Genomic DNA, 57,671 nt, shown 5'->3' on the forward strand with positions numbered 1-57,671 from the left:
TAATACTTTTCCTGTATTTATCGCATTGCGTAGGGAGACATTTACACCGCTTCCGCCAAGATCCCTAATTGTGGTAAACCCAGCATTTAAGGTGCGTAATGCAAGCTCTTGTGCTTTGTAAGCGATGTCTGCTTCATTAAGTGTAAACCCTTCTAGATAACGCGTAGGGCTAGTTTCGGTTTCAATATGTACGTGCAAATCAGCAAAACCAGGAAGTACAACTTTGTCTTTTAAATCTATGACCTTTCCGGCACCAGATTCATAACCATTAATTACATCTTCAATTTCATCTCCCGAAACGATAATCGTTTGTTCATTTAAGACTTTTCCGTTTTTGGTGTCAACGAGTTTACCAACGTGTAAATACGTTTTTTGAGCAAAAGCAATATTACTTAAAAGAGCTAATGCCAGCGAGAGAAGTGTGATGCGCATGTGGATAGTTGTTTAATCGATAAATTCTAAGATTTTAGTTACAATATACTCAATTTGCTCATTATCTAGCTCAGAATGCATTGGTAATGAGATCACTTCTTTCACTAATTGATTGGTGATGGTAAAGTCATCTTCATTATAACGAGCATCAGCATAAGCTTTCTGTTTATGCAGCGGAATAGGGTAATACACTCCGCAAGGAATATCATTAGCATTTAAGTGCTTTACAAGAGCGTCACGATCTACGCCTTGCAAACGCAAAGTGTATTGGTGAAAAACGTGCGCGTTAGGATCACCGCTTACGATGTTTGGTGTAATTACTTTAGGATGGTCTTCTAGATGCTCAGTATATTTAAGTGCAGCAGCTCTTCTTCGGGCATTGTAGTTATCAAGGTGCGGAAGCTTAGCGCGCAATACTGCCGCCTGAATAGAATCTAATCTTGAGTTCACACCTACGACATCGTGATGATAGCGCTCATACATCCCGTGATTCACAATGCCTCTAATGGTATGTGCTAAAGCATCGTCATTTGTGAAAATTGCACCGCCATCTCCGTAGCAACCTAGATTTTTGGAAGGAAAAAATGAAGTGCTTCCCACGTGACCAATGGTTCCGGTTTTAGAAGTGGAGCCGTCTTTATGCTTGTAATCAGCGCCAATGGCTTGTGCATTATCTTCAATTACAAATAGATTATGCTCCTCAGCAAGTTCAAGTAACGCATCCATATTTGCAACCTGACCAAAAAGATGCACAGGAACAATCGCCTTTGTTTTTGGAGTAATGGCTTTTTTTACCGCTTCAATATCAATATTAAAATCAACAGGATCCACATCAACTAAGACCGGTGTTAACTGAAGCAGCGCAATTACTTCAACGGTAGCTGCAAATGTAAAATCAGCTGTGATCACTTCGTCTCCCGGTTTTAGACCAAGTCCCATCATAGCGATTTGCAAAGCGTCAGTTCCGTTAGCACAAGGAATCACATGCTTTACATTCAGGTAGTCTTCTAAATCTTTCTGAAAACCGTGAACTTCAGGTCCGTTGATAAACGCGGTAGTGTCTATTACTTCTTGAATGGTTCTGTTTACTTGTTCTTTTATAGGTTCGTATTGACCTTTAAGGTCAACCATTTGTATTTTTCTCATAGCTGAATCTTACGCCGAATACCTTTTTCAAAACCCTTTGAAGTTGTGGGAGTTTGTGTAAATCGACTTTTATTTTAGTGTTACAAAATTACGAAATCTAGCCGCTTTAGCCAATGTATTTTTTAGGTAGAAAAGGCTACTTTTGTGTCCTTATGCGCCACTTGTATTCCCTTTTGATCAGCTTGTTTCACGTGATGCTTCCGGTGTTGGGAGTGTTTGTAAAATCCTTGAAAGAATTCGATCAAGTACGTCGTGGCATATTTTTAGTTTTAGAGGAAAAACTATCAACTCAAGATCAAACGATCTGGGTGCACGCCGCTTCTCTGGGAGAGTATGAGCAAGCCGTTCCTGTTCTAGAAGAGCTTCGGGCGAAGTATGTGGAGTATAAAATTGTACTTACTTTTTTTTCGCCTTCAGGCTATACCGTAAAAAAAGAAACACCGCTGGCTGATGTGGTGACTTATTTGCCTTTAGACACCAAAAGAAATGCTCAGCGTTTTGTAAAACTGGTAAAACCAGAACTGGCAATTTTTGTAAAGTATGAGTTTTGGCCTAATTACCTCAATACCCTTCAAAAACTAAAAGTGCCTACGCTTTTAGTTTCCGGAGTGTTTAGAGCTGATCAGCCGTTTTTTAAGTTTTATGGTAGGTGGATGACAGGGTCGCTACGGGCTTTCGACTATTTTTTTCTTCAAAACACGTCTTCTTTAAATCAATTGCAGCAATTGGGTTTTAAGAATGCTGAAGTGAGTGGCGATACCCGTTTTGACCGGGTGCATCGTCAATTGAGTTATGATAACTTTTTACCGGAAATCGAGCGTTTTAAAGGAACTGACCTTTTATTAGTGTGTGGGAGCACCTGGCCTGAAGACATTACTTTACTGTCGGATTTTATAAATACCGCAAGCGGAATCAAAATTTTGATCGCTCCGCATAAAGTGGATGAAGACCGTATACAGGAATTAGAGCAAGTTTTAAAAAGGCCTTCTAAGCGCTTTTCAAACCTTCAATCTGATAAATACTTTGATGCAGATGTTTTAATTGTTGATGCCATAGGCTTTTTATCTAAGATCTATGCTTATGCTGATCTTGCCTATGTAGGCGGCGCAGCCGGAACCACCGGTTTGCATAATATATTAGAGCCTGCAACCTTTGGAGTGCCCATCATCACTGGGACTCACATCGAAAAATTTCCGGAAGCTCAAGATCTGAGAACCTTAGCCGGACTATTTACTGTTGCGAATGCTGAAGAAACTACTGCGCTGCTTCAGAAATTGACGACAGATGCCAATTTCAGACTAAAAACAGGAATCATCTCTGGTAATTTTATCTCAAACAATACAGGCGCAACGCCTAAGATTATGGCTTATATAGATCAGACGCTAACGGCTTGATTTAAATAAGTTCTAAACGGAAGCATTTCTTTGTAGATCTTTATGACCTGATTATCAAAGTCAGCACTCATTACTGCTTTTTGAGTTAGATTATGTTGAACAGCAAAAGTCTTGCGGCGCAGCAAATCTATATGTTCGTGATCTTGCGAGAAACCTTTAGGTGCAGTTTGGAGACTGTCACCGTCATCTACCAGGTTTCCAAAGAATTCTTTAAAGCTAGGTTTGTTGAGAATAGCTTTTAATTCTTCACCATTGTAGTCAATTGCTTGTCTAATACTTTTAAGTAAAGAAGATTTGGGTTTGTAAAAGCCACCGGCAATAAAACTCTCTGAAGTGCCTAGGTGGATATAAAAATCTCCCTGTTTGGTTTCCTGATCTAAACCTGCACCAAAATGATCTTTATAAATGGGTTTGTTAGGGTGGTAAAGCAAATTATTATTTATTCTGTTGATCGCTTTTTTGCCTGGAGTGTGCGTGTAATTAGGATCGATCTCACTCAATTTTAAATCCATTTGCGTGAGCCATTCAATATAAGAATCTCTGATCTCGTGATACCATTTTCGGTTATCATCCATCCATTCTTTTGCATTGTTTTTTTGCAAAGCTCTTAAAAACGCATATAAATTCTGAAAGTTCATCTTTTTCGGTTAAAGGTACTGTTCTCAAGAGGTACGCGCTGCTAAACTATTCTGCTTTAACGCATTATTTAGAATTTTTAGCAATCATTTATCAATTCTTTTAAAATACCAAAGGCATTTCTATCTAGATTTGCTCTTCAACCAAATCATGAAATTATGAAAAAAGTAATTGGAATTTTTGTTTTAGGTCTTTTAGCATTTAACACCTACTCGTGTAGAGAACAGGAAGAAAAAGAAACTGTAGTCGTTAAAGAAGTAGAAGTTGAGAAAGACGATGAAGGAATTCTAGAACGTACAGCAAAAAAAGTAGATGCTGAAGTCAATAAGGAGATTGACGAAGAAATTGAAAATATTGGTGATGATAACAAATAATATAAAGATGAAAAAGATAAGTTTTTTAGCAAGTCTTCTTTTAGTGGTTTCTATTTCATTCACGGCGTGTCGTGAGCAAAGTGAAAAGGAAAAACTTGTAGAAGAAATGAAAGAAGAAGGAGCTGAGATCGATACCAAAACAGACGATGATGGTAATTATAAAATCAAAATGGAGTCTGAAGAAAAAGAGGTAAAGATTAAAGAAGATGCAGACGGAGATACTAAAATAAAAGTAGACCACTAATCAGCATCTGACAACAAACAACAACCTAAAATCCACCGTGTGTACGGTGGATTTTTTTGTTTTAAAGTATAATTCTCTAGGAAATTATTTAAGGTTGCGCATTTGACTTTTAAGTTCTTCCATGCCTTGCTGTAATTCTTTGAGTAAACTACTCTCAGAAGGAGAGTCTAAGTGAAAGGTAAGTTTACTGTTTACCTGCCATAACTCTTGAATATCGCTCACTTGAACTTCAAATGGCAAATATTCTTGATTGAGTGAAATGAGCAACACCTTTGAAGGGTCTGGCAATTTCTGAAGCTTTTTTACGACCACCGCATCCGGTAAAACCACCACATATACCCTATTTGTAGAAGCTTCGTCCATACTGGCGATAGCTTTCCCCAAAACCCAGTCATCGGGCATAAAATTAGGAAGCATACTATCTCCTTCAATTTGAAAACCACGATAAGTGGCATTGCGATATTGTGGTAAAGGAAGATCAAAAGCAGGAAGCTGTTGATACCAGTCTACATCCTGAACATTATGTGGGTATCCGGCTGCAGCTTTCTGATTCACCATAACAAGATTTTCGTTATCGGCAAGATCAACCGTCACCACCTTAGGGCTCACATCACCCTTACCAGCGTGCAACAATTTTTGATTGCTGTACCCAAATAACCATAAGGGATTAATATTGTAAAGCCGTAATAATTCGGTGACTACTTGACCAGAAAGTTTAGTTCTACCGCGCTCGATGTCTGCAGTTGAATTCTTGATGCCTAAAGCTTCGGCAAATTCTGATTGCGTAAGGTTTTGCTCTTCGCGCACTTGCTTAAAACGACGAATGTCGCCAGATACTTCATTGATTCCCATAGCGTAAAAATAAAATAATTCGGAATAAATCCGATTTAAAGATAGGAAAAAATCCATCAATAGGAAAAATTCTTTATTTTTGTAAAAATTCCTACCATGAATTTTGAACGAATAAAAGAAAAACTAAATATTCTAGCCGATGCGGCAAAATATGATGTCTCGTGTTCCTCTAGTGGAAGCAAGCGTCAGAATACTTCTAAAGGTTTAGGGGATAGTTCCGGAATGGGAATCTGCCACAGTTATACTGAAGATGGCCGATGTATTTCCCTCCTTAAAATTTTACTTACCAATCACTGCATTTTTGATTGCGCTTATTGCGTAAGCCGAAAAAGCAATGATATAAAACGCGCTGCTTTTAAGATTCAAGAAGTGGTAGACCTCACGATCAATTTTTACCGCCGTAACTATATTGAAGGTTTATTTCTAAGCAGTGGTATTTTCTCAAGTCCAGATCATACGATGGAGCGGCTGATCGCGGTGGCCAAAAAGTTGCGTTTAGAAGAAAATTTTAACGGCTACATTCATTTAAAATCTATTCCCGGGTGCAGTGACGAACTTATGCGTGAAGCTGGTTTGTATGCCGATAGACTTTCGATCAATATTGAAATTCCCACAGTTTCCGGACTCAAATTATTGGCTCCGGAAAAGGATCATAAGGATTTCATCAAACCTATGGAAAAGGTCAAAAATGAAATTTTACAGTATCAGGAAGATAAAAAACTCTCCCGAAAAACGCCTATTTATGCACCTGCCGGGCAAAGCACCCAAATGATTGTTGGCGCAACGGGGGAGAGTGATAAGGATATTATGTATTCTGCTGTGCATTATTATAGCACCTATAAAATGAAGCGTGTGTATTACTCAGGATATGTGCCGGTCTTAAAAGATGAGCGCCTGCCGGCATTAGGAACTGAGGTACCTATGCTGAGAGAAAATAGATTATATCAAACAGATTGGTTACTCCGGTTTTATGGTTTTGATGTACGCGAATTATTAAATAAAGAGTATCCCAATTTAGATGTGGATATCGATCCTAAATTGAGCTGGGCTTTGCGCAATATGCATCTGTTTCCGGTTGATGTCAATACTGCCGAAAAACGAATGCTTGCCCGGATACCGGGATTGGGGATGAAATCTGTGTACAAGATCTTAAACGCCAGAAAATACCGAAGATTGAATTGGGAGAATTTAAAAGCCATCGGCATCGCATTTAACCGAGCTAAATATTTTATGATCTGTGATTCCCGCGACTGGGAACGACGGGATCTAGAGCCGGCACGTATTAAAAGTATGATTCTTCAAAGTTCTCAAAGTAAGTATCAGAAAATGTATAATAATCAGCTAACCTTGTTTTAATGCAAGCTCAAAAACTTATTTATGATGGAAGTTTTGAAGGATTGCTGACTACTATTTTTGTGGTTTATGAGGAGAGAATTCCTAATGCTGAAATAGTAGAAGAACGTTTTTACGAACCTGATTTTTTCGCCGAAACAAATCACATATATACCGATGAGACCAAAGCAGCGCGCGTTTGGGATAAACTGAAACAATTTCCACAATTTAGCGCAACGGTGTATCGCTCTTTCTTGACAGAATTGCGAGAAAAGGAATGGTACATTCTAAAGGCGATTCAGTATGTGTTGAAAACTAAAAATGACAAAGATTATGGGCACCCAGCGGTACTCAAGTTGGCTCAATGGACTAAACAAATAGGACGGGAAAAACACAGGATGGAAGCTTTTGTGAGATTTAAACGGACTAAAGATGACCTGTATATCGCACTGGTCGCACCTGATTTTAATGTGCTTCCACTCATTGCGAAGCATTTCAAGAATCGTTATGCAGATCAGCAATTTGTTATAGTTGATCATAAGCGCAACTATGGCATTTATTATGACCTTAAGAGCATATCATTCGTTACGCTAGATTTTGACGCCAATAATTTAAAAGAGGGTCTTCACGCAGAAGAGCAGTATTATGACGAGATGTGGCAAGATTATTTTATAAGTACAGGTATTAAAAGCCGAATCAATAAAAAGCTTCATCAGCAACACGTACCTAAGCGTTATTGGAAATACTTAAACGAAAAAAATCCGCTTTAGCGATAAATGATTATTTTTAATTAAGTAACACAAAATTCAAATTATGAAGCGATTATATTACAGCTTGATGGCACTCGCCATTTTAGGAGCAGTGTCTTCGTGTAGAGAAACTACTCAAGAAAAAACAGAGGAAGCAGTTGAAGCTATTGGTGAAGATGTAGAGCAAGCTGCTGAAGAAGCCGGGGATGCTATTCAAGAAGGAGCAGATGAACTTAATGATGAGATACAAGGTAACGACGATCATTAGTAAGCTTTAATGATTCAAAAAAAGGGTATTTTAAAAGCGATTTTAAAATGCCCTTTTTGCTTTTTAGCGTTAACCCGGTTTATTGAAAAATTCAAAATTGTCAGAGATTCTGATAATCAATTCATTGTAATGCTTGCGGTTTTTTTAGCAAAAACATAAATCGATAAAAAATTTAATAAAATTTAAGAATAAGCGCTGTTAATTTATATACATTTGACAGCAATTAACGCTAATTAAAATTACATCAATTATGAAAAAATTTATGTTCAGTGCATTCGCACTTTTATTAATGGTTTCTGTTTCTGCTTGTCGCGAAACTACTGAAGAAAAAACTGAAGACGCAATGGAAAGCGCCGCTGACGATATGGGAGATGCAATGGAAGATGCTGGTGATGCAGTAGAAGAGGCTGCTGAAGATACCGGTGACGCTATCGAAGAAGGTGCTCAAGAAGTTGAGGACGAAGTTGAAGGAAACGACGATATGTAATCTCTAAGAGATTAAAAAAGAAAGCCCCGAACGTAAGTTCGGGGCTTTTTTATGTTAACAAATAGAATACTACTCCTTAGATCGTAGCGCTACTGGTAGTAGCCTGACGGTCTACTTTTTTGACTAGACCTTGTAATACCTTACCTGGGCCAACTTCAATAAATTCTGTGGCACCGTCTTTAAGCATATTTTCAACACTTTGCGTCCATTTTACAGGAGCCGTTAGTTGAAAAAGTAAGTTCTTTTTAATTTCTGCAGGATCGGTTACTGCTGTAGTACTTACGTTTTGATAAATAGGGCACGTAGGTGTACTAAAGGTTGTTTTCTCAATGGCAGCTGCAAGTTCTTCGCGGGCAGGCTCCATTAAAGGAGAATGAAAAGCACCACCCACCGGAAGCACTAAGGCACGTTTTGCACCACGCTCCTTTAAACGTTCACAAGCTTCGTTTACCGCTTCGATTTCCCCGGAAATAATCAATTGTCCCGGGCAATTGTAATTTGCAGCTACTACCACGCCATCAACATCAGCGCAAACCGCTTCAACTAGTTCGTCTTCTAAGCCTAAAATTGCAGCCATTGTAGAAGGTACACTATCACAAGCCTTTTGCATAGCCTGGGCACGCTGCGAAACCAATCTTAGTCCGTCATCAAAGCTTAATACTCCATTAGCAACAAGTGCAGAAATTTCACCTAGAGAATGTCCCGCTACCATTTGCGGTACAGCGCTATCGCCTAAAGCCTTAAACAACGCAACCGAATGTAAAAAGATCGCAGGTTGGGTTACTTTAGTTTCTTTAAGTTCATCAGCAGAGCCTTCAAACATAATCTTGGTAATATCAAACCCTAGTATTTCGTTGGCGCGCTCAAACAATTCACGAGCCACATCAGAAGTTTCATAAACGTCCTTACCCATACCGGTAAACTGCGCTCCCTGTCCGGGAAAAATATATGCTTTCATATTTTGGTTTTTCTAAATAGTGCTGCAAAAATACACATACACGTATGGATTTAGAAATTATAAATACAAAGTGCGGTATTTATTCTCATAAAGTTCCTTACTTTGAATGATATACGAAACGATCTTCATGATGAAACACAATCGATATTTCAAAATAGTTGCTTTTTTATTCTGCGTCTTTTCAACGTATGCGGTGTCAGCACAATTTGATGCGATCAGTAATCTACCGCTCCAGAAAAATCCTAAATATCAATGGGCTAATGAAAGCAAAAAGGCATCTATTAAGGAATCTAAAATGCAGGTTGATTTTTATTTAAATCAGAAAGATGCTGAAAATTACATCTATATTGTAGATGGTCAGGTTTTACCTGTAAATGATTTTAAGGAATATAAAGAGAGCATATTGAAGCAAGCTCGTGCCATCAATTTTGTAAAAAGAATAGATAGCGTTATGGGATATCCTTCTCATCGCAATCGAATGCTTATTTTAATTACCACACAAACCGTTGAAGATTAAATATAGGTTTTAAGAATCGAGTTTGCTGTATTGTAGTAATGCCCCCCAAAAAGATTTACGTGAACTAGAATGTAATAAAGTTGCCAGAGTTTAATACGCGCTTTCCAGCCTTCACAAAGTGGAAAAACTTCGTGATACTTATCAAATATATTTTCATTAAAACCGCCAAAAAGGCGCATCATTGCTAAATCCATTTCACGGGGTGCATAACAAGTAGCAGGATCTATTAGTACAGAATTTCCATCAGAATTGACCATAAAATTACCGCCCCATAAATCACCGTGAATAAGCGCTGCCGGTTCCTCAGGAATTAGATCAGGAATGGATTTATACAATAAATCTACATCTCCAAAAGCAAAACCACGCTCTGCCGCCATTTTAAATTGTGGCATTAAACGCTGCTTGATATAAAAATCTGCTGCTGAAGCTTCTTCGGTATTGTATTGCGGTAAACTACCTATGTAATTATCCTTTTGAAAACCAAAAGCCGACGTAGTCTGATGCATTTTAGCCAGATTTTGTGCAAAAATTTCGTCGAAGTCAACGCTAGGTTTTCCGCTTTCTATGTGTTCAAGAAGTAGATAGCTCTTTGTCTTAAACGTACCAACGCCAAGAACCTTTGGTGTGATAAAGCTTTTAGATTGCGCCAGGCTTTCTAAACCTAGTTTTTCTAAAGAAAACATTTCCGGGAAACGCTGTGCATCATTGATCTTGATCACAAAATTGCCTTGATCAGTAGTCAATAGCAAAACAGCATTGATATCACCACCACTCAAAGGTGTGGCTTGTTTAATTGAAAATGAAAAGCTTTGGTTTAAATGGACTGTAAAATCAGCGTCGAGCATAAGTTAAATACGTGAATGCATAATCGTGGCGTTCATCTTTGGGATGAAATGTTTCAGCAACAAGCTCCCAATCGTTCTCATTAATTTCAGGGAAAAAGGCATCAGCCTCAAAACTGCTATGCACGCGGGTAAGTTCTATATGCGTAGCCTGATCTAATGCGAGTTTATAAATTTCACCGCCACCTATCACATATGGGTTGTCATCATTCATAACAGCATCAAGAGCAGCGTCTATACTATCAACCACAATTATACCTTCACCGGCGTCATACTCTGAATTTCGGGTAATAACAATGTGAGTTCTGTTAGGCAATGGTTTTGGGAAAGACTCAAAAGTCTTTCTTCCCATAATGATATGATGATGCGAAGTAAGCTTCTTAAAACGTTTAAAATCATCAGGTAAATGCCACACAAGGTCATTGTCTTTACCTAACGCATTATTTTCTGCAGCAGCGGCAATGAGCGTAATTTTCATCAATTAGGGATTTAAAGGAGGATTGGGATTTATTGCTTTAGGCTCAGATGAATTGGGCAATGGGTGTTCTTGATCAACTTTGTTCTGAAGTTTGGCAATCTTCTCTTTCTGTTTAGCCACCAGTTTATCTAATTGCTCATGTTCCCATTTTTTATTCATAAAACCGCTGAAGAGAAAAACATTCAGAAAATGAATTAGAAATAAGAAAAACCAAAGCAATACTGCCCAGACAAACCAATCGACCTGACCGGGTCTGAAGTTGGTACCAAAATCTAAAAACTTATTCAGAATAATAAGAAGAACCGCGCCTGCCAGAAAAACGATAAAATGTCTAAACAGATTTTTTTTCTGCTTGATTCTAAATTGTGCGTGCTCTATAAGTTCTCGCTGTTCGCGGTCTATTTTTGTGGATTCCTGCTTTTTTGAGAACATAAGAAAAAGTAAATTGTGTGAAAATCAAATTTACAAGATTTAATCGCTATTCAACCTTATGAAAAACTTAAAAAAGGAGTTCCCGGTCACTGCAAATTATACGCATCTCAACACGGCAGGTTCGGGTTTACTTTCTGAAACCTTGCTTGATTTTAGGCAAAATCACGACTTAGATTATCTGGTTTATGGTAGTGTGATAAAAGATAAACAGGATAAATTTATAAGCGGGGTACGTAAAGACGTTGGGTCTTTTTTTAAGTGTCATCCCAGCCGTGTAGCTTTAGTCCCTAGTTTTTCTATTGGCTTTAATTTTTTGTTAGATGCTTTACCTTCAAAAACTAAAGTTTTACTGCTGCAAGAAGACTATCCTTCAATAAACTGGCCTGTTGAAGCTCGGGATTTTGAAATCTGTTATGCAGCGATTGATGAGCATCTTGAGGACAATATCCTGCAAGCTGTAGAAAAAGAAAAGCCTCAAATACTTTGTTTGAGTTTAGTGCAGTATGTAAGTGGAGTTCAAATTGACTTTGAGTTTTTAAAGAAGCTTAAAGAAAAATTTCCTGATCTTATAATTTGTGGAGATGGCACGCAGTATTGTGGTGTTGAAGAATTTGATTTTGAGCAAAGCGGACTGGATATTCTTGGTGCCAGTACGTATAAATGGATGAATGCCGGATACGGAAATGGGTTCTTTCTCTTTAAAGAAGCGATGCAAGAAATATTGAGACCAAAAGCAGTAGGATTTGCTTCCATTCGCGGATTGTACAAAGAAGAAAATGAGCACGCACTCATAGGTAAGTTTGAACCGGGGCATATAGATACACTCAATATGGGGAGTTTGCAAGCCGCTATTCAGTTGGTGAAAAAAGTAGGTTATTCAAACATTACAGAGCAGATAAATACACTTAAGAAACAGGCCTTAGAAGCATTTGCTTCCCGAGGGCTACTGGATGATTTTGTAACGCAGCGCAAGGTGCACTCTTCGATATTTAATATTAAAGGCGATCAGAAATTATTTGAAAAGCTCAAGGCAAAAGACATCGTCTGTTCTCAGCGAGGTAATGGAATTCGGATAAGTTTCCATTATTTTAATACCGAAAGTGATTTAGAGCAGCTTTTAAAGTTAATTTAGCATTATTTTCAGCTTAGCTACTGTTAATTAAGTGCATATTCCTTTAGAGAAATCGTTTTCGCTTTTTTATATTGATTTTCAATAGGTTAATTCACTGCGTTTTCTGAAAAAATACGCATAAATATCTGATTTGTTGTGTTTTATATTTCTTCAATTATATATTTGTTAGGAATCAAAAAAGAATCTGTTATGCCAATTACAAAACAATTTTTAAAGTCAAAGCCAGAGTGTAAGGTAACCTTCACAGTTTTAGATACTGACGCCAGCAGTGTTGCCGTTGCAGGCGATTTTAATGAATGGGAAAAAGTAGAGCTTAAAAAGCTAAAAAATGGCTCTTTTAAAGGAGCATTAAACATTCCCGTAGATGCATCTTATGAATTTAAATATGCTGTTGACGGGCAATGGATGAACGATCCTGAGGCAGATAGTTATCAATGGAATGATTTTGCCGGAGCAGATAATAGCGTGCTTTCGGTTTAAACGCTTTTCTTTCTTCTAGGAATCTGTTTTAAAAATATAGTCTGTAAACTGGCTTTCCGCATCAGTAAACTGGGTGACTACTTTTAGCCCGGCCTCTTGCGCGAGCCAGTTTACAACATCGTCATCGTATTTCTGGGAAATTTCCGTATGAATACTTTCCCAAGGCTCAAAATTGATCTGAAGATTCAAATTTTTGAGCGTCACTTGCTGACTTTTTGTACTCACTAAAAAGCTTTTGGTAGTACCGGTTTCAGGATCATAAGTAGGCCAGTGTTTGAAACTTTCGGGATTAAAATCTCCCGCAAGTTCTTTATTTATTCGATGCAAGATGTTTTTATTAAAGGCTTCCGTAACTCCCTGAGAATCATTGTAGGCTTTTAAGATTTTTTCTGGGTCTTTTTTCTGATCAAGTCCCATAAACAACAAATCTTGTTCAGCCATTGAATTTCTAATATTCTTTAAAAAATCAATCGCTTGTGGGTGGGTAAGGTTCCCAATATTAGACCCAAGTACCAGAATGACCTTTTTGCGGTCAGAAGGCTGATTATTTAGTTTTTCTAAAATTTCAAAATACGTGCCCTGCTTCACTTTAATGTTGATCTGTGGCCATTTTTTAAGAATTGCCCCCTCGAGTTCCTCCAGCATATTCTGGCTGATATCAATGGGTTTATAGGTAAAATCCAACTGCTGTTTTAGAAATTCTTCTAAAAGGATTTTGGTTTTTTTTCCGTCACCGGCACCTAGTTCAATTAAATCAAAACCCTTAGATTCTTGAAATAAGGTTGCGATCTCATTTTTATATTGGTCAATGATCTGAAATTCACATTCCGTCAAATAATATTCGGGCAGATCCATTATCTGCTGAAATAATTTATCTCCTTTTTTGTCGTAAAACCATTTTGAAGACAGACGTTTAGGAAATGCTGTAAGCCCTTCATAGACCTCTTTTTCAAAGGTATTTTTGAATTGTAGTGCAGTTGTAGTTTTCATAAGATGCGGTTATTGTCCTAAGCGAATTCCTGTGAATTGCCAGCGCAATTGAGGGTGAAAGAAATTGCGATAGGTCGGGCGCGTATGTTTATTTGAAGTTGCGATAGAGCCTCCGCGTAAAACTTTCTGGCTTACCATAAACTTACCGTTATACTCTCCAAGTGCTCCGGGTGCTTTTTGATAATTAGGATAAGGTAAGTATGCGCTTTCGGTCCATTCCCAACGCGCTCCCCAGTTAAGCGCTTGATGAGCGACTTCCCATTCAAATTCTGTAGGTAAACGGCAAGCCTTCCATTGAGCAAAAGCAAAAGCTTCATAATATGAAATATGGGTTACTGGTGCCTCAAGGTTTAACGGTTGCACACCATCAAGACCGTAATAAAACCACGAATTTTCTTGTTTTTGCCAATATTGTGGAGCCTTTGTACGCAAAGTTTTTACCCAGTCCCAGCCTTCGCTATGCCAGAGCAATACTTGCTCATAACCACCATCTTCTATAAATTCTAGATAGTCCTTATTTGAAACGAGTTGGTTTGAAATTTTAAAATCATTCAGAAATACCTTGTGTTTTCCTAGCTCATTGTCGTAGCAAAAGCCCTCACCATTATGGCCTATCTCGTAGATTCCTTCAGGAATTTCTATCCAGGTAGTTGATTGGTTAGAAGCTGGGTTTTCTGAAAATGACTCAGAATAAACCGGCTGTAACGGATTGTTTCCGAGAATATATTTTATGTCAGTGAGCAGCAGTTCTTGGTGCTGTTTTTCGTGATGAATCCCAATTTCTACAAGGGATTGGAGCTCATCTGAAGGTGTATTCTGTTCAAGTAATTCTTGCAGCTGATTCGTTACATACGCACGATAGTCAAAGACTTCACGCACGGTAGGGCGCGAAAGATTGCCGCGATCTGTACGAACCACCCGAGCACCCATGCTTTCGTAATAACTATTGAAAACAAAAGAGAAATTAGGGTCAAACTCCTTGTAGTCGGGTTTAAACTGCTTTAAAATAAAATCCTCAAAAAACCAAGTGGTGTGGCCTAAGTGCCATTTAGGTGGAGAAACATCTACAATGGGTTGCACTACATAATCCTCAATTTCTAGAGGTTTACATAGCGTTTCGGTATGTGTGCGAGTTTCGAGTAAAAAGTCAAGAAGCGTAGTGGTAGTAGTAAGCATAGCAATAATTTACATACTTCAAAAAGAAGCTTTTTAAATGTACGGGAATTATTGCTATGCCCTAGCTTAGACTGTGTTAAGCCCTAGTTAAAAGGTGAATGGCATAGAATATTTAATGGCTCTGGGTTTACCTCCTGCCTGACCCGGAGTCATCTGAGGTATTGCCATAATATTGCGTTTGGCTTCTTCCTGAAGCACTTTTGTGCCGCCTTTTACACCAAGAATTTGCGGTTTGCCTTCTTCGTTGATCACAAAGTCTACAACCACTTTTTCTTTAACGCTTCCTTTTTTGTAGCCTTTAGGAAATTGAAAATTTGAAACTACATGTTGAACCAATTGTTTTTTAAAACAAGCCTTTTTTTCAGCTACCGAACCGGTACATCCCGGCCAAACAGGAGGGATTTCATTAATGGTGATTCCGTTTCCGGAAACAAGTACGCCTTCTTGAGCAAAGCTGAACGCGGAAACTAAAAAACAAGTAATAAGTAATAAAGATCTCATAGGTATTGAAGATTTGGGGTTACAATTTATATGGCTACTTTACCTTTTATGTGAGGGTGTGGATCGTAATTCTCCAGTTGAAAATCTTCAAATTTAAAACTGAAGATATCCTTGACCTCGGGGTTTAGTTTGATCGTAGGTAAGTTGCGGAATTCACGAGTCAATTGCAAATTAAGTTGCTCTATATGATTGTTGTAAATATGAGCATCTCCAAAGGTGTGAATAAAATCACCTGGTGCATAATCGCATACTTGAGCCATCATCATCGTGAAGAGTGCATAAGAAGCAATATTAAACGGAACTCCTAAAAATACATCGGCACTCCGTTGATAGAGTTGGCACGAAAGTTTTGGTCGTTTATCTTCTGCTTCGGGATCACCGGGAGCAACATAAAACTGAAAAAATGCGTGACATGGTGGTAGTGCGGCCTTACCATTTGCTACATTTTCTGAAAATGATTTTGATGTGTCTGGCATCACGCTGGGATTCCAGGCGCTTACCAGCATACGTCTACTGTTAGGATTGTTTTTTAAGGTGTCTATCACCTCTTTGATCTGGTCTATTTCTTCACTATTCCAGTTGCGCCATTGATGGCCATAAACCGGTCCTAGATTACCTTCTTCATCAGCCCATTCATTCCAGATACGCACGCCATTTTCTTTAAGATATTCAATGTTAGTATCCCCTTTTAGAAACCAAAGTAGTTCGTAGATAATGGATTTTAAATGAAGCTTTTTAGTTGTGACCATCGGAAAGCCTTCGCTCAGATCAAATCGCATTTGATATCCAAAAACACTTAAAGTTCCGGTACCGGTGCGATCCCCTTTTTGAGTGCCGTGGTCTAATATATGTTTTACAAGATCGTGGTATTGTTTCATAGCAGGAGTAACATTTATGGTAAAAATACAGCTTTGAAAAACACTGTATTTTTTAAGATATTATTTTTTTTAATAATTTATTAACTAAATATGACTACTTTCGCCTCATAAAAATTGCACAGTCCATTACATGGTTTTAAAATCTAATTCTTATTCATTTGGTGAGGCCAAATATTTTGAAAGCTTTGTTCATATCAAATTTAATGAAGATTTAGATGAGGTCAAGCTTGAATACTCTAAGCAAATTTTTAAAGATATCGAGGCATTTTATGATGGAGCAAGATATGCTTTGATTTCTGAGCGTGGTCTTGCTACAGCTTTTAATCCCATTAATATGAAGTCGCTAAATCTTTCTAAGATGTATGCGTTAGCGGTGGTTTCTCCAGAAGGATCACAACGTCGCGAAGAGCTTGTTGTTGAACAAGGGTACTACAAAGGTTCTTTTGCTTTTTTTACTACGTATAAAGCAGCAGAAGAGTGGGTGCTTACCTTTTAATAGGTTTACCCAATGATCATTCCGGCTATAGTTGCAGAAAGTAGTGAGGCTAAAGTTCCTCCTAATACTGCTTTCAACCCAAATTCAGAGAGTGTTTTACGTTGACCAGGCGCAAGTGATCCTATTCCGCCAATCTGAATTCCTATCGAAGCAAAATTGGCAAAACCACACAAAAGATAGGTTGCCATGATGACTGATTTCTGATAGGTGAAACTTAACCCATTTACCGGATTTTTGAGTTCGGCTAATTGAATGTAGCCTACAAATTCGCTTGCAGCCAATTTAATCCCTAACAATTGTCCCATAAGCATAATGTCTTCTGAAGCGACACCGATGAGCCACATCAAAGGAGCAAAAATGGTTCCTAAAACAGACTCAAGAGAAAAAGAGGTGTATGGAGTATTAGCGGCTAGAAAGTCGTTTAACGAGGTTACTTCACCGATCTTTCCGAAGCCCCAATTGATCATAGCTATAAAGGCAACAAAAACTAAAAGCATTGCACCTACGTTGGCAGCCAGCTTTAAACCTTCGGTCGTTCCGGTTGCGATGGCGTCAAGAATATTAGAGCCAATTTTATCTGAAGATACTTCTACATTAGGATCTACAGGCATCTGCTGCGGATACAAAAGTTTTGAGATCACAATAGCGCCGGGCGCTGCCATAACTGATGCGGCTAATAAATGTCGTGCAAACTCTAACCGTAAGGCCGGGTCATCACCACCCAAAAATCCTATGTAAGCTGCCAGTACTCCACCGGCAACAGTGGCCATACCGCCCACCATAACCAAAAGAATCTCAGAACGGGTCATACGTTCAAGATACGCTTTGATCATTAGTGGTGCTTCGGTTTGCCCGAGGAAAATATTACCGGCGACCGATAAACTTTCGGCTCCTGAAATGCCTAATAATTTTGTAAGAACCCACGCCATTCCTTTAACTACAACTTGTACGATTCCTAAGTAATACAAAACTGAAGTCAACGCCGAAAAGAAGATGATGGTGGGTAACACTTGAAAGATAAAGATGAATCCATAACTTTCGGTATCCATCATTCCGCCTAAAAGAAATTCGCTTCCGGCAGCAGTAAAATCAAGGATCTTTACAAAAATCTTTCCCACAAATTCAAAAGATTTTTGCACAAAGGGAACTTTTAATACGCCTATAGCTAATAAGAGTTGCGCTCCTAAACCAATCCCGATAGTTTTCCAATTGATTGCTTTACGGTTTGTGCTAAACAAATAAGCGATGACCAGCAGGCAGATCATTCCTAAAACTCCGCGCCATAGACTATCAAAAGAAAATCCGGCGTTGGGTATAATTACTTTGCTCTCAGCTACCGGAAGAATTTCTTGGGCACTTTGCGCTACAGATGATAGAGTAGAAATGACACTAACGAGTAGGAGTAGAAGTAGTTTTCGCATCTATAAATTAATTGCGTTTAGATATTTCGTCTCTGATTTTTGCAGCAGCCTCATAGTCTTCTGCGGCAACAGCTTGTTCTAAAAGGGAATTCAATTCACTCAGAGATAATTTTTTATAATCGTTAGAAGCAGCGGAAGGTTTTTCTTCCTCCTCTTCAACAACCAGCTGGTCTACAAGAACATCATCTTCTGCTTCTTTAGAAACATCGTGATCAGTACCTTTTAAATAAATGCCGGCTTTATCAAGAATATTTTTATAGGTAAAAATAGGAGCGTTAAACCGAAGCGCTAACGAAATGGCGTCACTGGTACGCGCATCAATGATCTCTTCAATACTGTCACGCTCGCAAATGATACTGCTGTAAAAAACACCATCAACCAGTTTATGAATGATCACCTGTTTAACCTGAATATCAAAACGGTCTGCAAAATTTTTAAAAAGGTCGTGGGTAAGTGGCCGCGGAGGCTTGATCTCTTTTTCAAGAGCAATAGCAATAGATTGTGCTTCAAAAGCGCCTATAACAATAGGTAGCTTGCGGTCACCATCAACTTCACTAAGTATTAAAGCGTATGCGCCATTTTGTGTCTGGCTATACGATATTCCCTTAATATTCAAACGCACTAAACTCATAAGCTGTAAAAATATAAAAAGGCTGTTTAAATGAGGACAGATATCCAAATTTAAACAGCCCTTTGAGCGCTCGAAAATACTAAATTTAAGAGTTATTCGCCTTAAACTCTTTTAATTTTTCGTTTAGCTTAGGAACAACCTCAAAAGCGTCCCCTACAATACCGTAATCTGCGGCTTTAAAAAAGGGCGCTTCCGGGTCTGTGTTGATGACTACTTTAGTCTTAGAAGCATTGATCCCTGCAAGATGCTGAATCGCTCCTGAAATTCCCACAGCGATATATAAATTAGAAGCAACCGGCTTACCGGTTTGACCTACGTGTTCGCTATGCGGTCTCCAGCCCATATCAGAAACCGGTTTAGAGCACGCGGTTGCTGCGCCTAGAATATCTGCCATTTCTTCGATCATTCCCCAGTTTTCAGGTCCTTTGAGTCCGCGGCCTCCACTTACTACAATTTCAGCATCGGCGATGGTAACTTTGTCTTTTACCTTATCAACCGACTGTACTTCAACTTTAAACTGCGAATCATCAAGGCTAGGGTCAAAAGACCCTTCCGTAGCATCTTTTTGCGCTTCTTTAAGACCAAAACTATTTTTAGATAAGCCTATGATTTTTACATCTGTGGTGATTTCGGTGTGATTGAAGGCTTTGTTTGTAAAAGCGGTACGTTTTACTTTAAAAGGGGAAGCACTTTCTGGTAAGGCCACAACATTTGAGGCATAACCTGCTTCAAGGTCTACAGCGAGTAGTGGAGCTAAATATTTAGCATTTGCACTACTGCTTAAAACCACCACTTTTGAACCTTCGTTTTTAGCGATTTCGGTAACTGCGGCAGCATACGCATTAGCTGTAAACTTAGTTAGTTTATCACTTTTTATGTGAACTACCTTATCTGCACCATAAGTGCCTAAAGATGCTGTTTCTTCAGCATTAACGGCAACAGCGGTTACCGTGGTGCTCATCATATCTGCGATGCTGCGGGCGTAACTAACAACCTCGTATGCTGTCTTTTTAAATTTTCCTTCTTCTGATTCTGTATATACTAAAACTGACATATTTTTTGCTTTTGATTTTTTCGCGAAAGCGAAAGAATTAAACGTGACTTAAAAGAACTTTTAGATAGCTTTTGCTTCGTTGTGCAAAAGATCTATGAGTTCGTCTAAGTTATCTGGTGAGATAAGTTTTACATCTCCTTTAGGAGCCGGTTTTTCAAAAGAAACAGCTGAGGTCTCGGTTGAAGCACCTTGTGGTTCTTTAACCTCAAGAGGTTTTTTTCGCGCCATCATAATACCACGCATATTTGGGATGCGTAAATCACTTTCTTCAACAATTCCTTTTTGCCCACCTACAACTAGAGGCAATTTAGCAGTTACGGTTTCTTTACCACCGTCAATCTCACGAACAGCAGTTGCGGTATCACCGTCAACTTCGAGACCAATACAGGTATTTACAAAACTTGCACCGAGTAAACTCGCTAACATTCCGGGAACCATACCGCCGTTATAGTCAATAGACTCGCGACCGGCAATAATTAAGTCGTAATTACCTTCTTTAGCAACAGTACTTAATTCTTTAGCCACCTGAAATCCGTCAAGTGCTTCGGTATTGATTCTAATCGCGGTGTCTGCTCCTATGGCAAGCGCTTTTCTTAAGGTAGGTTCAGTTTCCGGGCCACCTACATTAATAATATCTACAGTAGCGCCTTGTTTTTCTTTAAACCACATGGCGCGGGTAAGACCAAATTCATCATTTGGGTTAATCACAAATTGAACACCGTTTGTATCAAATTTGGTGTCATTTTCGGTAAAATTAATCTTAGAAGTCGTATCAGGTACGTGACTGATGCACACTAATATTTTCATATATCAAACTTTTATCTTGTGAACTATTTCGTTTTCGTTACGAAAATAAGCATTAAAATCGGAAATTTGCTATGCGTGCATAACAAAATTTAGTTAAATCCGATTTCTTAGGGAAGATTTAATTCCTATTTTTGCTGTCCCCACAAAATTGGGGTTTTTACTTGATTTAACAGTACACGTACATCCACTTTTATTTATGAAAACAATACAATTTAGGGAAGCGGTTTGTGAAGCCATGAGTGAAGAAATGCGCCGTGATGAGGCCATTTATCTTATGGGGGAAGAGGTTGCAGAATATAATGGAGCTTACAAAGCATCTAAAGGAATGCTTGATGAGTTTGGTCCAGATCGTGTAATCGATACTCCAATTTCAGAATTAGGCTTCGCCGGGATCGCCATTGGTAGTGCAATGAACGGTAACCGTCCTATTGTAGAATATATGACCTTTAACTTCTCGTTAGTAGGTATAGATCAGATTATAAATAACGCGGCAAAGATCCGTCAGATGTCTGGTGGTCAATTTAATTGTCCTATTGTATTTAGAGGGCCTACTGCTTCTGCAGGACAGCTAGGTGCAACGCACTCTCAGGCTTTTGAGAGCTGGTTTGCAAATACTCCCGGGCTTAAGGTAATTGTACCTTCTAACCCAGCTGATGCAAAAGGCTTATTAAAGTCGGCTATTCGCGATGACGATCCGGTTATTTTTATGGAAAGTGAGCAAATGTATGGTGATAAAGGTGAAGTGCCAGAAGGAGAATATTTAATTCCAATTGGTGTTGCTGATGTGAAGCGCGAAGGAAGCGATGTAACTATCGTTTCTTTTGGTAAGATCATTAAAGAAGCTTACGCTGCCGCTGAAGAATTAGAAAAAGACGGTATTTCTTGCGAGATCATTGACTTGCGTACCGTAAGACCTTTAGATATTAATACGGTTATCGAGTCTGTAAAGAAAACAAACAGATTGGTGATTCTTGAAGAAGCTTGGCCTTTTGGAAATGTATCTACTGAGATTACCTTCCAAGTTCAGGAAAAAGCTTTTGATTATCTAGATGCACCTATTGTAAAAATAAACACTGCAGATACACCTGCACCGTATTCACCTGTTCTTTTAAAAGAGTGGATACCTAACAGCAATGATGTTGTTAAAGCTGTTAAAAAAGTACTATACAGATAACTAGATACTACTATCTTTGAAGCTTCATTGGTCAATATGTATTGGCTAATGAAGCTTTTTTTGTTAGTAGTCATTTTATTTGCGACGAATACGGTGTTCATTCGTCTTAAAATATACTAATTCAATAGTTTTTGAGTTAGAGAAACTCCCCTAGACCGTTACCTATTATATGAGGCAATCCTTAAACCTACTTCTCTTTTTATTTATACCTGTTTTACTTCTGGGCCAAACCAAGGCCGGAGGATTGGTTTTTGACAGTGCCGGTAATCCTGTGCCGTTTGCCAACGTGGTGTTTGCGGGTTCTTCTGAAGGTACAATCACCAATGAGGACGGAAGGTTCTATTTACAGTCAGACAATACTTATGATGCTTTAAAGGTAACTTTTATAGGTTTTCAGGCTAAAGAGGTGTCGCTTCCGCAGCGCGTAAACTATAATCTGGAGATCACTTTAGAAGAAGAAACCGAAAGTCTCAGCGAAGTCGTGGTGTATAGCGGAAAGCAGCCTAAGAAGAATAATCCCGCCATAGATATTCTGCGGAAGATTTGGGCCAACAAACGTTCTAATGGGTTGAATCAATTTGATCAATATGCGTATGACAAATATGAGAAGGTTGAGTTTGATCTAAATACAATCGATAGTTCGCTGATCAATAGCAAGATCTTTAATAAAATGGAATTCATCTTTGACCAGATGGATACTTCCCGAATCACCGGAAAAACCTACTTGCCCATTTTTATCAATGAACGAAGCAGTGAAGTTTTTGGAGATAATATTTTAGATAAAGAAAAAGAAGAATTAAAAGGAAACCGCAACAGTGGTTTCAGCACCAATCAAACCTTAATTGCATTTATTCAGGAGTTGTATAACGAGTTTAATATATATGACAACTACCTGAAGTTTTTTGATAAAAGCTTTGTGAGTCCGTTGTCTACCACGGGAATCGACACCTATAATTATGTGCTTGCTGACAGTTCATACATAAAAGATAAATGGTGCTACAACATTATTTATTATCCCAGACGTTCTAACGAACTCACTTTTAAAGGTGATTTTTGGGTGAATGATACCACTTGGGCGATCAAGGAAATTAACCTGCAGGTCAACAAAAGCGCAAATATCAACTGGGTCAAGGAGATCTATATCGAGCAGGAATATGATGTGCTTAATGATTCTGTTTTCTTAATTACCAGAGATTACTTTTTATCAGATTTCGCTTTGCGGAAAAAGGAAGGAAGCCGCGGAGTTTATGGAAAGCGAACCACGCTTTACGACAACTACGTTTTTGATAAGCCCAAAGAAGAAGACTTTTACGACGAGCGCGTTACGCGTTACGATGAATCTGTGTACACGCAACCCGATACCTTCTGGGACGAAAACCGTATGGAGCCTTTAAGCAAAGATGAGAAAGGCGTCTATGTAATGCTTGATTCGCTCCAAAAAGTGCCCAAATTCCAAGCTTTTTATAGTGTAAGTTCGGCAATGGTGAGCGGGTATTATGAGTGGGATAAAGCCAATCTTGATATTGGCCCGTTGTTTTCTGCATTTGGTTTTAATGATGTTGAAGGGTTGCGTTTACGAGGCGGTGCACGTACCTATTTTGATCAAAATGATCCCTGGCGATTAGAAGGTTTTGGAGCCTATGGGTTTAGAGATAAGAAATTCAAATTTGGCCTTTCGGGTAAAGTGCTTTTAAATCACAAAGCGCGTTTAATTGTCTCGGGAGGCTACCGTCAAGACGTTGAGCAAATCGCAGCGAGTTTAACCACTTCAACGGATGTTCTGGGGCGAAACCTTGCTTCATCTTCCTTAGTCACTGTGGGGAATAATGACCAACTCACGAGCATCAAGCTGGCTAATTTCGCCATTGAAGCCGAATTTTTAAAGAACTTAAAGATCAGAGGTGATCTTTCATACCGCACCTTAGAGTCGGCATCACCTACGTTCAACTTAGATTATTATACTGATTTTACGCAAACCGAAGTAAGATCAGACGTTAAACAAGCAGAGATTGTACTTAGTGGTATTTTTGAGCCGGGCAAGCACACTTCAGGATATGGAGTAGAACGTACGGTTACAAATGAATGGTTTCCTACCATTTATTTTGGGTACACCAAAGGAGTTAAGGGCCTAGTAAATAGTGATTTTGATTACGAAAAACTTCAGGTGTCGTATCGCCAACCTTGGCGTATGGGAGGTTTGGGTACGTTTAGCTCTACCATTGAAGCGGGTAAAACCTTTGGCGAAGTGCCGCTGGGCTTGCTTAGTGTAGTACCGGGAAATCAGAATTTATTTTCTATTTATGGCACATTTCCGCAGTTGAACTATTATGAGTTTGTGACCGATACCTACGCCACGCTACATTTAGAGCATAATTTTGGAGGTCGAATTTTTGGCCGTATTCCGTTTTTGAGAGAGCTGAATCTTAGAGAGATTATTGGCTTCCGCGGTGCTTGGGGTTCTATTTCTGATGAAAACCAGCTGATCAATGCATCAAATATTGAATATATAGCGCCCAATGATGAGCCTTATTATGAGTACAGCTTTGGGGTAGGTAATATTTTAAAAGTGCTGCGTATTGATTTTAACTTTAGAGGGAATTACCTAGATACGCCAGACGCCAGAAGTTTTGGGGTTACCGGAGCTTTAGAATTTTCATTCTAAGGATTTTACAATCAAAATCTAAATTCATTTCAAGAATCAAAGACGAAAACGTTATAAGTTTTGTAGGTTGCTTCTTTTCAATGGTTTTTCTTGTGGTAGCTTGACATTTAGAGTATTTTTGCCACCCTATTTAGGTTAAAAAACAATAGACACTATAAAGCCAGAACTAATATGACAGCAGATAGTATTTCGACATTTGATGTTTTAATTGAAATCCCAAAAGGGAGCCGTAATAAGTATGAGTACGATTTTAAGCTGAAGAAAATACGCTACGATCGTATGATTTTTTCTTCAATGATGTATCCTGCAGACTACGGATTCATTCCTGAAACTCTAGCGCTTGACGGTGACCCACTTGATGTTTTGGTATTGGTTACAGAACCTACCTTTCCGGGTTGCGTGATGGAAGTAAAGCCTATTGGTGTTTTCCACATGACCGATGAGAAAGGTCCTGATGAGAAAATCATTTGCGTGCCGGTAAGTGATCCTATCGCAAGCAGAATCTCAGATCTTAGTGAGTTGAACCCACATTTGATCAAAGAGATCGGGCATTTCTTTCAAGTATACAAAGACCTTGAAAAAAAGAAAGTTGATGTAGGAGGTTTCGGTGATGTAAATGAAGCTAAAGAAATCATCAAGCAATGCATCGATCGTTACGCAGATAGCGATGTTCCAAAAGAGGAAGTAAGTATAGAGTAAGCAGTAAAACGCTTCGATTTTTAAAAGACCGCAAATATGCGGTCTTTTTTTATGATTTATTTTCTGTAATTTAAGGCAATCAATGTAGTAGTATCAATTTCACTACATAAGTTCGACTTAATAAATTCACTTTTTATGGAATCAAACATTATTTATGTGCCAATAGTTCTGGCAGTATTAGGCTTGCTTTTTATGTTTATTAAAATGGCTTGGGTAAAAAAACAACCTGCCGGAAATGACAAAATGCAAAGCATTTCAAAAAGTATTAAAGAAGGTGCACTGGCATTTTTAGCCGCAGAATACCGCTTACTTCTGGTATTTGTTGTGATCGCTTCTGTTCTTTTATATATTATCTCAAACGTTGTAGCTACAACAAGTTGGTTGATTGTACCTGCCTTTATCATTGGGGCGTTCTTTTCGGCACTAGCCGGAAATATAGGAATGCGCATCGCAACGGATGCTAACGCACGTACTGCCGAAGCTGCAAAGACCAGTTTGCCTAACGCGCTAAAAGTGAGTTTTGGTGGAGGTACCGTAATGGGCCTTGGTGTTGCCGGGCTCGCAGTTTTAGGACTGAGTTTGATCTTCCTATTCTTGATGGGAAGTTTTCTAACCGAAGGTGGGAATTTTTATAACGAAATGACCATTGTACTTGAGACACTCGCAGGCTTCTCTCTTGGCGCCGAATCTATTGCGCTATTCGCGCGTGTGGGTGGTGGTATTTATACGAAAGCAGCAGATGTAGGAGCAGACCTTGTAGGGAAAGTTGAGGCGGGTATCCCGGAAGATGATCCGCGAAATCCCGCTACCATTGCAGATAATGTTGGGGATAACGTAGGGGATGTTGCCGGTATGGGTGCAGACCTTTTTGGGAGTTATGTGGCTACGGTTTTGGCCGCTATGGTATTGGGTAACTATCTCGTGCAGGATATGTCACAAGGAGCTCCATTTACTGATGCGTTTAATAATATGGGTCCCATTTTACTACCTGTAGTAATTGCGGGGGTTGGGATTTTAGCTTCTATCCTTGGTACTTTTTTAGTGAGTATTAAAAATAACGAGGCCAAAGAATCACAGGTGCAAAAGGCATTAGATATGGGGAATTGGGTAGCGATTGTGCTAACCTTAATCGCTAGTTATTTTTTAATCGATTGGATGTTACCTGAAACGATGTCGATGCAATTCTTTGGTGAAGGGTATAAAGACATTCCATCATTAAATGTGTTTTGGTCCGCTTGTATTGGCCTTGCGGTGGGAGCACTAATTTCTGTGGTTACTGCCCACTATACGAGTTTAGGTAAAGGTCCGGTGCTTGATATAGTTAAGAATTCTTCAACCGGTGCTGCGACAAATATCATTGCAGGGCTCGCAGTCGGAATGAAATCAACGTTTTTATCCGTGATTTTATTCGCTGCGGCGATTTATGGTTCGTATGAGCTAGCCGGCTTTTATGGAGTTGCGCTCGCAGCTTCAGCAATGATGGCAACCACCGCGATGCAGCTGGCGATAGATGCTTTTGGTCCTATTGCAGATAATGCGGGTGGAGTAGCTGAAATGAGCGAACTAGAAGATCATGTACGTGAACGTACTGATATTTTAGATTCGGTGGGGAATACTACCGCAGCTGTTGGTAAAGGTTTTGCAATTGCTTCAGCAGCATTGACGGCTTTGGCACTTTTTGCAGCCTATGTAACTTTTACAGGAATCGACGGAATCAATATTTTTAAAGCAGATGTGCTTGCCGCGCTTTTTGTAGGTGGAATGATTCCCGTGATTTTTTCAGCCTTGGCGATGCAATCTGTAGGTAAAGCAGCGATGCAAATGGTGCAGGAAGTCCGTCGCCAGTTTAAAGAAATTCCCGGAATTTTAGAAGGAACCGGCAAACCTGAATACGGCAAGTGTGTCGCAATTTCTACACAAGCGGCCTTGCGCGAGATGATTCTTCCCGGACTGATCACGATTATCGTTCCTATAATTATCGGTCTTATTTTTGGGGCAGAACCTCTTGGAGGCTATATGGCTGGGGTTTGTGTTTCAGGTGTGATGTGGGCGATTTTTCAGAATAATGCCGGTGGTGCTTGGGACAACGCTAAAAAGTCTTTTGAAGCAGGAGTTGAAATTAACGGAAAAGTAGAATACAAGGGGAGCGACGCGCACAAAGCAGCGGTTACCGGGGATACTGTAGGAGATCCTTTTAAAGATACTTCAGGGCCTTCTATGAATATTTTGATCAAACTTACCTGTCTTGTAGGTCTTGTGATCGCCCCGATTCTCGGTGGACATTCAGAAGGTTTGGCAACCAATCAGGAGGTTAAGGTCGAGGTGCAAATGCAACAAGAGTCAAACGGGTTGTACAGCGCTTTAATCACGGAAACAAAAACCATAGACGGAAAACTTCAGGTTACTGAAAAACGACTTGAGGGCAGTGAAGAAGAGCTGAAGAAACAAATAGCAGCCTACAATACAGAGTCACATAGTGCATCAGAAAAGCATGTTGTAAAGGAGATAAAATTTGAAGAAAAAGAATAACGTATCCTTAAGACAACTTTATCATTTTAAATCCCGATGACCTCATCGGGATTTTCTAATTTAAAGATATGCTGAAGGATGTTCTACAAAAACTTAAACTGCACCCCCAAGATCCCTTGCAAATTCACGGGTATCAAACCTATGGCACTAACGAGCATTTGTATTTGCTGGGAAGAGCTTTAGAAGATGAGGGCGTCAATCTGGATAAGACCGGCCTGGGCAACGCGTTTAAAAATGCGTATAAACAGTTTAGAAGTGATGAGTTACCCTTTGCAAAGCTGAAAATCAAATTGCCGGATGACCGCGTTTTTTACGTAGAAACAAATGCCGAAGGCTATTTTAAATTTGATAAAGCGGTTAAAGATTTGCAAGACCTGACGAATGAGCAAGGTTGGTTGCAGCTAGAATTGGCGTATGATGATGAAAACCAAAAAAGACTGATTAAAAACAACAATCGGTTTCCAGGGCAGATGTTGATCCCTTCTCGCAAAGCGGAATTTGGCGTCATCAGCGATATCGACGATACCATTTTAAAAACCGGAGTAACGTCACTTTTAAAATGGCGCGTCATTTTTAATACGCTGTTTACCGGTGTGGGCAAACGCACCCCGTTTAAAGGAGCGGCATCTTTTTACAAACAACTGCATTTAGGGAAGTCGGGCAATGCTTCTAATCCTATGTTTTATGTGAGTAATAGTCCGTGGAATTTATATCATTACTTGCAAGCGTTCATTAAGCATAACAATTTTCCTAAAGGAGCCATTTTGCTGCGTGATTTTAGAACGCCTTTTGACCGAACCCCAAAACCCGAGAAACCCCATAAGCAAAGAGAAATTCGAAATATTTTAAACACTTATCCAGATTTGCAATTTGTGCTTATTGGAGATAGTGGAGAGCACGACGCGGATATTTATATCGAGATCGCTGAAGAATTTCCTGAGCGTATTAAAGCCATTTACTTGCGTAGTGTGAATCACGAGAAGCGTGTCTTCCGCGTACGCGGACTTCTAGAACGTTTTGAACTAACGCCTGCGCTTTTGGTTAAAGACAGTCAAACGGCAGCAGAGCACGCACGAGAATTGGGACTTATCCAATAAGTATTACACTTCGCGCACTATGAAAAAGCCATCATTGCCTTGATCTTGATACAGCGGCATAAAAATAAAAGCGTCCCATTCACTTCTAACTTCAGAGCCGTTGTGTGTGGCTAACAGTTCTCCTTTTTTAATAGGTTGAAAGTTTTCGTAACCCTGTTCCATTTTAAACGAATCACCGTCTTTGATCTCGTGACGGTATTCGATCTCAAAGGTCTTCTGTTCAGCACGCATAGCTTCCATATACGTTGCAGCTTCAGGGTATTTTTCTAAAGCGTTTAGATCTAAATCACAAGCTTTAGATAACGCAAGCCAGATCATTCCTTCATGATGTTTTACCGCATCAGGACTGGTATGTTGACCACCTTCAAAGACAAAACCGGTAACGCCAATTCGGCTTAGATAATGATCGATGCATCCATAAACGATATCTGAAAACCCACGGATTATATAAGGTGGAAACCGGTGCGCCCAAGCATCATTGTCATGTACTTCCTGCACTGAGATATACGGTTTGCTAGCGGATGAGGTCGTGTGACAATCCAGAAAATAGCGCTTCTCAAAATCAGCTTCCGGAAACTGTTCTAACACTTCGATAATAGAAAACATCTCTTTTTTCTCGTGCGAGTTTTGTTTTTTGCTAGCTATATTTTCTTTTGTCCAAGTACGGTTGAGGTCTTCGTCAATGTAGCGCACATTTTCTTGCAGCGCTTTATGATTGCCGGAAACTCCCACGACGGTGCCCTTGATCTCAGGTTGTTCCTGCTTTAATTGAGCAAAGACTTTTTGCAGCGCTTGAACGCCACTGGGCTCATTGCCGTGAACGCCACCGGTTATAAAAAGAAGCGGTCCGGGCTTATTACTCGTATATTGCCCCAGAATTCTGGGATATTTTTTTTCTAAAGACATAATTTCTGTTTAGTACATTGAGGCTAATTCGCGGTTTGAAAAGCCGTGCGTGTAATGCTTTTTATAAGCTACTTTACGCTCTATCGCTTCGATCACGGGATCTGTAAATTCAGGAAGGCCAATAGCTTCACAGTAATCTAAGCCGCCGGGGCTCAGTACATTGATCTCGATTAATTTATCATCTACCACATCTAGACCTACAAAGAAAAACCCGTCTTTTATCAATTTAGGCGCTGTGATCTCTACGATATGTTCCATAGCCTTGGTGAGTTTTGCCGGTTTTGCTTTCGCGCCTAGCGAGAGGTTACTTCTGAACTCAGTTTTATCACTGTTCACCCGTCGTATAACAGCGAGTTTCCCGTTTTCTTCCAGAATGCGACCGTTGACCAGAATGATTCTTACATCACCTTTACTTACTTCCGGTAAAAATTCTTGTGCGATAACGTAGCCCAATTCGGTTAAACTGGTAATGATCTGATTGAAATTCTTTTTTTCTTCATCTATCAAATACACGTTCTGCCCTCCGGAACCTTCAAGAGGTTTGAGTACGATCTTTTTGTCACACTTTTTCCAGAATTTTAAGAGTTCGTCTTTATCTCGCGTTATTAAACTTTTGGGTTTGATTGAAGCCGGTAATTCTTCAAAATACAACTTATCTATAAATGCATTAGACATAGCATCAGCATCATTGAGCACCAAAACTCCTTGCTCTTGCAGCATACGCCCAAAAGCAATGCCGGAGTGCTCAGCCCAATGTCTGTCGTCTGTTTCTTCGGTGGGATTATTTCGCAGAAACACCACATCTATTTTAGAGGAATCTGCTTTGGTCCACGCCAGTTGTTCATCTTGAACCTGCTCCCAGAATTCTTGAGGTGTTTTATACTTTAGATCTTCGGGTATTTTTTTACAGGTAAGTTTGATGGGCCCGCCCTGATAAAAATTAAAACCACCTACGTTCATCACGTAAACTTCGTGGCCGCGCTGATGCGCTTTCCGCATTAATACTACTGAAGTACCTACCGGCTCGGTGGCAACATCACTTATTACAAAACATATTTTCATAATTAGATCATTTTAGATAGTGTAATGCCTTCTTTAAAGGCGTTTAGTTTGGTTGAAAAGTTGGTGTTCTCAAAATACCGTGGAATAATCTTAGGCGCATTGAGCAATTTGCGTTGCGTGAGATCGTTTATAATATCTACGTGTTTCAGTGCAAATTTTCCCGCAAGTAAAGGCTGTAAGTCGCCGCCATTGCCTAAGTAATCCCTGAGTTCTACAAGACCTTTGAGATAGATGATATCTTTAAGAAAACCACCGCCTTGAAACATTCGAGAGGTGATATTAAAGGCGCGCTCTTTTGTAAAACCATAGTCGGTATAGAGGTGATGAAAAACCGATTTAAAATCGGCTCCGTTCATAAGATCTTCACCGGCGACCACGCGCCCTGCCAAAATTCTCAAACGGTTACCGGTTAAACCGCCGCCCAGATATTCTGAAAGTACCGCAATCCCTTCTTGAGTGGCATCATAATCGGCAAAGCCGGCCGAGAGTTGACTCAAAGGCTGCTGGCTTCCATTAAAATGCGTGAGCGCGTGCGTACCCAACTCGTGCTGAATTAGTGCCTGCGCTTCTATTTGCGTCATTTTATAATCTGCCGGCAAATACAATTCGCCGTTAGAGACCATAATAATATTCACATCGTCGCGAATGTGGATGTTGCTTTCAAAATGGGGAGCTTGCTTTTTAAAGTATTCAAATTCTACTTTGGCCAACTCTTGAAACTGATGCGCGTCAATAGTCTTTTCTGAAGACTCTTCGTGATTTTCAGGAATGGTCTCTAGAATGAGTTTGGCTTCGGCTAAAACATTTCTGGAAACTCCCTGATATAATCTGATACTGCTGTAAAAGAAATTTTTAGAACCCCGTTCTTTAAGCATCGTGAGTTCTTTATCTAATTCCTCACGTTTTTCGTTATACAAATAGGAAAGCGAAGGATCATCGATCTCATCTATACGCAAATTATAAAGTTCCCGCTTAAGTAAGTCAGGATCTACCGGAAGCAAGCGATAGTGATAGGTGTCAATTTCTTCAAAATTTGTTTCAAAAAATTTATGTCGTAACGCCTGAACATTTACCGGTGCTACCAGCAATAAAAACTGATATCTTGATTGAATTTCAGTGATCTGACGGTCAATTTTTAAAACCTCTTTATGTATGCGAAGACGGCCTAGATTGTGGTAGCTATGAATGTCTGAAGTAGTTTGTACGCGTATAAATTCATAGATCGTTTTCTGAATAGCTTTAGCCAACTTATCGCGGAACATTCTAAAATACAGCGGATACATCTTACCGCTTTTATTACAATATACAGGCGGCAATTCGAGTCCTAAAAGCGTTCCACCGGCAGCTTTTAATTCATCAATATCAAATAGAGGTTCGTCGCCGGGCTTTTGGCGGTTTTTAGTGTGATTGATTTTTGCACCTAGCTTTAAGTCGTACCTGCGACTGTCAATTGCAGAAAGTTCTTCAGACAGCGTTTCAAGTGAAGCCGGTAATTTATGCGAGGGTCCTTTAATGATAAAGTCAGTGCTTGCGGGTTCTCCCTTGTACAATTCTAACAGAATAAAAGACCCAAACCTGTCGGCCATTTTGGTGGTCAATTCTTTTATAAACTCCCGGAAATATTCAAAATGAGAATCACCGATAATGAGGTAGGATGCTCCGGTTCGCGCCAGGCGCATCGTAGCCTTATCTTTCGGTTTTTTTCGATAGATAAGCAATGCAGGGACATCGTGTTCAAGCACTAAAAACCCGCCGTATGGCAAATCGCTCATCGTGCGTTTTCCGGGTTCTAAATCAGCTAAAAGTTCGCTTGTTTCACTGGTCATTTTAAATGCGCTTCTCCATTTACTACATCAAATTAGCAGAAAGAAGCGCAGTTAGCAAACGTTTGCGAGGGAATAGATCAAGGTTTAAGAGAAGTTTGGCAGGAAGCGATACTGCTTTAACACAGAATTAAAAAAGCCTGCGCTCAGGCAGCCTTTCAATCCTTTTTTAGAAAGGAATTGTATTCGTTAATCAAGATGTATTTTTGCGAGGAAAGTACCCGAAATTTGATAGTTAAAACAGTCCGTTGATCTCAGCGTCGATCTTGTTGATGATGTCTCCCAGATCTTCAGGATTATCAACAAAATTGATGTTGTCTACATCTATGATGAGCAAGTTACCTTTGTTATAGTCATGAATCCAGGCTTCGTAGCGCTCGTTTAGTCGGCTTAAATAGTCGATAGAAATCGAATTCTCATACTCTCTCCCGCGCTTGTGAATCTGTGCTACCAGATTAGGAATACTACTGCGTAAGTAAATAAGCAAATCCGGACCTTGAACCACGCTTTCCATAAGTTCAAAAAGCGAGGCGTAATTGTGAAAATCGCGATTGGTAAGCAATCCCATCGCGTGTAAGTTGGGCGCAAAAATATGCGCATCTTCATAGATCGTACGGTCTTGAATAATGTCTTTGCCGCTTTCCTGAATCTCTAATAGCTGCCTGAATCTACTGTTTAAAAAGTAGATCTGCAGATTAAAAGACCAGCGCTCCATCTCATTATAAAAATCATCTAGATACGGATTGTCTACAACATCCTCATATTGCGGTTGCCAGTTATAATGCTTTGCTAGAAGTCTTGTAAGAGTGGTTTTTCCGGCGCCAATATTGCCTGCAATCGCGATGTGCATGAGATTAGGATTTAGGTAGCTTTAGTGTGTAGGTTGAGATTTTTTCTGAGCGGTAAAGATACAGGTTTCCTGCTTTCAAATAAAACGCTTTAGTGTCTTGCGGAAGGTTTTTTATTTCTTGCCAAGAAGCCGATTTTTTGGTTCTGATATACAGTTTTTGATCTTGAATACCGAAGAGATTTTCATCAAGAACCGCAATGTTTGCTAATGATGTCGCAGGAAGTTTTTCAAGTAAACTTCCGTATTGGTTGTAATGGTATAGATTGCTTTCTGTGAGTACCCAGCAGGTGTTAAAATCACTTGCAAGTTCTACGGCGATATCCGGCTGCGGAGTAAAATTGCTGTCTATGCGGTTGTTTTGATAGTCAAAAAGTTCCAGACGTTGCAGGTCAGTATTAAAGATCCAGAGTCGGCGATCGCTTGCCGTGCGTGCGTGACTTACATTTCTGAAGTTTTCGATGGCGTTAAAATTTACTCGAGTGATTTCATTCAAGGTGTTGTCGAGAATCACCGCAGTATTCGTTTCGGCATAAAAAACTGTAATGCGTAACGGATTTAAAAGATCTACTGTACTGATTGACCCCAGCCGCAAATCACTAAACTGAATGGTTTTGTCTGTACTCTTTTTATAAAGGGCGCGGTCTTCTACGTAATAAAAATTGTTATATGAATCAATACCGATAAAAGTGTCTGCTTTAAGCGATACAGCAGTGTCTAAAGGTAATGCAGGAACTTCCAGACTGTCCTGCGCACATAGTGTGGAGATACAAGAGAAGATAAAAAGAAGCACGTTCCGCATTCTTGAAAAATACAAAATAATGCTGTTTTAGAAAGGTCTATATCTTTGGCACCGCCAAAAGGTTTTACACTTTGAGGTTAACTCAAAATTGAAAATTTGCTTTTAACAAAGATATTTTGAGCTTGCCTGAGGTAGTTTCCTGCAATCAACACGTAAGTTTATAACCAAAACCTCGCACATTAATAATTTGAATACGCTCATCTTTAGCTAGTTTTTTACGAAGCTTAGAAATAAACACATCCATACTGCGTGCTGCGAAGAAATCGTCTGAATTCCAAAGTTTGTTTAGAATGAGGCTGCGATCGAGTACTTGATTTTTGTTTTTAATAAGGTGAAATAACAAATGCGCTTCCCTGTGGGTGAGTAAAACCGGTTCTTCGGTTTGAAAATGTAAGGTTTGTTTTGGGAAGTTGAATTTGTAATCACCTAAAGTCAGCACTTCAGATTGCGATTGAAGTTTTTTACGCGCGACGAGATTGTGAATGCGCACGATCAATTCTTCCATACTGAAAGGTTTTTTCAGGTAGTCATTTCCGCCTATGCTAAAGCCTTCTACAACATCGCTAGTCTGTGATTTTGCCGTGAGAAATATTATAGGAATGCTGTCATCTTTTGCCCGGATCTCTTTAGCTAGTGTAAAACCATCTTTCTTGGGCATCATCACATCGAGTACCAAAGCATCATAGCTATTTTGCTCAAAAAGTCTTAGCGCTTTTTCTCCATCTTCGGCAAGGTCTACAGTGAATTCGCGGGTTTCCAGACTCTCTTTTACGATTTGTCCCAGCGCAGCTTCGTCTTCGGCTAAAAGTAAATGGGTTGTATTAGGCATGGGGCAATTCGATTTTAAAAGTGGTTTGAGAAGTTACAGAAACATCAATGCTTCCGCCATGTTTTTCAATGATTTTCTGGGTGTAATAGAGTCCGATCCCAAAGCCTTTCACGTCGTGCGTATTCCCTTTAGGAACACGATAGAACTTCTCAAAGATTTGCTTTGCTTCGGCTTTGCTTAACGAAGTGCCGGAATCTGAAACCAGAATGCTGTAAGATCCGTTGCGGGAATTCAGGGTAACTTCGATAGTATCTCCGCCATATTTCACGGCATTATCCAGTAAATTGTTCAGGGCATTCTCGAGATGAAAAGGATCACCATTCATAATCACATCATCGTCAGTTTGGCTAAAACTGATTTTTTTTCTGATAGCTAAAGTCTGATGCTTATAGACAAGACTTTGAAGTAAATTATTCAGATTTACTTCTTCTTTATTGAGTGCAAGGTCGTCACCGTCTAAGGTTGCGGTTTCTAAAAGTTTTTCGACCATCATCGTGAGTTTGTCGAGTTGGGCGGTGGAAGTATTCACATAATTGCCGGTTTTAATGGGATCATTTTCACGATTAAAATTTTTGATTCCTTCGAGGGCGACACTTATGGTCGCGATAGGCGTTTTGAACTCGTGTGTGATGTTGCTGATGAGATCATTTTTAACTTCGGCAAGTTGTTTTTGGCGGTTGATGATCTTAAGTAAAAACAGGAGACATGCGATGACAGCAGTCATTAATAGGGCAGAAAGCAATATTCCTAGAAGATTGCGTTTCCAAACTTCCTGTTCAATATTGTCGTAAAATAATGTGAATGTACTCTTGTTAGGTAAATAGCCTGATTTTGCTTCAGCCTTTAGATTTGTAGTGTCTATTTGTGAGAGGTTGAAATACTGTTTCAGTCCTTTTTTATTTAAAAAGCGATATCCATAATCTACACTTAAGTTTTTCTGATTGAGCTGTTCTTGAATGTAGTTGTTCATTTCAGGAATTTCAATAGAATCAGTACTTATCGAAATAATAATACGATTCGCTAAGGCAAACTTGCCTTTAAGACTGTCTGTATTACGCGGGTTTAAGAACGATTTCACAACATCTCTGCGCTCATCTAAAGAGACGCTCAATTCTGAAGCAAGCGTGTCCATATTCAGGGCTTGAACACCTTTGAAAATTTTGATATCGTGTATGTCTTGGGGTTTCAGACTATCTAGTCCTTTAAAACCTTGAGAAGAAATATCAATACGCTTGGTAATGGTATCCAGACCTTTATTTTCTAAAATATTTCCTTCATAGGAAAGTCCGATTGTATTTTTCTCAGCCAGATCGATGTAGTAATTGTCAATTGCAAAATCAAGACTGGTTTGTATTTCGTTGATGAGTTGCTGTCTGGAGGCTTGGTAATTTTTATAGTTCCAATAAATCTGTATTGCTAGTGTGACGGCAATCACAGCTGCGATAAAATAGATGAGGTACGAATATTTTCGATTTTGCATAAACCAAAAATAGAGCGAAAAATTGACAGCCGGATTTTCAGTTAACACTCGTTAACACTGGTTAACGCTTTTCGATCTTTTTCCTGCGCATCTTTGTTTCAGTAATCAATCACAAATCAAACTGTTATGAATTTAAAATTTTTAACTATCGTTGTCTTTTTTCTTGCTTTCGCGGAAGCTTTGATGGCGCAGGAATTTCAAGGGGTTGCGACCTATAAAAGCAGACGCAAGGTCGATCTGAAAATGAATGGGGAAAATATGACCGATGCGATGCAGGAGCAAATTGCAGCCCAACTCAAAAAGCAATTTGAAAAAACCTATACGCTTACTTTCAACCGTAATGAGTCTTTGTATAAGGAGGAGGAAAAACTAGCTGCTCCTGATGTGGCTTCTTCTAGCGGCATACAGATTAAAATAAGTCAGAGTCGCGATATTCTTTACAAAAACACTGCAGCGCAACGTTACGAGCGTCAAGAAGATGTATTGGGAAAAATCTTTTTGGTAAAAGACAGCTTATCAAAACCTCAGTGGAAGCTTGAGAAAGAAACTAAATCCATTGGAGATTACACTTGCTTTAAAGCTACCCGTATAGAGGAGGTAAACAGTCAGACATTTTCTTCAGAAAGTATGAAAACGGTAGATACTTCTTTTACTAAAACTGTGACGGTGTGGTACACGCCGCAAATTCCCGTAAGCCACGGTCCCGGTATGAACTGGGGATTGCCGGGCTTAATTTTAGAGGTGCAAGACGGAGATCAAACAATGTTATGCAGTCAGATCGTGCTCAATCCCGAAGAAAAAATCGAGATCAAAGCTCCTGAAAATGGTAAAGTAGTAGGCGAAGCCGAGATGAAAACCATTCAGGATGAGAAGATGAAAGAGTGGATTGAGCGTAACAGCAGCACTCGGGAAGATGGTAAAAGCTTTACCATAAAAATTGGTGGATAAAATCTTTTAGGCCGTTAAACCTTTGAGGCGCAGAGAAGTCAAAAAGCGATAAACTATTTGACTTATGAAACTTCAATTTTTATTTCTGGTTTTGGCACTAGCCTTAATGACTAGTGCGATTAATGCGCAACAATTTGACGGAGGGGTAGCCACCTACCAATCTAAAACATCTTTTGATTTTGAAAACTTTGGTGGTCGCGAGATGAGCGAGCAAATGAAAAAGCAATTTGCCGAGCGCATGAAAAGCCGTCTGGAAAAAACCTTCACGCTTACGTTTACTAAAGACGAGTCTATTTACGAGGAAGAAGAAAAACTTGAAGCGCCCGGAGCCGGTGGTGGTATGCGTTTTATGGGTGGTGGTTTTGCACAAGGCGGAATCTATAAAAACATTGCTGAAGATACCTATGCGCGTGAAAACGACTTGATGGGCAAATCTTTTCTGGTAAAAGATACGTTGAACAAGCTAGATTGGAAGTTAGAGAAAGAGAGCAAAATGATTGGCCAGTATGCGGCTTTTAAGGCGACCGCTGTACGTAAAATAGAAACCAGTCCTTTTGAAGCTATGCGTCCGCCGCGTCCCGGTGCTGAGGCAGATACCACTGCAACCTCGCCAAAAGAAGAAGTGATCACCGCCTGGTACACTCCGCAAATTCCCGTAAGTCAAGGTCCTGATGAATATTGGGGACTTCCCGGATTAATTCTTGAAGTGAGTGCGGGCCGCACGGTGATCTTATGCAACAAAATCGTGATCAATCCTAAAGAAGGTCTTGCTATTGAAAAGCCTAAAAAAGGCGACGAAGTTTCTCGTGAAGAATATCAAGAAATAGTTGTCGAGAAAACTAAAGAAATGGCAGAGCGCTTTGGCAACGGCAGACGTCGTGGTCCCGGTGGTCGCGGATAAAAACCCAAATTTCAACCTAAAAACAACAACTAACCTTTATGAAATACCTTTTATTTTTAGTTATGGGCTTTAGCCTTTCAATCTCTGCCCAGAGCGTGCGTGTGAGTGGGACGGTTAAAGACAGTATTGGTACTCCGCTAGAACTAGCTAATGTGATCGCTACCCGCACCGATACCGGAGAGATGGAGTCGTATGCGATCTCAAACACACAAGGGCGCTATCAATTCAACCTTCCTACAGGAGCAAAATATTCGTTGGTAGCGAGCTTTTTGGGGCTGGCGCCTACTACGCAAGAACTTGATATTGCACCCGGAGCTGACGACATCTCATTGGATTTTGTCCTGTATCCTGCCGAAAATCAGCTAGATGATGTAGAGATCGTTTATGAAATGCCGGTGGTGGTTCGTGGTGATACTATTGTTTATAATACGGATAGTTTCACTAACGGAACCGAGCAGAAATTAGGAGACGTACTTAAAAAACTTCCCGGGGTTACGGTGACCGATGATGGTGAGATCGAAGTTGAAGGGCAAACGGTTTCTAAAGTAATGATCGAAGGAAAAGACTTTTTCGACGGCGATTCTAAATTGGCGACCAAAAATATTCCTGCCGATGCTTTGAAAAAGGTTGAAGTGCTTAAAAACTACAACGAAGTCGATCAAATGCGCGGTTTAGGCAACGATCAGGATAATGTCGCGATTAATCTTAAACTGAAAGAAGGTAAAAAGAATTTCTGGTTTGGAGAATTACAAGGCGGAATCGGTGATGGCGAACAAACGCGCTATCTCGGCAGTGCCAAATTGTTTTACTACAGTCCTAAGGGAAGTATCAATTTGATCGGGAATTCTAACAATACCGGCGATGTGCCGTTTACGTTTAGGGATTATTTCAACTTCACCGGTGGATTCAGAAATTTCAATTCGCGTGGCGGAACTTCATTTAATATTTCAGATAGCGGACTCGGATTTTTGGTTTCTCAAAACAATAGAGCTAACGAGATCAAAACCAATTTTGGCGCGGCAAACTTCAGTTATGAAGCTTCAGGTGCGTTAGATTTAAGCGGGTTTTTACTCTTCAGCGATAATTCAACCGACTTTATTCAGCGTAGTTTGCGCAACTATATTGCTACCGGTGCGACCGAGGTGAATACTCAAAACAGCAATCAAAGCAATCAATTGGGGATGGCAAAATTCAGTGCGATTTACAAGCCTAGCGATAAGCTTCAGTTGGATTATGATGTGCTTGCAAAAAAATCGCAACAAGAAGAAATGACCGATGCACTCTCCGTTTTTACAGATGAGAATGGCGTGACCAACAACCCGATCGACGAGAATAAAGACAACAATCCGTTCAGTTTAAATCAAAACCTTAACGCGTATTATACGCTGAATGAGAAGAATATTTTTGCCGGTTTTGTGCAGCATTTGTATCAAAAAGAAGATCCGTTCTATCAGGCCATCGTGACGCAGCAACCTTTTGCACAGATTCTTCCTTTAGATACCGATCAGGATCGATTCAATATCAATCAGGATAAAATGATCGAGACCAATAAACTGGACAGTAAGATTGATTATTACTACGTGATCAACGATAAAAGTAACCTGAACCTAACTTTAGGAACTACCCAAAGTCGTCAGGATTTCAACTCGGCTATCTTTCAGATTCTTGATAACGGAAATCAAAATGCGTTCACCGATGCAAACTTGAATAACGACGTTGTCTATCGCTTTAGCGATTTGTTTTTAGGAGCGCACTACAAGTTTAAAACCGGGATTTTCACCTTAACACCGGGAGTGACTTTGCATAATTACAATGTGGCTTCTGAGCAATTAGGAATAGAAACCAGTGAAAATGAGTGGAAGCTGTTACCCGATCTTTATGCGATCGCCGAGTTTAAGCAAAGCGAAAGTTTACGCCTCAATTATCAGATGACTGCAGATTATACAGACGTCAATAATTTTGCTGAAGGTTATGTGTTTAACAACTACAATCAGATGTTTCGCGGTAATCGAAATATTGAGAATGCGATCTTTCATACCGCTCGGTTGAATTATTTTAATTTTAATATGTTCAACTTCACCAATCTTAATGGTGGCGTGAGTTATACCAAGCGTGTTGATGCGATCAAAACGAGTACTGCGATAGACCAGATCAACCAGGCTTCGTCGCCTATCAACAGTAATTTTGTAGATGAGGTGTTGAGTGCTAACGGGCGTTTTCAAAAAACCTTTAGAAAGTGGAAGGCCAACTTGAGTGCGAATGTTTCGTATAGCGAATTGAATAACATCATTAATACGCAACCTACGCTATCTCAAAATTTCACACAGAATTATCAAGGAAGCGTGGAAACCAATTTTAAAAACGCACCCAATTTTGAAGTGGGTTACAACCGAAGCATCAATAATTATCAAAACGGAAACAGCGATCGCGTGTTCTATACAGACCGCCCGTTTGCCAATATGGATGTAAAATTCTTAAACGGATTTACGCTTACGGCAGACTGGAGTTATTACAATTACTATGATAAAGATGATACCGTGCAAAACGAATATTCCTTTTTTGAGGCCAGTTTACGCTATCAAAAACCGGAAAGTAAATGGGAATTTAGGTTGGATGGAACCAATTTGTTTAATGTAGATTCTTTGAATAATGACAGTTTTAATGAAACCTTCAGTACCACTACAGAGTATTTTGTGATGCCGCGTATTGTGATGCTTTCGGTAAAGTATAATTTATAGCGGAAGCTATTCTTTGTTTATTGTGTTTAAAACAAAACCCGAAGCTGTAAGGCTTCGGGTTTTTCATTTTATTGAATTTCTACGAACTTTTATGCTTGTTCGAGTTTATTCATTTTCATTTCATACTCTTCTGTCGCTTCTGCGATTTTCTCAACGTTGTCTGATGCTTTCTGATGCGCATCTTCCATCGCTTTTTCTAAATCCTTGTCCGGATTTTGGAAAAGATCTGTGATTACGTGGTTTATTTTATCGATGATGCTTTCTTGGCTGTTCTTAATATCTTCCAATTTATGAAGCATCGTTTCCATTTGATCATACTTTGCTTGATCCATAATTTTTGATTTTTAGTGAATACAAGGTACCGGTAAGTAGGTCTCAAATCGAGGTTTTTAACCCGATTTTAATGGAATTTTGCAGCTTTTAACGGAAAAAAGCCTGATTTAAGAGTTTATTAATACCCCTTTTTAGCCTGTACTTGATCCAATAATTCCTCCCCGTTTTGCATACGTTGGTAATTTTTTGCCACTTGACCAGATACCGAAGCGGCATTACTCATACTTGCAATATGCGGAGTGATGATAATATTTTCATGCTGCCAAAAAGGGTGCCCTTCAGGTAAAGGTTCGGAATGAAAAACATCTAGTGCAGCTCCGCTTAAGTGCTCGCTGTTTAAAGCTTCGATCAAGTCCTCATCTACAAGATGACCGCCACGAGCAACATTGATGAGATAAGCAGCTTGTGGTAGTTTAGAAAATAAATCTTTATTCAAAATTCCCTTGGTACTTTCTGTCAACGGAAGCAAACACACCAAAATTTCAGATTTTGAAAGAAAAGTGTCGAGTTCATCTTCAGTGTAGCTGTTAATACCGTCAACATTTTTTGTTGAAGAAGACCAGCCAAGTACATTAAACCCGATTGCTTTCAGCATAGACCCCACGGCTTGCCCTAAAGTGCCGAAGCCTAAGATTCCTACGGTAACATCTTTTGCACGCTTATAGTCGGTAGGTTCCCAGGTTCTTTCTTTCTGTAACCGAGCGTAAGTTTTTAAATTTCTGATGTGATTGAGGCATAACGCAGCGACAAACTCCTGCATATCGTTCGCTAGTTTCTCGTCTACCACGCGGGTAAGGATTACATCTTCGGGTAACGACTCGTCTTCAAAAAGGTGATCAACACCGGCTCCCATCGAACCTATTACTTTTAAGTTGGGATACTTAGCATAACTGCCTTTTGGTGCTTTCCAGGTAATCGCCATCGTCGCATCTGCCGGGTCTTTAATAGTTTCCGGGGTAACCACTTCAATGGAAGGATCGGCCTTGTGTAAAGCCTCGATCCACGGTTGATAATCTTTATTATTTCTGATGAGTAAAAGTGCCATAGTATACATTTAGGTGTCCCGTAAAAATAAAAAATGCCACTCGTTGTAGGTAGCATTTTTAAGGGTTTAGTATTTTGATAACGTCTATAGACCGAAGGCTTCCTTAACCTGATCTACATAGTCTAGTTTTTCCCAGGTAAAAAGTTCAACCTTTTTCTCAATTCGCCCGCTGTACGGACTTTCAAAAACCTTAGTGATAGTTTTAGGATCTTTGCCCATATGCCCGTAAGCCGCAGTCTCTCTATAAATAGGATTGCGCAGTTTTAAACGGTCTTCAATCGCCGCAGGACGCATATCAAAAAGCTCTCGTACTTTTGCAGCAATTTGGCCATTGCTCAATTCAACTTTAGAAGTTCCGTAAGTGTCAACAAAAATCGAAGTAGGTTCAACAACACCAATCGCGTAAGAAACCTGAACTAATACTTCGTCAGCAACACCGGCGGCAACAAGATTCTTTGCAATATGTCTTGATGCGTATGCCGCAGAACGATCTACTTTACTAGGATCTTTTCCTGAAAATGCACCACCACCGTGAGCACCTTTTCCGCCATAGGTGTCAACAATGATCTTACGTCCTGTAAGTCCGGCATCTCCGTGAGGACCACCAATTACAAACTTTCCGGTTGGGTTAATGTGATAAATAATATCATCATTAAAAAGCTTAGCAAGCTCCGGATGTAGATCATTCTTCACACGCGGAATCAAAATCGCAATAATATCTTCTTTGATCTTAGCAAGCATTTTTTCATCCTCATCAAACTCATCGTGCTGTGTAGAAACTACAATAGCGACAATTTTTTGAGGCACATTATCATCAGAATATTCTATCGTTACCTGTGCTTTTGCATCAGGACGTAGATAGGTAATGTCTTTATTTTCTCTGCGTAGCTTAGCCAATTCGATCATAATGCGATGCGAAATGTCAAGCGCTAGTGGCATATAATTTTCGGTTTCTTTGGTTGCGTAACCAAACATCATCCCTTGATCACCGGCACCTTGCTCTTCTTTAGAAGCGCGATCAACCCCTTGATTGATGTCTTGTGATTGCTCGTGAATTAAAGAAATGACACCACAGCTGTCGCCGCTAAATTGATACGCACCTTTAGTGTAGCCAATATCGTTGATCACGCCACGAGCAATGTTTTGCACATCGATGTACGTGTCGCTTTTTACTTCTCCTGCAAGCACCACCTGGCCGGTAGTAACAAGGGTTTCGCAAGCAACTTTTGATTCAGGGTCAAAAGCTAAAAAATTATCGAGTAAAGTATCGCTTATTTGATCTGCGATTTTATCAGGGTGCCCTTCAGACACACTTTCTGAGGTAAATAGGTAAGCCATTTCAGCATTTTTTTGATTCCCGCCAGTGGGATGAAATTTTAATACAAAAGGATTTGACGAATGCCTGATAAATGGTAGTAAGTACTGCCTTTAGCATTTTTTTACGCTGATGATTCAGCATAAGAGGTTGCAATCAGTCAAATCTTTCCTCTTTTGAGAGGACAAATGTATAACTTTAGAAGATATTACAAAACGGGTTTTGAAATCTTATGATTTTTTATGACCCTTTAAAAAATTGCCGTGTTTTACTTGCATATCTTTAAAACGTTTTGCAATCTTTGCGCTCACAAAGTTCAAACACGTACTGAGATGTTATCAAGAAAGGCGGAGGGAATAGACCCGATGAAGCCTTAGCAACCCTTTCTCTCGAAAGAAGGTGCTACATTCTATCTGTTTTTGCAGAATAGATAACGCAAAAGGATTTTTTCCTCACCACTTTCTTGCTTTCATTTTTCGGTTTTGCGGCTAAAGCCACGATAGATTATTATGTTACAAAAACTGAAAATAGAAAATTTTACAACCCAATCCGGGTATCCGTTAGATTTGCAATTGAGCTATGAAACCTTTGGTCAACCCTTAGGTGATGCTCCTGTAATTCTGGTAAACCACGCGTTGACAGGTAATTCTCACGTCAGCGGTCCAGACGGCTGGTGGAATGAGATCATTGGCGATGATAAGTGTATAGATACGCGTAAATACAGCATACTTTCCTTCAATATTCCCGGTAATGGTTACGATGGTTTTTTGATCGAAAACTATAAAGAATTTGTTGCGCAAGATGTTGCCCGCGCTTTCTTAAAAGGATTAGAACTTCTTGAGATTGAATCGCTTTTTGCGATTATTGGTGGTTCTCTTGGAGGCGGAATTGGTTGGGAAATGCTCACGCTTCAGCCGGCAATCACCGCGCATTTTATTCCTGTGGCTTCAGATTGGAAATCTACCGATTGGCTTATTGCAAACTGTCAGATTCAAGAACAAATATTGAATAATTCCTCACAGCCGGTTCACGATGCGCGTATGCACGCGATGCTATGTTACCGCACGCCGGAATCGTTCAAGAATAAATTTCAGCGCAGTACCAATGAGGATCTCAATATTTTCAATGTAGAGAGTTGGTTAGATCATCATGGCCATAAACTGAAAGATCGCTTTCAGGTTTCTGCTTATAAGTTGATGAATCAGCTTTTAAAGACGATTGATTTGACGCGTGGTCGTGAAGGGTTCAATGAAATTCTGAGTACGGTTGAGGCTAATATTCATATCATTGGTGTGGATTCAGATTTGTTCTTTACGCCTGCGGAAAATAGAGAAACCTACAAGCAACTGGCGCAACATAAAAATAATGTGACCTATGGCGAAATTCATTCGGTGCACGGTCACGATGCTTTTTTGATCGAATTTGAGCAACTCGAGCAGCTGTTGTATCCTGTGTTTAGAGAGGATACCGCAAAGCTGAAGATCTTGAAATTCGGTGGGAAATCTCTCGCAAACGGAAAAGGTCTAGACACGGTTTTAAATATTATTAAATCGAAAGTGGCCAACGGCGAACATATCGCGGCTGTGCTTTCTGCGCGTGGTGGCGCCACCGATGAGTTGGAAGCAATTCTCGAAGCAGCAGCTTCAGGACAAGCCTATAAACATCAGATCGAAGCATTCAAGTCGTATCAACAAAGTGACTTCGATGTTGATCTTACTGAAGAATTTTCAGAACTGCAGCGTCTTTTTGATGGCGTCGCACTTTTAGGCGATTACAGTAAAAAAGTGAAAGATGAGGTGCTGTCTTTTGGGGAGTTGATCTCGGTAAAAACAGTGACGCATTTATTGCAAAAAGCTGGTATAAAAGCGCAGTTTACAGATTCGCGTAAGCTTATTAAAACCAATGGCGTTTTTGGCAATGCGCAGCCTAACGACAAGCTTTCTAAAGAGCAAGTGGTAAAACACTTCACTAAATATAACGGCGATACGGTTAATATTGTAACCGGTTTTATCGCTAGTGATGATAATAATCAGACCACCACGTTGGGCCGTAACGGAAGCAATTATACCGCTTCTCTGCTTGCTAATTATTTAGATGCCGGCGAACTTCAAAACTACACGCACGTTGATGGAATTTTCACAGCAAATCCAGATTTGGTTCCTGGGGCGCAGAAGATCGAACGATTGACGTATAGTGAGGCAAACGAACTTGCAAATTTTGGGACTTCGGTGTTGCATGCAAAGACGATTATTCCATTAATTGAAAAGAATATTCCGCTGCGTATTTTAAATACGTTCAACGCAGATGACAGCGGAACTTTGATCACCGCTCAAGAAGAAAAAGAAGGAATTAAATCGCTTTCCGTTTTAAGCGAAATGGCGTTGATCAATCTGGAAGGACGCGGACTCCTTGGAAAAGTGGGTGTTGATGCGCGTATTTTTAGAGCTCTTGGAAACAGCGGAGTTAGTGTAAGCATCATCGCGCAGGGATCTTCTGAGCGAGGCATTGGTCTTGTGGTTGAAGCAAAACAAGCGCAATTGGCGATTTCCGCTTTGCGTTTTGAGTTTGAAGCCGATTTTCAGAATCAGGATGTAAACCGTATCGAAATCATAGATGAAGTTGCGGTGATCTCGATCGTGGGGCAGGATTTGAGCAGTTTCCATAAACCGTATAGCGAACTTATCAAAAACGGAATTGTGCCGTTATTATTTAACAACACGGTGACGGGTAAAAACGTGAGTGTTGTGGTGCGCAAACCGCAGTTGACCAAAGCTTTAAATGTGGTGCACGGTGAGATTTTTGGGATTGCTAAAAAGATCAATATTGCGATCTTCGGTCACGGCTTGGTGGGCGGAACTTTGATTGACCAGATCGTTGCTTCGGCGGCAGCAATTCAAGACCGCAAAGGCATCGCGCTGAATATTTTTGCGGTAGCCAATTCAAAGAAAATTTTGTTCGACAAAGATGGTGTTTCAGAATTCTGGAAAACTGATTTTGACTCTCAAGCCACAGAAGGCGGTATTCACGAAGTTATCGCTTTCGCGAAAGCGAATCATCTGGCCAACTTGATCGCGATTGATAATACGGCGAGTGCGACTTTTATCAAAAACTATATCGATCTGGCCAAAAATGGTTTTGATCTGGTTTCTTCAAACAAGATCGCCAATACGGTGGAGTTTGATTTTTACCAAAAACTGCGTCGGGTGTTGGATGAAAATAACAAGCGCTATTTGTATGAAACCAACGTAGGTGCCGGACTTCCTTTAATTGACACGATTAGATTATTACATCTTTCCGGAGATAATATTACACGTATTAAGGGTGTATTTAGTGGTTCGTTAAGTTATTTGTTCAACACGTTTTCTGTGGAAGATAAATCTTTTTCAGAGGTGCTACAGGAAGCGATTGACAAAGGGTTTACAGAGCCTGATCCGCGTGAAGATTTGGGCGGAAATGATGTAGGTCGTAAATTATTGATCTTGGCTCGAGAACTGGACTTGCATAAAGAATTTAGCGATGTGCAGATCGAAAATTTAATTCCGGATCCATTGCGTGAAGGAGCCGCTTCAGATTTCTTAGGCAGATTAAAAGAGTTAGATCCAGTTTTTGAAGCACGTAAAAAAGCCTTAAAAGAAGGCGAAGTTCTGCGTTATGTTGGCGACCTTTACGGAGATTTATCTCAGGAAGACGGTGGTACGCTCGAAGTAAAATTGGTGACCGTTTCAAAAAACTCCGCATTAGGCCAAGTAAAAGGCAGCGACAGTATTTTTGAGATTTATACCGAATCTTACGGTGAAAATCCGCTGGTGATTCAAGGAGCCGGAGCCGGTGCAGCAGTTACAGCACGCGGGGTTTTTGGAGATATTTTAAAACTCGCAGAACGAAATAGTTAATAGGAATTGCTATTGTTATTTTCATTTGTAATTAATGGGAATAGCAATAGAAATAATAATAAATAAAATGAAAGTTATACTCGACCGTAAAAACAACGATTATCTGTTTGAAGCTAAAGGTGCTTCAGGCAATTCGGTAATGATCGATAATAAAACTGTAGACGAAGTCAAAGGAAGCAGCCCGATGGAGCTTTTGTTGATGGGTGTTGGCGGTTGCAGTGCGATCGATATTATTTCGATTTTGAAAAAACAAAAACTCGAGATCGACACGTATCACGTAGAGGTTGAGGGAGACCGCAAAGAGGTAGGCCAGGCAAAGCCCTTTAGTGCGATGCGTGTGAATGTGTATCTTGAGGGAGATATTCCGCCGGCAAAAGCCTTACGCGCAGCACAACTTAGTTTTGAAAAATACTGTTCGGTTTCTATCACACTCCAGGCAGGTGTTGAGGTTACCTATAAAGTGTTTTTGAATGGAGAAGAAGTTGTGTAGATCTTAGTCATGAGACAAGAGATTTAAGAAAAAAGATTAAAGAAGAAAGAAAAGTTGAAACAGTAAGCCGTCTCAGTTAGCTGTAGGCGGTTTGAAGATGTCACTCTGTCCCGAAGCTTTTGGAGTAGCAGAGTTGGTAATGTAAATATAAAAGTACAGGTAAGTGGTAAGAAATAATAAGTGAATTGAAGCAGTAACGACGATCAAACAATTCAGCGATTGCACAATTCAACTTTCTTACAGCTATAAAAATCGAAATAAGATTTTAGACATTTGATTAGATCATCAAAATGAGCATCTCAAATCTATCGTCTAAAGTCTAACATCTAAATACAATGAGTAAACATTTTGAAACCGAAGCGATACGTACGCAATTGAACCGAAGCGAATTTTTAGAGCATTCTGTGCCCCTTTATTTGACTTCAAGTTTTGTATTTGAAGATGCAGAAGATATGCGTGCTTCTTTCACAGAAGAAAAAGAGCGTAATATTTACAGCCGTTTTACCAATCCGAACACCAGCGAATTTGTAGATAAAATTTGCAAGATGGAAGGAGCCGAAAGCGGTTATGCATTTGCGACGGGGATGGCAGCGGTTTTTTCAACATTTGCTGCCTTGCTTGATAGTGGCGATCACATTGTGTCGGCCCGATCGGTATTTGGTTCAACCCATTCTTTGTTTACAAAATTCCTCCCAAAATGGAATATTGAAACCTCGTATTTCAAAGTGGACGAAGTAGATCAAGTCGAAAGCCTAATTAAACCGGAAACCAAAATCCTTTACGTAGAGTCGCCTACAAACCCTGGTTGTGATGTTTTAGACCTTGAGCATTTGGGAAATCTTGCCAAGAAGCACAACCTCATTTTTGTGGTTGATAACTGTTTTGCAACCCCTTATTTGCAACAGCCTATCAAATTTGGTGCAGATATCGTCATTCATTCTGCAACAAAGATGATCGATGGTCAAGGCCGTGTGTTAGGTGGCGTGAGCGTGGGCCGTGCCGACTTGATCAGAGAGATCTATTTGTTTTCACGCAATACTGGTCCGGCTTTGTCTCCTTTCAACGCTTGGGTACTTTCAAAAAGCCTGGAAACTCTACATGTTAGAGCAGATCGGCACTGCGAAAATGCGTTAAAAGTAGCCGAATTTTTAGAAGGGCACGACAAAGTGAATATGGTGAAATATCCGTTCTTAAAGTCGCATCCGCAGTATGAGGTGGCTAAAAGACAAATGCGTCACGGCGGAAACATCGTTGCTTTTGAAGTCAAAGGCGGAATCGATGCCGGCCGTAAGTTTTTAAACTCAATTAAAATGTGTTCGCTTTCTGCGAATTTAGGCGATACACGTACGATTGTGACGCACCCTGCATCTACGACACACAGTAAACTGGCAGAAGAAGACAGGCTTGAAGTGGGCATCACAGACGGTTTGGTGCGTTGCTCTGTTGGTCTAGAGCATGTAGAAGATGTGATTGCCGATCTTGATCAAGCATTGAACGCATAGATTTCTAACAATTTTGCATACTTTTAGGCCGTGTTATCAAAAAAGACCAAATACGGCCTAAAAGCATTAGCTTATGTTGCCAAGCATAAGGGAGAAGATCCTGTGCAGATAGGAGCCATTGCGAAAAGTGAAAATATCTCTCAGAAATTTCTAGAGAGTATCATGCTTACATTGCGTAAAGCCGGTTTTTTGGGAAGCAAAAAAGGAAAAGGCGGCGGTTATTATTTGCGCAGACAACCTGAAGAAATCAAAATGGTTGAAGTGATGCGTATACTTGAGGGGCCGGTTTCTATGGTACCTTGTGTAAGCCTTAATTTCTACGAAAAGTGCGATGATTGCCCTGATGAAACCACGTGTTCTGTGCACAGTTTGATGGTGCAATTGAGAGATAGCAATCTGGCGGTATTGAATAAAAACACGCTTGCAGACCTGATTGCTGAGTAATTCCGAAGATTTAGCTTAAATGCTGAAAATCACTTAAAAATTTCAAAAAAACGCCAAAAGATTTGGTCAAGAAGCGAAGTAGATATACTTTTGCTTTATAATCCTACTATTCCGATAGGATTTAAATGTAACTGAATAGGAGTTGTAATATGATATTAGATCAAGTGTATAACCAGAGTCACGCAGAGAAGCCTCAGAAAGCTTCTTATGAAAAAGACGCTTCATCAGAGAAGCCGCTACGCAGTATAGTAAAATCGATTAGTTGGAGAGTTGTAGGCACGATAGATACGGTTTTGATTTCCTGGGTAATCACCGGGACATTATCGCTGGCTTTTTCGATCGGAGCCGTAGAACTTGTGACAAAAATGGTTTTATACTTTTTTCACGAGCGTATCTGGAATACAATTAAATGGGGAAAATAATGAGTTATTCAGCAGAAGAAATAAAAAAACTCAATGCCGAGTTAAAACAAAAGTCACCGGTTGAGATTGCGCAATGGGCGGTTGATAATGCTGCGAATGCAGTGGTGACTACCAATTTTAGACCTTACGAGGCAGCGATTTTATATGCTGCAACTCAGGCTAAAAAAGATATTCCTGTGATTTGGTGTGATACGGGGTATAATACCCCTAACACGTATAGACACGCAGAGGAAGTGATCGATTTGCTGGCTTTGAACGTTGATCTTTATGTTCCTAAGCAAACTTCGGCACATAGAGATGTGGTTTTGGGAATTCCGCAGATTGATGACCCAAAGCACAAAGTTTTTACAGAGCAAGTAAAGCTTGAGCCTTTTAAAAGAGCAATGGCTGCGCACAAACCAGATGTTTGGTTTACCAATTTGAGAAAAGGGCAAACGGCACATCGCGATAACTTAGATATTTTAAGTCTAGGAGCAGATGGCATTTTAAAAGTGAGTCCGTTTTACTATTACAGCGATGAGCAATTAGATACGTATTTGGAGGAGCATAAGCTGCCAAATGAACATAAATATTTTGATCCAACAAAAGTTTTGGAAAACAGGGAGTGTGGTTTACACGCTTAAAAAGAGTAGAGCATGAGCAAGATTTTAAAAACAAATGCATTAGAAAGTGAGGCTATTTACATCTTTAGGGAAGTAGTTGCACAGTTTGAAAATCCTGTACTTCTTTTTTCGGGAGGGAAAGACAGTATTACCCTAGTGCGTTTGGCGCAAAAAGCATTTTATCCGGCGAAAATTCCATTTCCTTTGTTGCACGTAGATACCGGTCACAACTTTCCTGAGACCATTGAATTTCGCGACAAGTTAGTTGAAGAACTTGGTTTAGATCTTATTGTGCGTAATGTGCAAGATGCTATTGATGCCGGTAAAGTAACTGAAGAAACAGGTAAATATTCTAGCCGAAATATGCTGCAAACCACTACGCTTCTTGATGCGATTGAGGAGTTTAAGTTTGATGCATGTATTGGTGGAGCGCGTCGTGATGAAGAGAAGGCGCGAGCTAAAGAGCGAATTTTTTCAGTGCGTGATGATTTTGGTCAATGGGATGAAAAAAATCAGCGTCCAGAATTATTCGATTTACTTAACGGCAAAATAGAAATAGGACAGAATGTACGTGTGTTCCCAATCTCAAACTGGACAGAGCTTGATGTATGGAGTTATATTGAGCAAGAAAAGATAGAAATACCTTCTATTTATTTTTCGCATAAGCGTAAAACCTTTGTGCGCGATGGTTTGATCTGGAGTGCATCAAAGTATGTGTATAGAGAGGAAGATGAGGAAGTTTTAGAACGTATTGTGCGTTTCAGAACAGTAGGAGATATGACTTGTACCGCGGCAGTGGAATCTGAAGCAGATACTATTGAGCAGATTGTTAAAGAGATCAAGGTTTCTACCATTTCAGAACGAGGAGCGCGTATAGATGATAAACGATCTGAGGCTGCAATGGAAAAGCGTAAACAACAAGGGTACTTCTAGAACATACATAAACAAGGTATTAATTTTCCTTTAATTCAATTAGAAAGGGCAAGAGTAGCATAGCATAATGGAAGTTTTAAAAATAGCAACAGCAGGTAGTGTAGATGACGGAAAAAGTACGTTAATAGGGCGTTTGCTTTACGATACGAAGTCATTGACAGATGATAAATTAGAAGCTATAGAGCGCAACAGTAGAAAGAAAGGGTACGATTATCTTGACTTTTCTTTAGCGACTGATGGTTTGGTAGCAGAGCGCGAGCAGGGAATCACTATTGATGTAGCGCATATTTATTTTTCAACTAAAAAGAAAAGTTACATCATTGCTGATACTCCGGGACACGTAGAGTATACTCGTAATATGGTGACCGGTGCTTCTCAAGCGCAAGCATCAATCATCTTAATTGATGCACGTAAAGGAGTGATCGAGCAAACATATCGTCACTTTTTCATCAATAATCTTTTACGTGTAAAACACGTTATTGTTGCGGTAAATAAAATGGACTTGGTTGATTATGATCAGCAAGTTTTTGAAGATATCAAACGCGACTTTGAAAAGTTGAATGCACAAAGTAGCTATGAAGATCAAGAAGTGACTTTCGTGCCTATTAGTGCCCTAAAAGGTGATAACGTGGCGCAGAAGTCTAATGCGATGCCTTGGTACAAGGGGGAGAGTGTTCTTGATTTTCTTGAAGCTTTACAACCTGAGCAGGAAGAAAAAACTGCGGCGCGTTTTCCTGTGCAAACCGTGATACGCCCTAAAAAGGATGAGTTCCACGATTATAGAGGATATGCCGGGAAGATCTACGGAAGCAGTCTAAAAGTAGGTGATGCAGTAACGGTATTGCCGTCGCTGACTTCTTCAAAAATTAAGTCGATAGAATTTTTTAATGAAGAATTTGACGAGGCCGTTGCCGGTAGCTCGGTTACGATTACTTTAGAAGACGATATCAATGTTACCAGAGGCGATATTTTAGTGAAGTCTGATGAAGTTCCACAATCTTCTAAAACCCTGAAAGCAGCGGTTTGTTGGATGGATGGAAAAGCATTAGTGCCTGGAGCGAAATATGAAATTCAGCATAACACCAATCGTATTTTGGCTAAAATTGACAGTATAGAGAATGTCATTTCAACTGATTATTCAGGGGAAGATGTTGCTGCTGGCCAATTAAAACTGAATGAAATCGGCAAGGTTAATTTTAAACTGAGTAAAAATCTGTTTTACGATAATTACGCAGATAACAAAGCTGGCGGGTCATTCATCCTGATAGACACGCAAAGTAATACCACTGCAGGAGTGGGCTTTATTGGATAATAAATAGATTAAAGAGTGCAGTGTAAAAACTGAAACTCTTTTGCTTAAATCCTATTTTTCCGATAGGATTAAAATGAAATAAATAAAAAAATACAAGCTATGCAAAGCTTCAGAACAGAAATAGAAAATCCGGTTGTAGAACGCGACATTATTGAGTTAGAACGCAAGATCAAGCTTTTTAAGGATGGGAAGATAGATGAAGAACGTTTTAGAAGTCTTCGTTTGGCTCGTGGAGTATACGGGCAACGTCAAGAAGGCGTGCAAATGATACGTATCAAATTGCCTTACGGAAAGGTGACCAGCGATCAGTTGTTGCGTATTTCTGATGTTTCTGATGAGTACTCTCGCGGAAAGCTTCACATTACCACACGTCAGGATATTCAGATTCACTATGTGAGTTTAGATAGAACTCCTGAGTTGTGGGCAGAACTTGAAAAGAGCGATGTAACTCTGCGTGAAGCTTGTGGAAACACCGTAAGAAATGTGACGGCGAGTCCTGATGCAGGAATCAACCCTGACGAGGCTTTTGACGCAACGCCTTATGCACACGCTACTTTTCAGTTTTTCTTGAGAAATCCTATTTGTCAAGAAATGGGGCGAAAGTTTAAAATGTCTTTTTCGTCAACTGATGATGATACCGCTTTAGCGTTCATTCACGATTTAGGGTTTATTCCAAAAATTAAAGGTGGAGAAAAAGGCTTCAAAGTGATGCTTGGTGGTGGTTTAGGATCGCAACCACGTCACGCAGATGTTTTAACTGAATTTTTGCCGGTAAACCAACTTATTCCAACGATCGAAGGAGTATTACGAGTGTTTGATCGTCACGGAGAACGTTCAAGACGTCTTAAGGCGCGTATGAAATTCTTAATTAAAGACCTCGGTTTAGAAGGGTTTATGGAATTGGTGGCTGAAGAGAAAAAAGCGCTATCCTATAAAACCTACGAGATTGATACTGCGGCTTATGATAAGCCGGTTGCAGCACGTTTAACCGAAGCGCCGGAAGTTACTATTGAAGATGCTAAAGCTTATGAAGCTTGGAAAGCAACCAACGTGTTTAAACAGAAACAAGAAGGTCTATACGCTATTGGAATCAAAGTGCGTTTGGGTGATTTTTCAACTGAAAAAGCACGTGCATTAGCGGCATTGATCAAAAAATACGGGGGAGATGAGCTGCGACTTACCCTGCGTCAAAATATATTATTAAGACATATACCGGAAGGGGCAATTCCATTCTTCTACTCACAACTAGCCAACCTAGGTTTTGCCCGTCCGGGATATGAAACAACAACAGATATTACTGCGTGTCCCGGTACAGATACTTGTAACTTAGGGATTGCGAGTAGTACCGGTATCGCAGATAAGCTTGAAGATGTTCTTGTAGAAGAATTTCCTGAGTATTTAAATAATAAAGAGATCACTATTAAAATTAGTGGTTGTATGAATGCCTGCGGTCAGCACAATATGGCTCATATAGGTTTTCAAGGTATGTCTGTACGTACGCCAGAAAAATTGGTAGCGCCTGCACTACAAGTGCTTTTAGGTGGTGGAGTTTTAGGAAATGGTGATGGTCGGTTTGCAGATAAGGTAATCAAGATACCTAGCAAACGTGGGCCACAAGCCTTGCGTGCAATTCTTGATGATTTTAAAGCAAATGCAGGTAGTCAGGATTTCTTGAGTTATTATGATGAGAAGGGACAGCGTTATTTTTATGATTTCTTAAAGCCGCTTTCTGAAACTGATAATCTGGTAGAATCAGACTTCGTTGACTGGGGAAATGATGAAAAATACATTCAGGAAGTGGGTGTAGGAGAATGTGCCGGAGTCGTGATCGATCTTGTACAAACCTTGCTGCTTGAGGCTAAAGAAAAGCTAGGAAACGCCATTGAAGCCTTTGAAGGTAAGAATTGGGTAGACAGTATTTATCACACTTATGCAAGTCTGGTTAATGGGGCAAAAGCTATTTTATTGTCTGAAAATGTAAAAACCAACACGCAAGCCAATATCATCGCTGAGTTTGATAAAACTTTTGGTGAAGATGCGGTATTAAAAGCGGAAGCGTCATTTGCAGATTTGGTTTACCAAATTCAAAATAATGAGCCTACACAGGAATTTGCAGAAGCATACATCGCTGATGCCAATGCATTTTTTGATCGTGTAGATTCGTTCAGAAAAAATCAATTAGCACATGCAAATTAAGAATCCAAAATTAACAGTTGTAGGAGCAGGACCCGGTGATGTAGAGCTGTTTACTTTAAAAGGTATTCGCGCGCTTGAAAGTGCAGATGTGGTGCTGTATGACGCTTTGGTAAATCCAGAATTGTTGGAATATGCTAACAATGCAGAATTGATTTTCGTCGGAAAGCGCAAAGGATGTTATGCTTATCAGCAAGAGCAAATCAATGATTTGATCATTGCCAGAGCTAAAAGTCATGGTCACGTGGTGCGACTTAAAGGTGGAGATCCGTTTATTTTTGGCCGTGGAGCTGAAGAAATGGAGGTGGCCGCAGCAGCCGGACTGGAAGTTGCTATGGTTCCCGGGATTTCTTCCTCGCTAGCCGTGCCTGCGTATCAGAATATACCTCTTACTAAGCGGGGGAGTTCAGAGAGTTTTTGGGTAATCACGGGTACTACCCGCCATCATAAATTATCTAATGACGTGAAGCTTGCGGCGCAGTCTTCAGCCACCGTGGTTATCTTGATGGGAATGAGTAAACTACCTGAGATCACACAGCTTTTTCGCGAAAGCGGGAAAAAAGATATTCCGGTTGCAATCATCCAGAACGGTACGACACCTGAAGAACGCGTTGCTGTAGGGACGATAGATAGCATTCAGGAAGAAGTTGAAAAGTTAAAGTTGAGCAATCCTGCAATTATTGTTATTGGGGAGGTGGTACGAAATAGAGCCCTATTTCTTAATTTGCAAGTAGAACTTGCGCAAACCTCATAATATGGCTGCTGAGCGAAATAATCTTTATCCGGTTTTTTTAAAAGTACGTAACCTGCAGGTTCTCATTGTAGGCGGAGGTAACGTGGCTTTAGAAAAACTCACGTTTTTGACAAAATCGAGTCCGGATGCGGTTGTGGAAATGGTAGCGCCTTTTTTTAGAGAAGAAACTCTAGAAATGGCAAAAAAGTTTAATGTAAAAATCACAAAGAAGCGCTTTACGCGTTCTATGCTTAAAAAGCGCCACGTGGTCATAGCAACTACAGATAGCCCAGCGGTTAATCAGCGCGTGTATAGAGCAGCCAGAAAGCGGTTCTTATTGTGCAATATCGCAGACGTACCTGAACTTTGTGATTTTTATATGGGCGGAATCGTTACTAAAGGAAATGTGAAAATCGCAATCTCTACTAACGGAAAGTCGCCAACGACAGCAAAGCGTTTAAGACAGTTTTTTGAAGAAGTCATTCCCGATAACATTGATGATTTGGTTCAAAATTTGAATGAATATAGAAAAACGATTAAAGGGGATTTTGAAGAGAAAGTTGAAACCCTCAATGAATTTACAAAAGGATTGATTTCCAAAAATTAAAGTTTAAGTTGAATGATGAGCTTCGGCTCAAAGATTAAAGAAGATGATTAAAACAGACATTCTCATTATTGGAGCGGGACCAACCGGACTATTTACTGTATTTGAAGCCGGACTTTTAAAACTGAAGTGCCACTTAATTGATGCCTTGGCACAACCAGGCGGACAATTGGCTGAGATATATCCTAAAAAACCTATTTATGATATCCCCGGATTTCCAGAAGTTGGAGCCGGAGAATTAGTAGATAACCTTCTTGAGCAAGGAAAGCAATTTCAACCAGGTTTTACACTGGGTGAGCGTGCAGAAACAATAGAAAAACAAGAAGATGGTAGTTTTATTGTGACTACTACTAAAGGAACAAAGCACCAAGCGCCTGTAGTCGCTATTGCAGGTGGTTTAGGAAGTTTTGAGCCACGTAAGCCGGTTATACCTAATATTCACGAGTTTGAAGATAAAGGGGTCGCTTATATGATCAAAGATCCTGAAGTATACCGTGATAAAAAAGTAGTAATTGCCGGAGGTGGTGATTCTGCATTAGACTGGAGTATCTATCTCGCTGATATCGCAAAAGAGGTAACTTTAGTACACCGAAGAAATGAATTTAGAGGAGCTTTAGATTCTGTAGAAAAAGTTCGCGAGCTTAAA

At 39.9% G+C, this 57,671-nt stretch carries 57 protein-coding genes and 1 riboswitch (2 of these 58 running past the window's edge); of the genes, 31 read left to right on the top strand and 26 right to left on the bottom strand.

From position 1 onward, the window contains the following. Together HCN54_RS16965 and HCN54_RS16970 are read right to left on the bottom strand one after the other, a co-directional pair. Positions 1-432, bottom strand: partial view of a metal-dependent hydrolase family protein gene (locus HCN54_RS16965; protein WP_167598729.1) — the start only. It extends 840 nt beyond the left edge of the window; the window shows 432 of its 1,272 coding nt (coding positions 1-432); it begins with the start codon at positions 430-432; its stop codon lies beyond the left edge, outside the window. A gap of 12 nt (positions 433-444) precedes the next feature. Further along, positions 445-1,578 carry a DegT/DnrJ/EryC1/StrS family aminotransferase gene (locus tag HCN54_RS16970; protein WP_167598730.1) on the bottom strand — a complete coding sequence of 378 codons (1,134 nt, stop codon included), beginning with the start codon at positions 1,576-1,578 and terminating at the stop codon, positions 445-447. A 152-nt stretch (positions 1,579-1,730) separates the two neighbouring features. On the opposite strand from HCN54_RS16970, the gene HCN54_RS16975 reads away from it, so the two are divergent. Next, on the top strand, positions 1,731-2,972 hold the full coding sequence (locus HCN54_RS16975) for a 3-deoxy-D-manno-octulosonic acid transferase (protein ID WP_167598731.1): 1,242 nt from the start codon (positions 1,731-1,733) through the stop codon (positions 2,970-2,972). Here HCN54_RS16975 and HCN54_RS16980 read toward each other — a convergent pair. Further along, positions 2,954-3,610 (bottom strand): DUF2461 domain-containing protein, encoded by a 657-nt coding sequence (locus HCN54_RS16980; RefSeq protein ID WP_167598732.1) that lies wholly within the window; start codon positions 3,608-3,610, stop codon positions 2,954-2,956. The genes HCN54_RS16975 and HCN54_RS16980 overlap by 19 nt on opposite strands. Positions 3,611-3,766: 156 nt before the next feature. On the opposite strand from HCN54_RS16980, the gene HCN54_RS16985 reads away from it, so the two are divergent. Both HCN54_RS16985 and HCN54_RS16990 read left to right on the top strand, forming a co-directional pair. After that, a complete protein-coding gene (locus HCN54_RS16985; protein ID WP_072981564.1) occupies positions 3,767-3,982 on the top strand; it encodes a hypothetical protein in 216 nt (71 codons plus the stop codon). Positions 3,983-3,989: 7 nt separating this feature from the next. After that, complete coding sequence (locus HCN54_RS16990) at positions 3,990-4,226, top strand: hypothetical protein (protein ID WP_167598733.1); 237 nt, start codon at positions 3,990-3,992, stop codon at positions 4,224-4,226. 84 nt (positions 4,227-4,310) lie between these two features. On the opposite strand, the gene HCN54_RS16995 is transcribed toward HCN54_RS16990, so the two are convergent. Next, entirely contained in the window at positions 4,311-5,078 is a 768-nt protein-coding gene (locus HCN54_RS16995; protein ID WP_072981565.1) for a S24 family peptidase, read from the bottom strand. Positions 5,079-5,174: 96 nt separating this feature from the next. On the opposite strand from HCN54_RS16995, the gene HCN54_RS17000 reads away from it, so the two are divergent. The 4 genes from HCN54_RS17000 to HCN54_RS17015 all read left to right on the top strand — a co-directional run bounded on the left by HCN54_RS17000 (position 5,175) and on the right by HCN54_RS17015 (position 7,914). After that, positions 5,175-6,434, top strand: a complete 1,260-nt coding sequence (locus tag HCN54_RS17000; protein WP_167598734.1) for a putative DNA modification/repair radical SAM protein — start codon at positions 5,175-5,177, stop codon at positions 6,432-6,434. Continuing rightward, complete coding sequence (locus tag HCN54_RS17005) at positions 6,434-7,180, top strand: TIGR03915 family putative DNA repair protein (RefSeq protein ID WP_167598735.1); 747 nt, start codon at positions 6,434-6,436, stop codon at positions 7,178-7,180. Before HCN54_RS17000 ends, HCN54_RS17005 begins: the two co-directional genes overlap by 1 nt. Before the next feature lie 43 nt (positions 7,181-7,223). Beyond that, the gene (locus tag HCN54_RS17010; protein WP_167598736.1) at positions 7,224-7,427 is read left to right on the top strand and encodes a hypothetical protein; all 204 of its coding nucleotides are present in this window, start codon (positions 7,224-7,226) and stop codon (positions 7,425-7,427) included. Between the two features lie 250 nt (positions 7,428-7,677). Further along, positions 7,678-7,914, top strand: coding sequence for a hypothetical protein (locus HCN54_RS17015; RefSeq protein WP_167598737.1), 237 nt, complete (start codon positions 7,678-7,680; stop codon positions 7,912-7,914). Between the two features lie 76 nt (positions 7,915-7,990). Here HCN54_RS17015 and fabD read toward each other — a convergent pair whose 3' ends face one another. After that, complete coding sequence (gene fabD / locus HCN54_RS17020) at positions 7,991-8,872, bottom strand: ACP S-malonyltransferase (RefSeq protein ID WP_167598738.1); 882 nt, start codon at positions 8,870-8,872, stop codon at positions 7,991-7,993. Positions 8,873-8,999: 127 nt separating this feature from the next. Here fabD and HCN54_RS17025 point away from each other — a divergent pair, with 127 nt between their 5' ends. Further along, positions 9,000-9,389, top strand: coding sequence for a hypothetical protein (locus HCN54_RS17025; protein WP_167598739.1), 390 nt, complete (start codon positions 9,000-9,002; stop codon positions 9,387-9,389). Here the strand turns inward: HCN54_RS17025 and HCN54_RS17030 are convergent. Genes HCN54_RS17030 through HCN54_RS17515 form a run of 3 tightly spaced genes read right to left on the bottom strand, consistent with a single transcriptional unit; the run spans position 9,386 to position 11,141 of the window. Further along, complete coding sequence (locus HCN54_RS17030) at positions 9,386-10,234, bottom strand: fructosamine kinase family protein (protein ID WP_167598740.1); 849 nt, start codon at positions 10,232-10,234, stop codon at positions 9,386-9,388. The genes HCN54_RS17025 and HCN54_RS17030 overlap by 4 nt on opposite strands. Next, a complete protein-coding gene (locus HCN54_RS17510) occupies positions 10,221-10,709 on the bottom strand; it encodes a dihydrofolate reductase (RefSeq protein WP_233430617.1) in 489 nt (162 codons plus the stop codon). The genes HCN54_RS17030 and HCN54_RS17510 overlap by 14 nt, the downstream gene beginning before the upstream one ends. 3 nt (positions 10,710-10,712) lie before the next feature. Further along, positions 10,713-11,141, bottom strand: coding sequence for a 2TM domain-containing protein (locus tag HCN54_RS17515; RefSeq protein WP_240924914.1), 429 nt, complete (start codon positions 11,139-11,141; stop codon positions 10,713-10,715). A 58-nt stretch (positions 11,142-11,199) separates the two neighbouring features. On the opposite strand from HCN54_RS17515, the gene HCN54_RS17040 reads away from it, so the two are divergent. Next, a complete protein-coding gene (locus tag HCN54_RS17040) occupies positions 11,200-12,273 on the top strand; it encodes an aminotransferase class V-fold PLP-dependent enzyme (protein WP_167598741.1) in 1,074 nt (357 codons plus the stop codon). A 189-nt stretch (positions 12,274-12,462) separates the two neighbouring features. After that, positions 12,463-12,753: an isoamylase early set domain-containing protein gene (locus tag HCN54_RS17045; RefSeq protein ID WP_072981830.1), complete on the top strand. Its 291-nt coding sequence runs from the start codon at positions 12,463-12,465 to the stop codon at positions 12,751-12,753. 15 nt (positions 12,754-12,768) lie between these two features. Here the strand turns inward: HCN54_RS17045 and egtD are convergent, their stop codons facing one another. The 4 genes from egtD to HCN54_RS17065 form a co-directional block, all read right to left on the bottom strand. Then, a complete protein-coding gene (gene egtD, locus HCN54_RS17050; protein WP_167598742.1) occupies positions 12,769-13,743 on the bottom strand; it encodes an L-histidine N(alpha)-methyltransferase in 975 nt (324 codons plus the stop codon). A 9-nt stretch (positions 13,744-13,752) separates the two neighbouring features. Then, positions 13,753-14,919, bottom strand: a complete 1,167-nt coding sequence (gene egtB / locus HCN54_RS17055; protein WP_167598743.1) for an ergothioneine biosynthesis protein EgtB — start codon at positions 14,917-14,919, stop codon at positions 13,753-13,755. A gap of 87 nt (positions 14,920-15,006) precedes the next feature. Beyond that, the gene (locus tag HCN54_RS17060; protein WP_167598744.1) at positions 15,007-15,420 is read right to left on the bottom strand and encodes an energy transducer TonB; all 414 of its coding nucleotides are present in this window, start codon (positions 15,418-15,420) and stop codon (positions 15,007-15,009) included. A 26-nt stretch (positions 15,421-15,446) separates the two neighbouring features. Then, positions 15,447-16,298 (bottom strand): thymidylate synthase, encoded by an 852-nt coding sequence (locus tag HCN54_RS17065; protein ID WP_167598745.1) that lies wholly within the window; start codon positions 16,296-16,298, stop codon positions 15,447-15,449. Between the two features lie 130 nt (positions 16,299-16,428). Here HCN54_RS17065 and HCN54_RS17070 point away from each other — a divergent pair, with 130 nt between their 5' ends. After that, the gene (locus tag HCN54_RS17070; RefSeq protein ID WP_072981581.1) at positions 16,429-16,794 is read left to right on the top strand and encodes a hypothetical protein; all 366 of its coding nucleotides are present in this window, start codon (positions 16,429-16,431) and stop codon (positions 16,792-16,794) included. A gap of 5 nt (positions 16,795-16,799) precedes the next feature. On the opposite strand, the gene HCN54_RS17075 is transcribed toward HCN54_RS17070, so the two are convergent. The 4 genes from HCN54_RS17075 to HCN54_RS17090 form a co-directional block, all read right to left on the bottom strand. Further along, positions 16,800-18,215 carry a NupC/NupG family nucleoside CNT transporter gene (locus HCN54_RS17075; protein WP_167598746.1) on the bottom strand — a complete coding sequence of 472 codons (1,416 nt, stop codon included), beginning with the start codon at positions 18,213-18,215 and terminating at the stop codon, positions 16,800-16,802. A gap of 7 nt (positions 18,216-18,222) precedes the next feature. Next, entirely contained in the window at positions 18,223-18,846 is a 624-nt protein-coding gene (locus HCN54_RS17080; RefSeq protein ID WP_072981585.1) for a bifunctional nuclease family protein, read from the bottom strand. A gap of 85 nt (positions 18,847-18,931) precedes the next feature. After that, positions 18,932-19,900, bottom strand: a complete 969-nt coding sequence (locus HCN54_RS17085) for an electron transfer flavoprotein subunit alpha/FixB family protein (protein WP_167598747.1) — start codon at positions 19,898-19,900, stop codon at positions 18,932-18,934. Between the two features lie 60 nt (positions 19,901-19,960). Next, on the bottom strand, positions 19,961-20,707 hold the full coding sequence (locus HCN54_RS17090; RefSeq protein ID WP_167598748.1) for an electron transfer flavoprotein subunit beta/FixA family protein: 747 nt from the start codon (positions 20,705-20,707) through the stop codon (positions 19,961-19,963). Between the two features lie 196 nt (positions 20,708-20,903). On the opposite strand from HCN54_RS17090, the gene HCN54_RS17095 reads away from it, so the two are divergent. The 5 genes from HCN54_RS17095 to HCN54_RS17115 all read left to right on the top strand — a co-directional run bounded on the left by HCN54_RS17095 (position 20,904) and on the right by HCN54_RS17115 (position 28,868). Continuing rightward, entirely contained in the window at positions 20,904-21,881 is a 978-nt protein-coding gene (locus HCN54_RS17095; protein ID WP_072981591.1) for a pyruvate dehydrogenase complex E1 component subunit beta, read from the top strand. Positions 21,882-22,050: 169 nt separating this feature from the next. Beyond that, positions 22,051-24,543, top strand: coding sequence for a DUF5686 family protein (locus tag HCN54_RS17100; protein ID WP_167598749.1), 2,493 nt, complete (start codon positions 22,051-22,053; stop codon positions 24,541-24,543). A gap of 171 nt (positions 24,544-24,714) precedes the next feature. Further along, positions 24,715-25,242 carry an inorganic diphosphatase gene (locus HCN54_RS17105; protein ID WP_072981595.1) on the top strand — a complete coding sequence of 176 codons (528 nt, stop codon included), beginning with the start codon at positions 24,715-24,717 and terminating at the stop codon, positions 25,240-25,242. A gap of 135 nt (positions 25,243-25,377) precedes the next feature. Next, entirely contained in the window at positions 25,378-27,771 is a 2,394-nt protein-coding gene (locus HCN54_RS17110; protein ID WP_167598750.1) for a sodium-translocating pyrophosphatase, read from the top strand. Between the two features lie 68 nt (positions 27,772-27,839). Then, on the top strand, positions 27,840-28,868 hold the full coding sequence (locus HCN54_RS17115) for an App1 family protein (RefSeq protein ID WP_167598751.1): 1,029 nt from the start codon (positions 27,840-27,842) through the stop codon (positions 28,866-28,868). Between the two features lie 3 nt (positions 28,869-28,871). Here HCN54_RS17115 and HCN54_RS17120 read toward each other — a convergent pair whose 3' ends face one another. The 7 genes from HCN54_RS17120 to HCN54_RS17150 form a co-directional block, all read right to left on the bottom strand. Further along, the gene (locus HCN54_RS17120; protein WP_167598752.1) at positions 28,872-29,774 is read right to left on the bottom strand and encodes a succinylglutamate desuccinylase/aspartoacylase family protein; all 903 of its coding nucleotides are present in this window, start codon (positions 29,772-29,774) and stop codon (positions 28,872-28,874) included. Between the two features lie 9 nt (positions 29,775-29,783). Then, positions 29,784-30,836 carry a glutathione synthase gene (locus HCN54_RS17125; RefSeq protein WP_167598753.1) on the bottom strand — a complete coding sequence of 351 codons (1,053 nt, stop codon included), beginning with the start codon at positions 30,834-30,836 and terminating at the stop codon, positions 29,784-29,786. A 2-nt stretch (positions 30,837-30,838) separates the two neighbouring features. After that, on the bottom strand, positions 30,839-32,662 hold the full coding sequence (locus tag HCN54_RS17130) for a flavohemoglobin expression-modulating QEGLA motif protein (RefSeq protein ID WP_167598754.1): 1,824 nt from the start codon (positions 32,660-32,662) through the stop codon (positions 30,839-30,841). A 232-nt stretch (positions 32,663-32,894) separates the two neighbouring features. Next, positions 32,895-33,509, bottom strand: coding sequence for a deoxynucleoside kinase (locus tag HCN54_RS17135; protein WP_072981607.1), 615 nt, complete (start codon positions 33,507-33,509; stop codon positions 32,895-32,897). 4 nt (positions 33,510-33,513) lie between these two features. Next, the gene (locus tag HCN54_RS17140) at positions 33,514-34,323 is read right to left on the bottom strand and encodes a hypothetical protein (RefSeq protein ID WP_167598755.1); all 810 of its coding nucleotides are present in this window, start codon (positions 34,321-34,323) and stop codon (positions 33,514-33,516) included. A gap of 130 nt (positions 34,324-34,453) precedes the next feature. Then, positions 34,454-35,137: a response regulator transcription factor gene (locus HCN54_RS17145; protein ID WP_167598756.1), complete on the bottom strand. Its 684-nt coding sequence runs from the start codon at positions 35,135-35,137 to the stop codon at positions 34,454-34,456. Further along, positions 35,130-36,617 (bottom strand): sensor histidine kinase, encoded by a 1,488-nt coding sequence (locus tag HCN54_RS17150; protein ID WP_167598757.1) that lies wholly within the window; start codon positions 36,615-36,617, stop codon positions 35,130-35,132. Before HCN54_RS17150 ends, HCN54_RS17145 begins: the two co-directional genes overlap by 8 nt. 126 nt (positions 36,618-36,743) lie before the next feature. Here HCN54_RS17150 and HCN54_RS17155 point away from each other — a divergent pair, with 126 nt between their 5' ends. From HCN54_RS17155 to HCN54_RS17165, 3 genes are all read left to right on the top strand, one after another. Then, entirely contained in the window at positions 36,744-37,565 is an 822-nt protein-coding gene (locus HCN54_RS17155) for a GLPGLI family protein (protein WP_167598758.1), read from the top strand. Positions 37,566-37,629: 64 nt separating this feature from the next. After that, positions 37,630-38,466, top strand: a complete 837-nt coding sequence (locus HCN54_RS17160; RefSeq protein ID WP_167598759.1) for a GLPGLI family protein — start codon at positions 37,630-37,632, stop codon at positions 38,464-38,466. A 38-nt stretch (positions 38,467-38,504) separates the two neighbouring features. Next, positions 38,505-41,204 carry a carboxypeptidase-like regulatory domain-containing protein gene (locus HCN54_RS17165; RefSeq protein ID WP_167598760.1) on the top strand — a complete coding sequence of 900 codons (2,700 nt, stop codon included), beginning with the start codon at positions 38,505-38,507 and terminating at the stop codon, positions 41,202-41,204. 89 nt (positions 41,205-41,293) lie between these two features. Here HCN54_RS17165 and HCN54_RS17170 read toward each other — a convergent pair whose 3' ends face one another. From HCN54_RS17170 to metK, 3 genes are all read right to left on the bottom strand, one after another. Next, the gene (locus HCN54_RS17170) at positions 41,294-41,536 is read right to left on the bottom strand and encodes a hypothetical protein (protein WP_167598761.1); all 243 of its coding nucleotides are present in this window, start codon (positions 41,534-41,536) and stop codon (positions 41,294-41,296) included. A 119-nt stretch (positions 41,537-41,655) separates the two neighbouring features. Further along, complete coding sequence (locus HCN54_RS17175) at positions 41,656-42,582, bottom strand: 2-hydroxyacid dehydrogenase (RefSeq protein WP_167598762.1); 927 nt, start codon at positions 42,580-42,582, stop codon at positions 41,656-41,658. 84 nt (positions 42,583-42,666) lie between these two features. After that, positions 42,667-43,920: a methionine adenosyltransferase gene (metK, locus tag HCN54_RS17180; protein ID WP_167598763.1), complete on the bottom strand. Its 1,254-nt coding sequence runs from the start codon at positions 43,918-43,920 to the stop codon at positions 42,667-42,669. A 309-nt stretch (positions 43,921-44,229) separates the two neighbouring features. After that, positions 44,230-44,334: riboswitch (SAM riboswitch) on the top strand. Positions 44,335-44,406: 72 nt separating this feature from the next. Here metK and thrA point away from each other — a divergent pair. The 12 genes from thrA to HCN54_RS17240 form a co-directional block, all read left to right on the top strand. Then, complete coding sequence (gene thrA / locus HCN54_RS17185; protein ID WP_167598764.1) at positions 44,407-47,790, top strand: bifunctional aspartate kinase/homoserine dehydrogenase I; 3,384 nt, start codon at positions 44,407-44,409, stop codon at positions 47,788-47,790. A 67-nt stretch (positions 47,791-47,857) separates the two neighbouring features. Then, on the top strand, positions 47,858-48,280 hold the full coding sequence (locus HCN54_RS17190; protein ID WP_167598765.1) for an OsmC family protein: 423 nt from the start codon (positions 47,858-47,860) through the stop codon (positions 48,278-48,280). A 335-nt stretch (positions 48,281-48,615) separates the two neighbouring features. Further along, positions 48,616-49,782, top strand: a complete 1,167-nt coding sequence (locus HCN54_RS17195; RefSeq protein WP_167598766.1) for a trans-sulfuration enzyme family protein — start codon at positions 48,616-48,618, stop codon at positions 49,780-49,782. Between the two features lie 30 nt (positions 49,783-49,812). Beyond that, positions 49,813-50,226 carry an RrF2 family transcriptional regulator gene (locus HCN54_RS17200; RefSeq protein WP_009778805.1) on the top strand — a complete coding sequence of 138 codons (414 nt, stop codon included), beginning with the start codon at positions 49,813-49,815 and terminating at the stop codon, positions 50,224-50,226. A gap of 149 nt (positions 50,227-50,375) precedes the next feature. Further along, positions 50,376-50,648: a DUF2061 domain-containing protein gene (locus tag HCN54_RS17205; protein ID WP_167598767.1), complete on the top strand. Its 273-nt coding sequence runs from the start codon at positions 50,376-50,378 to the stop codon at positions 50,646-50,648. Beyond that, entirely contained in the window at positions 50,648-51,271 is a 624-nt protein-coding gene (locus HCN54_RS17210; protein ID WP_167598768.1) for a phosphoadenosine phosphosulfate reductase family protein, read from the top strand. Before HCN54_RS17205 ends, HCN54_RS17210 begins: the two co-directional genes overlap by 1 nt. 12 nt (positions 51,272-51,283) lie before the next feature. Next, entirely contained in the window at positions 51,284-52,183 is a 900-nt protein-coding gene (gene cysD / locus HCN54_RS17215) for a sulfate adenylyltransferase subunit CysD (RefSeq protein WP_167598769.1), read from the top strand. 67 nt (positions 52,184-52,250) lie between these two features. Then, positions 52,251-53,495 carry a sulfate adenylyltransferase subunit 1 gene (locus tag HCN54_RS17220; protein WP_167598770.1) on the top strand — a complete coding sequence of 415 codons (1,245 nt, stop codon included), beginning with the start codon at positions 52,251-52,253 and terminating at the stop codon, positions 53,493-53,495. Between the two features lie 99 nt (positions 53,496-53,594). Further along, positions 53,595-55,691 carry a nitrite/sulfite reductase gene (locus tag HCN54_RS17225; RefSeq protein ID WP_167598771.1) on the top strand — a complete coding sequence of 699 codons (2,097 nt, stop codon included), beginning with the start codon at positions 53,595-53,597 and terminating at the stop codon, positions 55,689-55,691. Continuing rightward, complete coding sequence (gene cobA / locus HCN54_RS17230; protein ID WP_167598772.1) at positions 55,681-56,442, top strand: uroporphyrinogen-III C-methyltransferase; 762 nt, start codon at positions 55,681-55,683, stop codon at positions 56,440-56,442. Before HCN54_RS17225 ends, cobA begins: the two co-directional genes overlap by 11 nt. A 1-nt stretch (position 56,443) precedes the next feature. Next, the gene (locus HCN54_RS17235; RefSeq protein ID WP_072981635.1) at positions 56,444-57,028 is read left to right on the top strand and encodes a bifunctional precorrin-2 dehydrogenase/sirohydrochlorin ferrochelatase; all 585 of its coding nucleotides are present in this window, start codon (positions 56,444-56,446) and stop codon (positions 57,026-57,028) included. Positions 57,029-57,071: 43 nt separating this feature from the next. Further along, on the top strand, positions 57,072-57,671 hold the 5' portion of the coding sequence (locus HCN54_RS17240) for an NAD(P)/FAD-dependent oxidoreductase (RefSeq protein WP_072981637.1). Its footprint extends 453 nt past the window's final position; the window shows 600 of its 1,053 coding nt (coding positions 1-600); it begins with the start codon at positions 57,072-57,074; the stop codon falls past the right edge of the window.

The sequence above is a fragment of the Leeuwenhoekiella sp. ZYFB001 genome (assembly GCF_011784865.1).
In the GTDB taxonomy this organism is placed as follows: domain Bacteria; phylum Bacteroidota; class Bacteroidia; order Flavobacteriales; family Flavobacteriaceae; genus Leeuwenhoekiella; species Leeuwenhoekiella palythoae.

Bases quoted from the DNA above. Each gene is read 5' to 3' on its own strand.
- HCN54_RS17090 (WP_167598748.1), bottom strand. From the start codon at position 20,707: ATGAAAATATTAGTGTGCATCAGTCACGTACCTGATACGACTTCTAAG.
- HCN54_RS17130 (WP_167598754.1), bottom strand. From the start codon at position 32,662: ATGACCAGTGAAACAAGCGAACTTTTAGCTGATTTAGAACCCGGAAAA.
- HCN54_RS17085 (WP_167598747.1), bottom strand. From the start codon at position 19,900: ATGTCAGTTTTAGTATATACAGAATCAGAAGAAGGAAAATTTAAAAAG.
- HCN54_RS17060 (WP_167598744.1), bottom strand. From the start codon at position 15,420: ATGAGATCTTTATTACTTATTACTTGTTTTTTAGTTTCCGCGTTCAGC.
- HCN54_RS17160 (WP_167598759.1), top strand. From the start codon at position 37,630: ATGAAACTTCAATTTTTATTTCTGGTTTTGGCACTAGCCTTAATGACT.
- HCN54_RS17095 (WP_072981591.1), top strand. From the start codon at position 20,904: ATGAAAACAATACAATTTAGGGAAGCGGTTTGTGAAGCCATGAGTGAA.
- HCN54_RS17000 (WP_167598734.1), top strand. From the start codon at position 5,175: ATGAATTTTGAACGAATAAAAGAAAAACTAAATATTCTAGCCGATGCG.
- HCN54_RS17205 (WP_167598767.1), top strand. From the start codon at position 50,376: ATGATATTAGATCAAGTGTATAACCAGAGTCACGCAGAGAAGCCTCAG.
- metK (WP_167598763.1), bottom strand. From the start codon at position 43,920: ATGGCTTACCTATTTACCTCAGAAAGTGTGTCTGAAGGGCACCCTGAT.
- HCN54_RS17145 (WP_167598756.1), bottom strand. From the start codon at position 35,137: ATGCCTAATACAACCCATTTACTTTTAGCCGAAGACGAAGCTGCGCTG.
- cysD (WP_167598769.1), top strand. From the start codon at position 51,284: ATGAGCAAGATTTTAAAAACAAATGCATTAGAAAGTGAGGCTATTTAC.
- HCN54_RS17045 (WP_072981830.1), top strand. From the start codon at position 12,463: ATGCCAATTACAAAACAATTTTTAAAGTCAAAGCCAGAGTGTAAGGTA.
- cobA (WP_167598772.1), top strand. From the start codon at position 55,681: ATGCAAATTAAGAATCCAAAATTAACAGTTGTAGGAGCAGGACCCGGT.
- HCN54_RS17150 (WP_167598757.1), bottom strand. From the start codon at position 36,617: ATGCAAAATCGAAAATATTCGTACCTCATCTATTTTATCGCAGCTGTG.
- HCN54_RS16975 (WP_167598731.1), top strand. From the start codon at position 1,731: ATGCGCCACTTGTATTCCCTTTTGATCAGCTTGTTTCACGTGATGCTT.
- HCN54_RS17510 (WP_233430617.1), bottom strand. From the start codon at position 10,709: ATGAAAATTACGCTCATTGCCGCTGCTGCAGAAAATAATGCGTTAGGT.
- HCN54_RS17125 (WP_167598753.1), bottom strand. From the start codon at position 30,836: ATGAAAATATGTTTTGTAATAAGTGATGTTGCCACCGAGCCGGTAGGT.
- HCN54_RS17515 (WP_240924914.1), bottom strand. From the start codon at position 11,141: ATGTTCTCAAAAAAGCAGGAATCCACAAAAATAGACCGCGAACAGCGA.
- HCN54_RS17015 (WP_167598737.1), top strand. From the start codon at position 7,678: ATGAAAAAATTTATGTTCAGTGCATTCGCACTTTTATTAATGGTTTCT.
- HCN54_RS16970 (WP_167598730.1), bottom strand. From the start codon at position 1,578: ATGAGAAAAATACAAATGGTTGACCTTAAAGGTCAATACGAACCTATA.
- HCN54_RS17005 (WP_167598735.1), top strand. From the start codon at position 6,434: ATGCAAGCTCAAAAACTTATTTATGATGGAAGTTTTGAAGGATTGCTG.
- HCN54_RS16990 (WP_167598733.1), top strand. From the start codon at position 3,990: ATGAAAAAGATAAGTTTTTTAGCAAGTCTTCTTTTAGTGGTTTCTATT.
- HCN54_RS17195 (WP_167598766.1), top strand. From the start codon at position 48,616: ATGAGTAAACATTTTGAAACCGAAGCGATACGTACGCAATTGAACCGA.
- HCN54_RS17070 (WP_072981581.1), top strand. From the start codon at position 16,429: ATGGTTTTAAAATCTAATTCTTATTCATTTGGTGAGGCCAAATATTTT.
- HCN54_RS17075 (WP_167598746.1), bottom strand. From the start codon at position 18,215: ATGCGAAAACTACTTCTACTCCTACTCGTTAGTGTCATTTCTACTCTA.
- HCN54_RS17065 (WP_167598745.1), bottom strand. From the start codon at position 16,298: ATGAAACAATACCACGATCTTGTAAAACATATATTAGACCACGGCACT.
- HCN54_RS17175 (WP_167598762.1), bottom strand. From the start codon at position 42,582: ATGGCACTTTTACTCATCAGAAATAATAAAGATTATCAACCGTGGATC.
- HCN54_RS17115 (WP_167598751.1), top strand. From the start codon at position 27,840: ATGCTGAAGGATGTTCTACAAAAACTTAAACTGCACCCCCAAGATCCC.
- fabD (WP_167598738.1), bottom strand. From the start codon at position 8,872: ATGAAAGCATATATTTTTCCCGGACAGGGAGCGCAGTTTACCGGTATG.
- HCN54_RS17225 (WP_167598771.1), top strand. From the start codon at position 53,595: ATGCAAAGCTTCAGAACAGAAATAGAAAATCCGGTTGTAGAACGCGAC.
- HCN54_RS17040 (WP_167598741.1), top strand. From the start codon at position 11,200: ATGAAAAACTTAAAAAAGGAGTTCCCGGTCACTGCAAATTATACGCAT.
- egtD (WP_167598742.1), bottom strand. From the start codon at position 13,743: ATGAAAACTACAACTGCACTACAATTCAAAAATACCTTTGAAAAAGAG.
- egtB (WP_167598743.1), bottom strand. From the start codon at position 14,919: ATGCTTACTACTACCACTACGCTTCTTGACTTTTTACTCGAAACTCGC.
- HCN54_RS17220 (WP_167598770.1), top strand. From the start codon at position 52,251: ATGGAAGTTTTAAAAATAGCAACAGCAGGTAGTGTAGATGACGGAAAA.
- HCN54_RS17100 (WP_167598749.1), top strand. From the start codon at position 22,051: ATGAGGCAATCCTTAAACCTACTTCTCTTTTTATTTATACCTGTTTTA.
- HCN54_RS16995 (WP_072981565.1), bottom strand. From the start codon at position 5,078: ATGGGAATCAATGAAGTATCTGGCGACATTCGTCGTTTTAAGCAAGTG.
- HCN54_RS17210 (WP_167598768.1), top strand. From the start codon at position 50,648: ATGAGTTATTCAGCAGAAGAAATAAAAAAACTCAATGCCGAGTTAAAA.
- HCN54_RS16980 (WP_167598732.1), bottom strand. From the start codon at position 3,610: ATGAACTTTCAGAATTTATATGCGTTTTTAAGAGCTTTGCAAAAAAAC.
- HCN54_RS17120 (WP_167598752.1), bottom strand. From the start codon at position 29,774: ATGTCTTTAGAAAAAAAATATCCCAGAATTCTGGGGCAATATACGAGT.
- HCN54_RS17110 (WP_167598750.1), top strand. From the start codon at position 25,378: ATGGAATCAAACATTATTTATGTGCCAATAGTTCTGGCAGTATTAGGC.
- HCN54_RS17105 (WP_072981595.1), top strand. From the start codon at position 24,715: ATGACAGCAGATAGTATTTCGACATTTGATGTTTTAATTGAAATCCCA.
- HCN54_RS17025 (WP_167598739.1), top strand. From the start codon at position 9,000: ATGATGAAACACAATCGATATTTCAAAATAGTTGCTTTTTTATTCTGC.
- HCN54_RS17080 (WP_072981585.1), bottom strand. From the start codon at position 18,846: ATGAGTTTAGTGCGTTTGAATATTAAGGGAATATCGTATAGCCAGACA.
- HCN54_RS17010 (WP_167598736.1), top strand. From the start codon at position 7,224: ATGAAGCGATTATATTACAGCTTGATGGCACTCGCCATTTTAGGAGCA.
- HCN54_RS17235 (WP_072981635.1), top strand. From the start codon at position 56,444: ATGGCTGCTGAGCGAAATAATCTTTATCCGGTTTTTTTAAAAGTACGT.
- thrA (WP_167598764.1), top strand. From the start codon at position 44,407: ATGTTACAAAAACTGAAAATAGAAAATTTTACAACCCAATCCGGGTAT.
- HCN54_RS17135 (WP_072981607.1), bottom strand. From the start codon at position 33,509: ATGCACATCGCGATTGCAGGCAATATTGGCGCCGGAAAAACCACTCTT.
- HCN54_RS17030 (WP_167598740.1), bottom strand. From the start codon at position 10,234: ATGCTCGACGCTGATTTTACAGTCCATTTAAACCAAAGCTTTTCATTT.
- HCN54_RS17190 (WP_167598765.1), top strand. From the start codon at position 47,858: ATGAAAGTTATACTCGACCGTAAAAACAACGATTATCTGTTTGAAGCT.
- HCN54_RS17170 (WP_167598761.1), bottom strand. From the start codon at position 41,536: ATGGATCAAGCAAAGTATGATCAAATGGAAACGATGCTTCATAAATTG.
- HCN54_RS16985 (WP_072981564.1), top strand. From the start codon at position 3,767: ATGAAAAAAGTAATTGGAATTTTTGTTTTAGGTCTTTTAGCATTTAAC.
- HCN54_RS17155 (WP_167598758.1), top strand. From the start codon at position 36,744: ATGAATTTAAAATTTTTAACTATCGTTGTCTTTTTTCTTGCTTTCGCG.
- HCN54_RS17165 (WP_167598760.1), top strand. From the start codon at position 38,505: ATGAAATACCTTTTATTTTTAGTTATGGGCTTTAGCCTTTCAATCTCT.